This is a genomic window from Aeromonas sp. S41-2, assembly GCF_027705845.1.
GTDB lineage: Bacteria > Pseudomonadota > Gammaproteobacteria > Enterobacterales > Aeromonadaceae > Aeromonas > Aeromonas hydrophila.
This window is the reverse complement of the sequence record NZ_JAPDCG010000001.1, coordinates 895965-952938: the sequence shown is the minus strand read 5'-3', so window position 1 is coordinate 952938 and position 56974 is coordinate 895965. Positions and strand designations below refer to the sequence as shown.

Below are 56974 nucleotides of genomic sequence, written 5' to 3'. Positions count from 1 at the left end.
GATTATGCCGATACCGTGGGCAAGCAGGTGCTGATCTCCAGCGTCGAGCTGTTCGAGAAGATGATGCCCGACTACATGGCGGTGCTCGACTCCAACATGATTGCCCGGGATCAGGCCGGCGTGGTGGAGGAGGCGCACAAGATAAAAGGGGCGGCCGGCTCCATCGGTCTGCGCCGGCTGCAGCAGCTGGCCCAGCTTATCCAGAGCCCGGATCATCCCGCCTGGTGGGAGAACGTGGAAGACTGGATAGAGTCGCTGCGCCGTGAATGTCCGGGTGACATCGCCCGCTTGAAGCGCTGGCTGCTCTCGTAGATGCGAGCCGCAGGCAAGGAGCCGCAACATGTATAGCCGTTTGATTACCCCCGAGCGCATCCATCGCTGGGGTGACGAAGAGCTGCTGGAGGCGACCGAGCAGGATCGCGCCCGCATCGTGCAGGCGGCGCCGGTGCGTCGGTTGCAGCAGAAGACCCAGGTCTTTCCGCTCGACGTGAAGGCCTCGGTGCGCAGCCGTCTCACCCATTCGCTGGAGGTGCAGGAGACCGGCCGCCAGATCAGCCGCCGCATTCTGGCGGCCCTGCCGGCAGGGTCGGTGTGCGAGGGTGCCTTCATCAATCTGGTGGAGATGTCCTGCCTGTTGCACGACGTCGGCAACCCGCCGTTCGGTCACTTTGGCGAGCAGGTGATGAGCCAGTGGCTGGCGCAGGCGCTGGATGGGTTGTTTGCCGAGGCCCTTGGCAGCACACCCAGCCCGCAGTGGGCAACGCTGCGCCAGGATCTGCTGGTGTTTGACGGCAATGCCCAGAGTCTGCGGCTGGTGCACAGCCTGCACGAGCTGAACCTGACCCTGGGGCAGCTGGCGGCACTGTGCAAGTACCCTCAGCAACCCCTGCACGGCGGTCAACATCACGGCTGGGCCAGCAAGCGCGGCATCTTCTTCAGCGAACAACCCCTCTACCGTGCCCTCGGCCAGAGCCTGGGATTGGCGCCCGGCTGCCGTCATCCGCTGGTCTACATCATGGAGGCGGCCGACGATATCTCCTACTGCATCGCCGATCTCGAGGATGCGGTGGACCGGCGCATCCTCAGTCTGAGCGAGCTGCAACAGGCGCTGCGGCTGGCCGATGACGGCGCCTACATGGCCGGCTTGCTGGCGGAGGCGACCGCCTCGGGCAGGGGCTTCTTCCCCCACTTTCGCCAGCAGCTGACCCGGGATCTGGTGGAACTGGCCGCTCACACCTATGTGAGCGAGCATCCGCAGATCCTGAGCGGCGCCTATCCCCAGGCCCTGCTGCACGGTCAGGCACCGGCGGCGCGGGTGCTCGATACCCTCAAACAAGTGGCTCGCGAGCTGGTGTTCATGCGGCCCGAGGTGGAGGCGCTGGAGCTGGAGGGCTATGCCGCCCTGCGTGGCGTGCTTTCCACCTATGCCTGCCTGCTGGCGCTGCCGGCCGCACAGTTCGAGCGGCTGCTGGCTGGGCAGGGGGGCAGCGAGCTGTTCTTCGCCCGCCGGCTGTTTCATCGGCTGTCGGCCCGTCATCTCAAGGCATACCGGTTGGCGGTGGCCAGCCGGGATCCGCGCTTCAGCGACGGGGCGGAACAGGAGTGGTACTTCCGGATGCGACTGCTGCTCGACTACGTGAGCGGCATGACGGATACCTATGCGCTGGAGGAGTTCCGGTTGTTGTCCGGGATCTGAGCCGGAGCAGCACGGGTCAGCCTGTGCCGGATGAGTATTGATAGATGACTCACCTCCCCATATGGGGGTGAGGTTCTTGTATAAAATTCGGTCTTTTTTTAGACTGTGGCAACTTGTTCAACTTTCACTCGGTAAGGAGACGGATATGCAACATTCAATGCTAAACGTTGCGTTCGACCGCTGCATCAGCAGCGCGAAGACTCGTGCTCTTTTTCTGCCGCGTGGAGGAAACAGGTAACACCTGCTTTTTCATCACCCGCGGTTGTCCCGCAGGGTGATCTCTTCTCTCCGGGGGAACCGCACGTTCAACTGGAGAATATTATGTCTATCGAACTGACCCTGCTGCGCACCGTCGAAACCCTGGTCCAGAAGCGGATTACCCGGCTGGAGCGTCGTGTCAGCTACCTGCATCTGTCGCCTGCTCTGCTCAAGGACATCGGTCTAGAAGGGCAAAATGTGCAGATCGCCCACATCCGTGAGCGGGAATATCAAACCGGCTTCCGACTCGGGAACCGAATAACCTGACAAGAGGGGGTCTTGGCCCCCTTCTTGCTAGAAAACGGCAGGCGTGAGCCTGCCGTTTTTCGTATCCGGACGAGTTCTGTTACGAATTTCTATTCGCACATTTTGCCAAAATCCCTATGATCGCTCTCCAAGCCGTTCAGGAGTTACCCATGCTGCGCCTCTGTTATCGCGCCATTTTGTTGTGCTGGTTTACCTGCTGGAGCCTGGTGGCTGCGGCAGAAACCTCCCTGGACAAGGATCAGCTGGGGCTGGCGGAGCGGCTCTGGCTCGCCTCGCGCAGCGACCTGGTGGTCGGCATGCCGTCGGTGGCCTGGCCGCCCTACATCTATGCCAATAGCCGGGGTGGCTTCAGCGGCCCGCTCGACGATTTTGCCGCCCTGATTGCCGGCCGGCTGGGGCTGACCGTGCGCTACAAGACTTACCCCTACTATGCCGGCGCCCAGCAGGCTTTGCTCGATGGCGAGGTGGACATGCTGATCGGGGTGACGCCGAGCCAGTTGCGTCAGCAGAAGATGCGCTTTACCTCGGATCTGATGACCCTGCCGCGTGGCGTGTTGCTGGCGCGAGAGGAAGGGGAGCCGACTCTGGCGACGGCGCGCCAGCTGCGCTGGGTGTGCGAACATGGCTTCAGCTCTTGTGAAGAGCTGGCGGAGCTCGGCATGACCCAGCTCACCGAGGCGGACAGCAGTGACGAAGCGGTTTTCATGGTGAAGAAGGGGATGGCGGATGCCTATCTCTCCGATCTGCCCTCTTTGGTTCGCCTGCAGCGCCTGCAGCAGCAGGCCGGGCTCAAAGTGATTACCCCGGAGTGGGTGACGGACACCTCGCTGGCCATGGCGGTGGGGCCCGACAACCTGGGGCTGCTCGGTCTGCTGGAGCTGGCCCTCAACGACATTCCGCTGGATGAGCGGCGCCGCATTCTGGAGACCGGCGGAATAGTTGACTACGAGCTGGCCAACGGTCCCCGCCAGATCGTGTTCAACCAGAGCGAGCTCGACTGGCTGGCCCTGCATCCGACCCTGCGCTTCGGGGTGGCGCCGGACTGGCCGGCGGTGAGCGAGATCGACGGCAATGGCCAGCTCAAGGGGTTCATCGCCGACATGCTCAAGCTGGTGAGCCTGCGCTCGGGCCTGCAGTTTACCCTGGTGCCCACCAGCAGCTGGGCCGAGACTCAGGCGTTGTTTCAGGCGCGCAAGCTGGACTTCATCCCGGCCATCACGCCGACCGCGGAGCGGCGACAATACTCCCTGTTTACTCCCGACTACGCCTTCATCCACCGAGTGATCGCCGCCAGACAGGGGAGCGAGGAGCTGGACAACCTCAACGAGCTCAAGGGGCGACGGGTGGGGATCGTCGGCGGCTCGGTGGAGGAGCTGGTACTCAACGAGGTGGGGGCCCATCCGGTGACGGTGAGCAGCGATACCAAGCTACTGCCGCTGCTGGACGGGCATCAGGTCGACTACGTGCTGATGAGCATGACCACTCTGGAGCAGGCGCTGCAAAAAGGGTTCAACAATCGCTATCAGGTGGTGTTCTCCGGCAACGAGCTGAGGGTGCCGGTCGCCATGGCGGTGCACCAGCAAGACCCCATGCTGCAGCAGATCCTCACCAAGGTGCTGCTCTCCATCCGCCCGGAGGAGATGACCAAGCTGGAGCACAAGTGGTTGGCGCTGACCATCCAGACCGGCATCAACCCTGCCACTGTGGCGCTCTGGTCCGCGGTCGGCGTGGGCGCTTTCCTGCTCTGCGTGCTGCTGTTCATGGGCTGGAACCGGACCCTGCGCCGCCAGATAGTGCAGCGCAAGCTGGCCGAGCACAAGTTAAGCGAGCAGCTGACCTTCGTGCAGACCCTGCTCAACTCGCTGCCCAACATGGTGGTGCTGCGGGATCGCGAGCAGCGCATTACCCTCTGCAACCAGGCCTATCGGGATGCCTTCATCGGTAATCTGACCCAGGATGATGGCGACGATCTGGACCGCATGCCGGCCAGAGAGCGGGAGCGGGTGCTGCGCGAAGAGTCGGGGGTATGGCAAAGCGGCGAGCAGCTGGAAGGGGCGGGCAACAGCCGCCGTCAGGATGGCGCCATGTTCCACGTCATCTACACCAAGCGCCCCTATCGCTCGCCAAAGGGCGACATGCTGGGGGTCCTGACGGTGCTGACCGACGTGACCCGCATCAAGGAGGCCGAGGCGCGGGCCCGCAAGGCGGAGACCCGGCTCACCCAGATCACCGACAGCATGCCGGGCATTGTCTATCAGTACCTCTGGCTCGGCCCCGGCAAGGGGCGCTTCCTCTATGCCTCGCAGGGGGCGAGCGAGATCCTGGGCGCCAGCCGGCAGGAGATATTGTCGGCCGAGTCGGGCGGCGAGGTGTTCGGCTTTACCGAGGAGGCTCTGCAGGATTTCGTCAGCAAGGTGGCCAATCATGCCGAAACCCTGGCCCCGCTCGATCTGGAAGTGCGGGTGGAGCGGCCGGAGGGGGCCCGCTATCTGCAGGTGCGCGGCAGTTTCGTGCCGCAGGAGGAGGGGCACCTGATCCTCAACGGGGTGATCCAGGACATCACGGCCCTCAAGCACCAGGAGCACGACCTGAGGGAGGCGCGCGCCTATGCCGAGCAGGCGATGCAGGTGCGCAGCCGCTTCCTGGCCACCATGAGCCACGAGCTGAGGACCCCCATCTCCGGCATGCACGGCATGCTGGAGCTGCTGCAGATGAGCGAGCTGAACGACGACCAGCGCTATCTGCTGCGCAACGTGGTGACCTCCACCAACAACCTGCTCTATCTGGTCAACGACGTGCTCGATTTCTCCAAGATAGAGGCGGGCCAGCTGCAGTTGCACTATCAGGATTGCCGCCTCGCCTCCGTCATCTGCGACGTGATCCGCGGTCACGCCACCCTGGCCCATGGCAAGGGGCTCAAGGTGACGCTGGAGTGGGCGCCGGAGGTGCCGGATCAGGCCCGCATCGATGCGGTGCGGGTGGGGCAGGTGCTCTCCAACCTGCTCAACAATGCGGTCAAGTTTACCGAGCGGGGCGAGATCCGTATCCAGGTCAGCTTTGAGAAGGAGCGGCTCGCCATCGCGGTCAGCGACACCGGCATCGGCATTGCCGAAGACAAGCAGGATCGCCTGTTTACCCCGTTCGAGCAGGTGGAGTCCGACATAACCCGACGCTTCGGTGGTACCGGGCTCGGCCTTGCCATCTGCCACCAGCTGGCCCAAAAAATGGGGGGCACGCTGGTGCTCGAGAGCAAGCCGGGGCACGGTACCCGGCTCACCTTCGACTTCCCGCTGGCGGCGTGTCAGTGGGATGCCCCGCCGCTGGCAGGCCACGATTGGTGGCTGTTTGGCGAGGATGCGGCCCTGCAGAGCGCGATGCAGCGGCTGGGGGCCAGGCTGCATCGTCTGGATCCACAGCAGTGGCAGCAGCCGGTGAGTGGTTTGTTATTAGCAGAGGAGAGCTGGCTTGAGCAGGCCTTGGGCAGCGAGTGGTTGACACATTTGCAGCGCTCGGCCCTCAAGGGCATAGTGCTCTCCCCGCAGGAGGCCCTGCGCGGCCGCATGGGGTCGGGTGCCTGGTGGCGGCTGGGGCAGTCTCCGCTCTATCCCGATCTGCTGCTGGAGACCTGTCACCAGCTGCTGGGAGAGGCGGCGATCAGCCCGGTCGAAGCCAATGCCCCCAAATTGCAGGGACGGGTGCTGGTGGCCGACGATCACCCCATCAACCGCGCGCTGCTGGCTCGCCAGCTGGCGATCCTCGGGGTGGATGCCGAGGTGGTGGACGACGGCGACAAGGCCCTGCGCACCTGGCAGGGGCAGGCATTCGCCCTGCTGCTGACCGACTGCCACATGCCGGTGATGGATGGCTACAGTTTGACCCGGGCCCTGCGGGCACAGGGGGAGTCGGCTCCCGTCATCGGGGTGACCGCCGATACATCCGAAGAGGCCAGCCTGCAGATGCAGGAAGCCGGCATGAACGACATGCTGTTCAAACCCTATACCCTGGAGACGCTGCATCAGATGCTGATGCGCTGGTTGCCGGTGAGTCCTCAGACCCAAGAGCCGGACCCGCCCGCTCCGTCGGCCAGCGAGCAGGGGGAGTGCTGGATCTCGCTGTTTGGCGATGAGACGGTGGCGCGCAGCATGGCGCGGGAGTATCTCGATTCCAATCGCCAGGACGGCGATGACATGATGCAGGCACTGGCCAGGCAGGACACCTATGCCCTGGTGGAGACGGCGCACCGCATCAAGGGGGCTGCCCGCATGGTGGGGCAGCAGGCTCTGGCGGAGGAGGCGGCCCGGCTCGAAGTGGCGGCCCGCCTCAAGCAGCTGGACGAACTTACCGAGTTGAGTCAGACGGTACTGGCGCTGATGAACTCTATTACATGCGAAATTGGATTATGGCTCGATGAACAAGACACAGCATGAGTTGGTGATCATGGTGGTGGAAGACCACGCGTTCCAGCGCAAGGCGTTGATGCACCAGATCCGCGGGCTCGGTTACGGCTCCCTGCTGGAAGCGCAGGATGGGGTGGAGGCGCTTGCCATGTGTCAGCGTCATCAGGTCGACATCCTGTTTTGCGATCTGCGCATGCCGGGCATGGACGGCATGGCGCTGCTGCGTCGCCTCTCGCTGGGCGGTTTTCGCGGTGGCATCATTCTCTCCAGCGCGCTGGAGGATGACGTGGTCGAGGCCGTGCTGCGCATGAGTGCCGCCTATGGTCTGCAAGTGCTGGGGCGCATCGAGAAGCCTTCCAGCCAGCAGCAGATCAGCCAGCTCATCGGCGCCTGGCGCCCGCAGCAGGAGCGCGCCCAGGAGGAGGACGGCCACCGCCTGACCCTGGATGAGTTGAGCCTGGCGCTGGAGCAGGATCAGCTGCTGCCCTGGTATCAGCCCAAGGTGAGCTTCGGCTCCGGCCAGTGGGTCGGCATGGAGGCGCTGGCGCGCTGGCAGCACCCGGAGTACGGCCTCATCTCGCCGGCCCGCTTCATTCCGCTGGCGGAACACAACGGCCTCATCGATCAGCTGACCGAGGTGATCATCAGCAAGTCGCTGCGCGATGGCCATCTGTGGGAGCAGACCGGGCTCTCCCTCAACCTGTCGATGAACCTCTCCACCACCTCCCTCATCGAGGGGGATCTGTGCAATACCCTGATCAACCAGTGCCAGCGCTGGAGCATCAACCCCGAGCTCATCACCCTGGAGGTGACCGAGAGCTCGTTCGTGAAGGATCTGGGCAAGTCGCTGGAGGTGCTGACCCGCCTGCGCATGCACGGCTTCGGCCTCTCCATCGACGACTTCGGTACCGGCTACTCCTCCATGCAGCAGCTGGCCCTGCTGCCCTTCACCGAGCTCAAGCTGGATCGCTCTTTCGTCGATCGCTGCTTTGAGGACCCCTCCCGCTTGGCCATAATAGAGTCAAGCATCGAGCTGGCCCGCAAACTGGGGCTCAAGTCCGTCGCCGAAGGGGTGGAGGATGAACTCACCTGGCGGCTGCTGGCGCGGCTGGGGTGCGACGTGTGCCAGGGCTTCTTCTCGGCCCGGCCCATGCCGCGCGAGGAGTTGCTGGGATGGCATGACTCCTGGCGTGAACGGCTACCGGCGCTGCTCGGGGAGTGAATGTCGGGCAGGATGCCCGCAACGAAACAAGGATGTTCATGAAAATTTCAAGCAAGTTGCTGCTCAGCTTCTGTTTTATCAATCTGCTGGTGATCCTCTCTTCCAGCCTCGTCTACCACCAGCTCGGCCGCATCGGACAGGCCGGCAGCGCCCTGCTGGAGCAGGCTCTACCCGCCCTGCAACGGGATGAGGCCAGCCAGAAGGCGCTGGTGGCGACCATCTCCTCCCTGCGGGCCTATCTCATCCTGGGCAAGGATCCGGCGCAGGCCGCCCGCCTCAAACAGGAGTGGGAGGGGGCCTGGCAGGTGATCGAGCATCAGCAGTTCACCGCCGAGCTGACCCGCTCGCTCAAGGCCTTCAAGACCAGCCAGCAGAAGGTGTGGGACATCGCCCATACCGACGAGAACCTGCCTGCCCATACCCTGATGCTGCAGGAGGCGGGGCCGCTGGCGGAGTCGGCCCTCGATCAGCTGCAGTCCTTTGCCAACGAAGAGGTGGCCACCCCGCAGGATCAGCTGCCCGGCGATCGCCGCCTGCTGCTCAAGCAGGTGGGGGATGCCTACAACGGTCTCTCCAATGCGCTCTCCGCCCTGCGCGACTTCCTCATCTCCGGCGATCCGGACTATCGCACCAAATACCAGGATTATTACCAATTCCACCAGCAGCGGGTGGCCGAGCTGAAGCAGCAGGAGGCCAACTTTACCGAGGCGCAGAAGGGGATCTGGTCGCTGTTCGAGGAGATGTCGGCCCCCTTCGCCGAACTGGTAGGGCAGGTGATCAGCAAGCGACAGGCGCCCGACTGGGATCAGGCCAACCATCTGATGGCGACCGAGATTGAACCGGCTCTCGGTCAGCTGGCGACCCAGCTGGCCGGCCAGGTGACCCAGACCCGCGCCGAGGTGGAAAGCATGGGCCAGAAGATGACCAGCGCCGGTCAGGCCATCAATCGCACCCTGCTGCTGGCTACCCTGACGGTGATCGTGCTGGGTACCCTGGTGGCACTGCTGTTCAGTCGCCGTTTGACCCAGGATATCGCCAGCCTGGTGCTGCGGGCCGATCTGGTGGCCAACGGTCGGCTGCCGGCCCGCCCCCTGCCGGTACAGAGCCAGGATGAGCTGGGTGGGCTGACGGGCTCCATCAACCAGATGTCCGGCCAGCTACGCCAGCTGGTGGGGGAGATTCAGGGGGCGGTGGGGCAGGTGGACGGGGCCTGCGGCGAGGTAGGCTGCACCACCCGCGCCATCGTTACCGATCTGGCGAGCCAGAATCAGCGGGTCGATACGGTGGCGGCGGCCATCGAGCAGATGTCGGTCAGTACCCGGGATGTGGCGGGCAATATCGCCGAAGCGGCGCGGGCCGCTCAGCAGGCCGAGCAGCAGACTCGCCAGGGCGGCCACGAGCTGGCCCGCATGACCGCCACCATGCAGCAGATTGCCGCCATGATTGCCGAGGCGAACGAGGCGATGGATCAGCTCAGCAGCCAGAGCGAGCAGGTGGGACGCGTCACCGAGGTAATCGCCACCATCGCCGAGCAGACCAATCTGCTGGCGCTCAATGCCGCCATCGAGGCGGCGCGGGCTGGCGAGCAGGGGCGCGGGTTTGCCGTGGTGGCCGACGAGGTGCGGCTGCTGGCGAGCCGGACCAGCCAGTCCACCGAGGAGATCAGCCAGACCATCGCCAGCATCCAGCAGCAGACCCGCCAGACCGTCAATACGGTTGGCAGCGGCACCCGCTTGGTGGAGGAGGGGCGCGGCGCCGTCGACTCGGTGACCGGCACCCTGAATGCCATGTTGCAGCTGGTGCAGGATCTGTCGGGCCAGCTGGGGGCCATCGCCACCGCGACCGAGCAGCAGTCACGGGTGGCCCAGGAGGTGGCGGGAACGGTGGAGGAGATCGCCGCCCTCAGCCGGCAGTCGAGCCAGCGCAGCCAGCAGGGGGAGGAGATAGTGGCCCGGCTGGCGCAGGATACCGGTCGCTTGACGGCGGTGATCAGCCGCTTCGAACTGGATGCCTGAGGCGGACAAGGCGTATTAGAACGGGGCAGGCCGCTGGGCCTGCCCCGTTTTTTTAGCCTCGCTGGCGCAAGAGAGGGTTGCTCGGGCCAACCAGCGGGAGTTCGACGTTGATTGTCGGGTCAGTCCAACCGACGGAAGGACTGGTTGTCGAAGCTGCTGCTGGTCTCCTGGTTGAGCAGGCTCACCAGCAGGAATCAGGCGCTTCTCGCCATGGTAGTCTGCACGTCAGTCCAGTCGGCGGAAGGATTGGTTGTCGAAGCTGCTACCGGTCTCCTGGTTGAGTAGGCTCACCAGCAGGAATAAGGTGCTTCTCGCCATGGTAGTCTGCACGTCAGTCCAGCCGGCGGAAGGACTGGTTGTCGAAGCTGCTGCTTGTCTCCTGGTTGAGCAGGCTCACCAGCAGGATTGCCCGCTTGTCGCCGTCCGGCTCCAGATAGATGGCTTCGAAGCCGGCCAGCGGACCGGATTCTATCAGTACCTTGTCGCCCTGGGTCGGCAGGCTGGCGTAGCTGGCGCGCGCCTCATCGCTGTCGTCCCGGCTCATCAGCTGATAGACCAGCTGGCTGCTGATGGAGGTCCACTCCCGACCGAAGTGAATAATTCGGCTGATACCGCGGGTCGACTTCAGGGTGACCGGGGTAACCTCTTCCAGATCCACATAGATGAACAGGTAGTTGGGGAACATGGGCTCCCGCACCGGGACACGCTTGCCCCGCCGCAGTTTTTCAATTTCCACCATGGGGTAGTAGGACTCGATCCCCTGGGCTTCGAGATGGGCGCGGGCGCGGGCCTCTTCTTTTGGCTTGCAGTAGGCCAGATACCATTTTTTCATGTGCTGAATATGTTCGTGTTGCCGTGCTCGCCGATATGATAACGGCAGCAAAAAAAAAGGCCACGCATTGCGTGGCCTTTTTTGCCGAGTGAGTGATTACCAACCTTTCACCAGGCCGCCCTTGAACAGTTCCAGCCCTTTCTTGTAGACGTCGTCGGTCTGGAAAGCCTGTACGAACTGTTTGACCTTCTCGTCGTCCTTGTTGTTGTCGCGGGCGACGATCAGGTTGACGTAGGGGGATTCTTTATCCTCAACAAACAGACCGTTTTCGGTCGGGGTCAGCCCAATCTGACCGGCGAAGGTGTTGTTGATGATGGCCAAGTCCACGTCTTCCAGCGAGCGCGGCAGCTGGGCAGCTTCCAGCTCGACGATCTTGAAGTTGCGCGGGTTGCTGGCGATGTCCAGCACGGTCGCTTCCAGACCGGCACCATCTTTGAGCTTCAGCAGACCTTGCTTCTCCAGCAGGATCAGGGAGCGGCCCAGGTTGGTCGGATCGTTCGGCACCGCGATCTGGGCGCCATCTTTCAGCTCACTCAGCGCCTTGATCTTCTTGGAGTAACCGGCGATCGGGTAGACGAAGGTATTGCCGACCGGCACCAGCTTGAAGCCGCGATCACGGATCTGGGCATCCAGATAGGGCTTGTGCTGGAAGGCGTTGACGTCGATGCTGCCATCGTTCAGCGCCACGTTCGGGGTGACGTAGTCGGAGAAGTTGACCACCTCGACGGTCAGGCCGTATTTCTCCTTGGCCACTTTGGCGGCCACTTCAACCAGTTCGGTCTCGGGGCCGGCGATGGCGCCTACTTTCAGGGTCTTGTTCTCTTCCTTTTGACCGCAACCGGCCAGTACCAGAGTGGCCAGCAGGGCTGCCGCAACGGATTTGATGCCAAATTTCATAAAACCTCCTGTCAGAAATCGACGATTAACGATGATCACATTTGTTGACCAGGCGCTCACCCGCGCTCTGGATGAGTTGAACCAGTACGACCAGAATAACCACGGTCACCAGCATGACGGTCGGGTCGAAACGCTGATAGCCGTAACGAATACCCACATCACCCAGACCACCGCCCCCGATGGCACCGGCCATGGCGGAGTAGTTCACCAGCGTGACGAGGGTGATGGTGACGCTGTTGAGGATGCCGGGCAGGGCCTCGGGCAGCAGCACCTTGGTGATGATTTGCAGGGGCTTGGCGCCCATGGCCTTGGCCGCTTCCAGCAAGCCGTCCGGCACCTCCATCAGGGCCCCTTCCACCAGACGGGCGATGAAGGGAATGCAACCGACGGTCAGCGGCACGATGGCGGCAATGGTGCCGATGCTGGTGCCGACGATCAGCCGGGTCAGCGGGATGATGGCGACCAGCAGGATGATGAAGGGCACCGAGCGACCCACGTTGACCACCATGCCCAGGGTGCGGTTGAGCAGCGGGTTGGCCAGGATCTGGCCGGCCTTGGTCACGTGCAGCGCCACACCGAGCGGCAGACCGAGCAGGCAGCCGAACAGGGCGGAGGCAAACACCATGATGAGGGTGTCGCCCAGGGCCGTGAACAGCAGATTAATCATGGCTTCGGACATAACCCATTACCTCCAGCTGAATATGGTTGTCGATGAGGAACTGCTGGGTCGCCTCGCACTGGGCTTCATCCCCGAACAGTTCTGCCAGCAGGAAACCGAATTTGACGCCCCCGGCGTACTCGATGTCAGCGCTCAGGATGCTGATGTCGATGTTGAATCGGCGGCTCGCCTCGGAGATGAGCGGCGTGTCGACCGTGCTGCCGGTAAAGCCGAGCTTCACCAGCGGATAGCTGCCGGGGACCCGCTCCGCGCTCATCCGATCCTGATACTCCTGGGGCACTTCCAGGTGGATGGTGGAGTGGATGAAGTCACGGGCCAGCTGGGTCTTGGCATTGCTGAAGAACCAGGCCACTTCGCCCTGTTCGATCAGCCGGCCGTCGCTGATGATGGCCACTTCGTCACAGATCCCCTTCACCACGTCCATCTCGTGGGTGATGAGCAGGATGGTGAGCCCCAGCTTGACGTTGATCTCCTTGAGCAGGGTCAGGATCGAGCGGGTGGTCTGCGGGTCGAGGGCCGAGGTGGCCTCGTCGCACAGCAGTACCTTGGGGGCCGGCGCCAGCGCCCGGGCGATGGCGACCCGCTGTTTCTGACCGCCGGAGAGCTCGGACGGATAGGCGTGGGCGCGGGCTTCCAGCCCGACCAGTGCCAGCAGCTCTTCGACCCGTTGCTGGATCCTCTCTTTGCTCCAGCCCGCCAGCTCCAGCGGGAAGGCGATGTTGGCGGAGACGGTACGGGAGGCGAGCAGGTTGAAGTGCTGGAAAATCATCCCGATCTGGCGGCGGGCCTGGGTCAGGTCCCGCTCGCTCAGGGCGACCAGATCCTGGCCGTCGACAATCACCTGGCCCTCTGTCGGGCGCTCCAGCAGGTTGACGCAGCGGATGAGGGTGCTCTTGCCGGCACCGGAGGCGCCAATCACCCCGAAAATTTTGCCTTGCGGCACATGCAGGCTCACGTCACGCAGGGCGTGCACGGCATCACTGCCTTTACCGTAGACTTTGTTGAGACCGATCAACTTAATCATGGATTCTTCCGTGCTAACAGCCTTAAAGCACAGGGCGCTACAGGCGGGTGAATTGGGCAGAGGTTTCACTGGGTTGCTCTGCCATCATGGAGGATGATGCTAAGATGTCTGGATGGCCGTGTCAACGCGTGTTTATACATCTAGACGTCTAAAAAAGTGCTAAGGATTCCCGCCTGCCGACTAACGCCGACGGTGATCTCGCTCACATCAATATTGTATTTGGTGGTATGGCATGATTGCCGAATATCACATGGTAAATAACCGCTTACAACCTCCTTTATTAGCCACCAACCGGATTCACCTGCTCATCCTTTTATTCCCTCCGGGTTGGCACAAATCATTCCACTTTGTATCGATCGCTGCTTTCTTGGCCACTGGCTTGATGCAGCACAACAAGGGCCGCGCTTTGGCTTGGATTGCAATTGCCTGTTTTTTATACTTAAAGGGCACGATATACAGGAGGGCAACCTGATGCGATTTCAACAAATCAAAGACTTGCTGCTCTATCTGGAGCAGGTGCATCACCAGCTTGGGCTCGGTTACGGGCGCCTCATGGCACAGGTGGATGGCGAGCGCAGCCGGCTGCTGCTGGCCTATCTGCAGCAGCGCGAGGAGGCGGCAAAGAGCCAGCTGGATGACTACCTGAGTGAACTTGGCGAAGGGGTGAAGGAGACCTGGCTGGAGCGAGGCTTCAGCGAGGATCTGCTGCCCGGGATCCGGCGCCTGAGCCTGCCCGCCACGGCCCAGACCCAGGACATAGTGCAGCTGGTGTGCCGTCAGGAGGAGAAGCTCATCGGCGAGCTCAGCCACCTGGCCAGGGAGTGTCCGACCGAGGAGACGGTGCGGCTGCTCGGCGGCCTGGCCGAGCAGGAGCAGACCCGCCTGACCCGCTTGGTGCACGGCGCCCATCGGCTCGACGACTTATAGGAAATAGCCGGCCGGGCGACATGTCCCCGGGTGACAAGTAGGGTGAAAAACGGGCGCTGAAAACAGCAGAGGCCCGGCAATGCCGGGCCTCTGCTGTTTGTTCACGACGGCATCATGCCGACTGGCGGGCGGCGGTCAGCTCGGCGGCGTGCAGGGCGGCGCCTATGATGCCGGCCTGATTGAGGTTGGCAGCTGCCACCAGCGGGGCCCGTGTCTCAATCTTGTCGATGAACTTGTCGAGCTTGGCGGCGCTGCCGCCGCCCAGGATGAAGAGGTCGGGGGAGAACAGAAACTCGAGGCGGGCCAGGTACTTGTTGAAGCGCTTGCCCCAGCGGCCCCAGGAGAGATCCTCGCGCTTGCGCACCGCATCCGAGCAGTAGTGCTCGGCCACCATCCCTTCCAGCATCAGATGACCCAGCTCGGTGTTGGGCAGCAGCTGACCGTTGACGAACACGGCGGTGCCGATGCCGGTGCCGACCGTGATGAGGATGATCACTCCCTTGCTGCGATCCTTGCCGGTCCCGAAGCGCATCTCGGCCAGGCCAGCCGCATCGGCGTCGTTCAGCACGTGGCAGGGTTGGCCGGTCACGTCGGCGAACAGGTGGGCGACGTCGGTTTCAATCCAGCTCTTGTCGATGTTGGCCGCGCTCTTGGCGATGCCGTTGTGGATGGTGGCGGGAAAGCCGCAGCCCACCGGGCCCTTCCAGTCGAAGTGTTCCACCAGCGCCTTGAGGGTATGAGCCACGGCGGCCGGGGTGGCCGGCTGCGGCGTCACCAGCCGGTGACGTTCGCCAATCAGCTCGCCCGTTGCGGTGTCGACCAGGCATCCCTTGATCCCCGAGCCACCGATATCCACTCCCAACATCTGCATCAGCTTGTTCCTTTTATAGTGCCGACGATCGACCGTCGGCAGAGCATGAAAAAATGGCTTCGATCCGGCAAGGGGCAGATCGTCTATGCGTGATCCGGCAGACCTTTTTCGATGCAGCGGATCAGCAAGCGCGTCTTTTTGTTGTCATCCTGCTGGCGTTTGGCCAGGGTGGCCAGCGCCCATTCGATATGTTCGGCCACCATGGGCTCGGCTGCTGTCAGCGCCTGCTGCAGGGCCGTCATGACCTGCGGGCTGGCCGGGCCGTTGCCAAGGGCCACCGCCAGGTTGCGGCGCCAGCGCTGATAGCCGATGCGGCGGATGGGGCTGCCTTCGGTGTGCTTGAGAAACTCGCTCTCGCTCCAGCCCCACAAGGTCAACAGCGGCGGCCGATGCAGGTTGGGGCGCGGGCTGAAGTCGGGCTCCGGGCTGGCGTTGGCGTAGCGGTTCCAGGGGCAGATGAGCTGGCAGTCGTCACAGCCATAGATGCGATTGCCCATCAGCGGCCGGAACTCTTCGGGGATGGGGCCGTCGTTCTCGATGGTGAGATAGGAGATGCAGCGACGGCCGTCCACCACGTAGGGGGCTATGATGGCGCCGGTGGGGCAGATGTTGATGCAGGCCACGCACTTGCCACACTGCTCTTTCTCCACCGGGGCATCCAGCGGCAGCGGCAGGCTGAGCAGCAGTTCCCCCAGAAAGAAGAAGGAGCCCGCCGACTCGTTGAGCAGCAGCGAGTGTTTACCCACCCAGCCGAGGCCGGCTTTGGCCGCCAGCGGCCGCTCCAGAATGGGGGCCGAGTCGACGAAGGGGCGCCAGCCCAGCGCCTCGCAGCGTTGCTCGATGCGCTCTCCCAGCTGCTTGAGCCGGTTGCGCAGCAGCTTGTGGTAGTCGCGCCCGAGGGCATAGCGGCTGATGTAGCCGAGGGTGGGGTCGCGCAGGGTGGCGGCAAAGCCCGCCTCGAACGGCAGATAGTTCATCCGCACCGACAGCACCCGCAAGGTGCCCGGCAGCAGTTCGTGGGGGCGGGCCCGCATCATGCCGTGGCGCGCCATGTAGTCCATGCTGCCGTGATGGCCCGCATCGAGCCAGGCTTGCAGTCTGGGCTCCTCGACGGTGAGATCCGTGTCGGTGATACCGGCCTGGTCGAATCCTAGCTCGCTCGCCCAGAGCTTGATATCTTGGGCCAGTTGATGGAGTTCGGTGGTGGTCATGGGGCCGTCTGCCTGCCCGGGTGCTGACCGGGGTGGAGGTGTACTGTCATGCTGTATCGCATCTCTGGGGTCTTGTTGCCAAGGTTGACCGACGGGCATGGCGGTTGCCGTCATACTGCATCATGTGCCCGGTGCCAGCTGGCCCGGATGAATGGATGAGAGTCAGGAGCCGTCATGGTACAGATCATCGGGGATGCTATCAGCGGGAAAGAGGTGCGCAGTTTACCACAATCACTGTGGCGGGCTGAACAGATCCGTGCCCTGGAGCGGGAGTGGGCCGAGCGCGAGGGGCTGGCACTCTATACCCTGATGGAGCGGGCCGGGGCAGCACTGCGCACCTACGCCACCCACCACTGGCCGCACAGCCGATGCTGGTGGATCTTCACCGGCCCCGGCAACAACGGCGGCGACGGCTATGTGTTGGCCCGCCTTGCGAAGCAGTTGGGGCTGGAGCCCCAGGTGATAGCGCTGAGGGATCCTACCGAGCTGACGGGAGACGCCAGGCGGGCCGCCGACGAGTGGCTGGCGACGGGGGGCACAGTGGTGGCGGCCGAGGCGGGCGAACTCGACCGGCTGCCGGCCCCGGACCTGGTGGTCGACGCACTGCTCGGCACCGGTGTCCATACCCGACTGTCACCGCTTATGACAAAGATCGTCGCAACAATCAATGGCTTGCAGGTGCCTGTGCTATCGGTGGATCTCCCCTCCGGCCTCAATGCCGACACCGGCTGCGCCATGGGAGCCGTGGTGCGTGCCAGCCGCACCCTCACTTTCATCGGTATCAAGCAGGGCGTGCTCACCGCCGACGGGGTGGATTGCGTCGGTCGGCTCGACTGCGACCCCCTCGGCGTCAACGTCCCGCCCGGGTGGCAGGCGGCCGCCGAACGCATCGATTATCCCTCCCTGTACGCCCGACTGACCCCGCGCCAGCGCTCGTCCCACAAGGGCTCCCACGGCAAGGTGCTGCTGGTGGGGGGCAATGCGGGGATGCAGGGGGCCATCGTGCTGGCCGCTCGTGCCTGCCTGCGGGCCGGTGCCGGTCTGGTGCGGGTGTGCCAGCATCCTGACCAGCTGCCCGCCAGCCTCTACCAGGCCGAATTGATGGGCAGTCAGGGCGGGGACGAGGAGCGCTGGGCCTCGGTGCGGGTGGTGGGACCCGGCCTGGGTCAGGATGAGTGGGGTCGGCGCCATTTTGAGTCATTTGTTAACGAGCAGGTGCCGCTGGTATTGGATGCCGATGGATTGAATTGGCTGGCGCAATGTCCCCGTCATCAGGATAATTGGGTGCTCACGCCCCATCCGGGCGAGGCAGCCCGCCTGCTGGGCTGCACCATTGCCGAGATTGCCGCGGATCGTTTTGCCGCGGTGCAGCGTCTGCAGCAGCGTTTCGGCGGTGTGGTGCTGCTCAAGGGGGCGGGGACGCTGATCCACGACGGCAAGGGGATGGCGCTCTGCGACGAGGGCAATCCCGGCATGGCCAGTGGCGGCATGGGCGACCTGTTATCTGGTATAATCGCCGCCCTTTTGGCCCAGGGCTGGTCTGCCGCCGAGGCAACCCGACTGGGCGCCGTGATCCACGGGGAAGCGGCCGATCTGGCCGCTGCAGACGGAGAGCGGGGCATGCTGGCATCCGACCTGCTGCCCTTTATCCGTCGACTGGTAAATCCCGACACCATAACAAGCTAAAGAAGAACATGGCAAAACAGTTGATGATGACACTGCCGGACGAGGCAGCAACGGTGGCACTGGGTGGCCGACTGGCCCACGCCTGCCAGCAGGCAACCACGGTGTTCTTGCACGGCTCTCTCGGGGCCGGCAAAACCACCCTGACCCGGGGCTGGGTACAGGGGCTGGGGCATGAGGGCAAGGTCAAGAGCCCGACCTATACCCTGGTCGAGCCCTATGAGCTGGCCGACTGGCAGCTCTACCACTTCGATCTCTATCGATTGGCCGACCCGGAGGAGCTGGAGTTCATGGGGATCCGTGACTACTTCGGCGCCAACACCCTCTGTCTGGTGGAGTGGCCGGAAAAAGGGGAAGGCTGGCTGCCCGCCCCCGATCTCGACATTACCCTGAGTTATGCAAACGAGCAGCGCGAGGTCCTGATAGAGGCCCGCACTGCTATTGGCGAAGCCATTCTGGAACGGTTGTCATCTACGTGCGCTTGATCCTTGTTATTGCCCTCTCCCTGCTGGCCTTACCCTCCTGGGCGAATCAGCTCAAGAGCGTGCGGGTGTGGCCGTCGCCGGACAATACCCGGGTGGTGCTCGACATGAGCAGTGCCCCCAATTACAACTATTTCACCCTGACCGGCCCCGACCGGCTGGTGATCGACCTGAAAGGGGCGAGCAACGTCACCAATCTGGCCCGCATCGAGAACAAGAGCGAGCTGGTGCGCAAGATCCGCGAGAGCTCGCCGCTGGAGAAGGGCGGTCTGCGGCTGGTGCTGGATCTCGGCTCCACCATCAAGCCGGTGGTGTTCCCGCTGGCACCGGCGGGGCCTTACGGCCACCGCCTGGTGATCGACCTGCCGTACGAAGAGAAGGCCTCCGCTGCGGTGCAAGCCACGCCGGTGGGGGGCAAGGGCAAGGGGGTGGTGATTGCCATCGACCCTGGCCACGGCGGCGAAGACCCGGGCTCCATCGGCCCGCGTCGCACCTACGAGAAGCGGGTAACCCTGGCGGTTTCCCAGAAGCTGGCCGCCCTCATCGACCGCGAGCCCGGCATGCGTGCCGTGCTGACCCGGCGCGGCGACTACTTCGTCGATCTGAACAAGCGCTCCGAGATTGCCCGCAAGGCCAAGGCCGATCTGCTGGTGTCGGTGCACGCCGACAGCTTCCACAATTCGACCCCGCGCGGCGCCTCCGTTTGGGTACTGTCGACCAACCGCGCCAATCGCGAGATGGGCAGCTGGCTGGAGAAACAGGAGAAGCAGGGCGAGTTGCTGGGGGGCGTTGGCAAGGTGTTGGCCGAATCGGACCCGAACCCCTATCTGGCGCAGACCTTCCTCGACCTCTCCATGGACAAGTCCCGTGCCGAGGGCTATGACGTCAGCCGCCAGATCCTGCGCTCGCTGGGTCGGGTAGCCAGGTTGCACAAGAAGGCACCGGAGCACGCCAGTCTGGCGGTGCTGAAGGCGCCGGATATCCCCTCCGTGTTGGTGGAGACGGGCTTTATCTCCAACCACGCCGAAGAGCAGCTGCTGGCCACCGCCAGCTATCAGGATCAGCTGGCCCGCGCCATCTTCGAGGGGATCCGCAACTATTACCGGGCCCATCCGACCAAGGGGGCCATGCTCACCGGCAAGGGGCAGGGCAGCAACAAGCAGGCGGTGGTCAGCCGCCCCGCCCCCGCCAGCAAGCCGGTCGCCGTGAGCAAGCCGGCGGCGCAACCGGTACAGCAGGTGGTGACCAACCGGATGCCGGCCACCGAGCCGAATCGCAGCAGCGATGGCGGGGCACCGGTCAGCAGCGTCGGCGGATCCTCGTCCGGCGCCGGGGTGATCAAGCCCTACGTGGTGGCGGCCAAGGAGCCCAGTGCACCGGTCGCCAGCGTGCAGAGCAACGACAAGGCCAACATGCTCCGTCATGTGGTCACCCGCGGGCAGAGCCTCTCCCGGCTCGCCGAGAAATACGGGGTCAGCCAGGCGCGGCTGGTGGAGATCAACAAGCTCAAGTCGCGGGACATCCAGATAGGGCAGGTGCTCTATATTCCGCAAAAATAGCGCTTGATGAGCCACCGGGCTCGTCCCTGCCGGTAGCAGGGGCGGGCCCGGTGAACCGTCATCGAGCCCCGCCGATTACCCGCGCCTTCAACCATCAGGAGTCAGTGATGCCGATCCGTACCTTGTCCCCTGTTCTGGCCAGCCAGACGAGCGTGGGCTGCGATACGGCGGCGTGGCTCTCATCCGGGGCGGTTGCCACAGCCACCCCGTTCAACCAGCAGGAGTAAGCGATGCCGATCCGTATATTGCCGCCGATTCTGGCCAACCAGATTGCTGCCGGTGAGGTGGTGGAGCGGCCCTCCTCCGTGGTCAAGGAGCTGGTGGAAAACAGCCTGGATGCGGGGGCCGACCGGGTCGAAATCGACATCGACAAGGGCGGAGCCAAGCTCATTCGCATTCGCGACAACGGCGGTGGTGTCGCCAAGGATGAGCTGGTGCTGGCACTGTCGCGCCACGCCACCTCCAAGGTCGCGACCCTCGACGATCTGGAAGGGATCAACAGCCTGGGCTTTCGCGGTGAGGCGCTCGCCTCCATCAGTTCGGTCTCCCGGCTCACCTTCACCTCCCGCACGGCGGAGCAGAGCGAGGCCTGGCAGGCGCAGGCCGAAGGGCGGGAGATGAGCGTCACCGTCAAGCCGGCGGCCCACCCGGTGGGTACCACGGTAGAGGTGGTAGACCTATTCTTCAACACCCCGGCGCGGCGCAAGTTCATGCGCAGCGAAAAGACCGAGTTCGCCCACATCGACGAGCTGGTGCGCCGCATCGCGCTCTCCCGCTTCGACGTCACCCTGATCCTGCGCCACAACGGCAAGGTGGTGCGCCAGTACAAGGCCGCCAATACGGTAGCAGAGCAGGAGCGCCGACTCGCCGCGGTGTGCGGCTCTCCCTTCATGCATCACGCGCTGGCGGTAGAGAGCGAGCACAGCGACGTGCGGCTGTGGGGCTGGCTGGCGACCCCGAAGGGCGCCAGGCCGCAGAACGATCTGCAATACACCTATGTCAATGGCCGCATGATGCGCGACAAGCTCATCAACCACGCCATCCGCCAGGCTTATGACGAGCTGCTGCCGGCCGACCGGTTCGCGGCCTACGTGCTCTACATCGAGCTGGATCCCCGTCAGGTGGATGTCAACGTCCATCCGGCCAAGCACGAGGTGCGCTTTCATCAGGCCCGCCTCATTCACGACTTCATCTTCCAGGCGCTGTTTACTGCCCTGCGCCAGCAAGGAGCAGCCAGCGATGAGCCCCTGGCCGAGACCCTGGTCGAGCTGCCGGTCAGTGCCCCCATCGAGTATCCGGGTCAGGCCCCCAGAGCCGAGTGGTATGGCGCCGAGCACAACTACCGGGCGCCGGCCCGGGAAGTGCGGGAAGGGAGTGGTGCAGGGAGAGCGGGCAACTACCAGCCGCCCGAGCCCCCCAGCCGGGAGGCGATGCGCGGCATGGGATCGCTGCTCACCACCCTGCCGGCGGTGCAGGGCACGCCGCTGGCAGTGGCTGAAACCGCGCCTGTTGCCGCTGCCGTGCCCGCCAAAGCGGGGACGTGGCGGGCTTTGACCCTGGTGGAACAGGCTTATCTGCTGCTGGAGCGAGACAACCGGCTGGCCCTGCTGTCGCTGGTGCGGGCCGAGCGCCTGCTGCTGCGCCACTGGCTGCTGGAAACCTGGGGTCAGGGGCTGGCTGCCCAGCCGCTGCTGTTGCCGGTCTCCTTCAAGCTGCCGAAAAATCTGGTCGCGCTGGTCGAGCAGCAGGATCGTTTGCTCAAACGGATGGGGCTGGAGTTGAAAAGCGGCGGGCGCGACACCATGATCCTGACTCGGGTGCCAGCGTTGCTGCGCCAGACCGATCTGGTGCGCTTATTACCCGAATTGTTGCAACTGATCGAGAGCGGATCTGACAGTGATGCCGGCCAGCAGGCTGAAGTACTATGCCAATGGCTGGTGGAACAAGGGATAAGTCGCGAAAAAGTATACGATTTTGCCACGGCCAGCCGTCTGCTGACGGAACTTGTAGCCGATTTCAGTGACCAACTGGCAGACGTTCGCATGGTGCGCCCGCTGGCGCTGACGAGCGTGCTGGCCGAGTTCGCCGATGGCCATTGAGGGGAATGCCCCTCTTGAACCCATAAACCAGTTTTTTGCAGGTGCGCCGCACGGGTGGCGACCATGCAAGGGGAGTTTTTCACGTGGCTGACTTGCCGACTGCAATTTTTCTGATGGGGCCGACGGCCTCCGGCAAGACGGATCTCGCCATCGAACTGTGCCAGGCGCTGCCCTGCGACATCATCAGCGTGGATTCCGCGCTCATCTATCGCGGCATGGATATCGGCACCGCCAAACCGAGTGCCGCCGAGCTGGCGTTGGCGCCGCACCGGCTGATCGACATCCTGGACCCCGCCGTGAGCTATTCGGCGGCCGATTTTTGCAAGGATGCGCTGCGGGAGATGAAAGAGATTGCCGAGCGCGGCCGCATTCCGCTGCTGGTGGGCGGCACCATGCTCTATTTCAAGGCGCTGCTGGAGGGGCTCTCTCCGCTGCCCTCCGCCGACCCCGTCATTCGGGCCGGCATCGAGGAGGAGGCCGCTCGCCTTGGCTGGCAGGCTCTGCACGATGAACTGGTGCGCATCGACCCGGTGGCTGGTGCCCGCATCCATCCCAATGACCCGCAGCGGCTCAGCCGGGCGCTCGAGGTCTACCGCATCAGCGGCAAGACGCTCACCGAGCTGACCCAGGTGCAGGGGGAGGGGCTGCCCTATCGGGTGCTGCAGTTTGCCATCGCACCGAGCGATCGCGCCGTGCTGCACCAGCGTATCGAGCTGCGCTTTGACAAGATGCTGCAGGGCGGCTTTGAACAGGAAGTCAGGGCGCTCTACCAACGGGGCGATCTCACCCCGGATCTTCCCTCCATCCGCTGCGTGGGATACCGCCAAATGTGGGACTACCTGGCGGGGGAAGTGGAGTATGATGAGATGCGCTATCGCGGAATTGTTGCCACCCGCCAGTTGGCCAAGCGTCAAATGACCTGGTTGCGCGGTTGGTCTGATGTGACCTGGTTGGAATCTGGTGAGTCTGGCAATCTGGCAAGGGTCGTCGCCCGTGCCGGAGTGGCTTGACACTCCTGTATAATCAGGTTGTTATATTGATATCCGGTGTTTAAAAACAACAAACTATAAGGAAAAGAAGATGGCTAAGGGGCAATCTCTCCAAGACCCGTTTTTGAATGCGCTGCGCCGTGAGCGGATTCCTGTTTCTATCTATTTGGTGAACGGCATCAAACTGCAGGGTCAGATCGAATCGTTTGACCAGTTTGTCATTTTGCTGAAGAACACCGTGAGCCAGATGGTCTACAAGCACGCCATCTCTACCGTGGTGCCGGCCCGTGCCGTCAACCACCACCAGCATGCGCCGGGCGCGGCTGGCGAAGAGCAGGGTGAAGCCGAGGCGTGATATCCCGGGACGAGGCGACTCGTCAACCCAGATTCATCATGATTCCTGTCAAGGAGCAAGCGCTTGTTTGACCGTTATGAAGCCGGCGAACAGGCCGTTCTGGTACATGTCAACTTCAGTGATGAGGGTGAGCGGGAGGATCTGGAAGAGCTCAAGATGCTGGTGAGCTCGGCCGGGGTCAATGCGCTGGGGGTGATCACCACCAGCCGCAGTGCGCCCAGCGCCAAATTTTTTGTCGGTAGCGGCAAGGCTGAAGAGATAGCGTCCCAGGTCCAGATGCTGGATGCCGACGTCGTCATCTTCAACCATGCCCTGACCCCTGCCCAGGAGCGCAACCTGGAGCGTCTGTTCCAGTGCCGGGTAGTGGACAGGACCGGCCTGATCCTCGATATCTTTGCCCAGCGCGCCCGTACCCACGAAGGCAAGTTGCAGGTCGAACTGGCCCAGTTACGCCATCTTTCAACTCGCCTGGTGCGAGGCTGGACCCACCTTGAACGTCAGAAGGGCGGGATCGGCCTGCGCGGCCCGGGTGAAACTCAGCTGGAAACCGACCGTCGCCTGTTGCGTGAGCGCATCAAGGCGATTTTGCGTCGGCTCGACAAGGTGGCCAAACAGCGGGAGCAGGGGCGTCGTGCCCGCAACCGCAACGAGGTGCCGACCGTTTCCCTGGTGGGTTACACCAACGCCGGAAAGTCCACTTTGTTCAACCAACTTACAGCTGCCAGCGTGTATGCTGCCGACCAATTGTTCGCAACCCTGGATCCGACCCTGCGCAAATTGGTGATCCAGGATGTGGGTGATGTGATTCTGGCGGATACAGTTGGATTTATTCGACACTTGCCCCATGATCTGGTCGCGGCCTTCAAGGCGACGCTGCAGGAGACCCGCGAAGCGGACTTGCTGCTGCACGTGGTGGACTGTGCCGATGAGCAGATGCAGGAAAATATCGAGTCGGTGCAGCAGGTGCTGGCCGAGATCGAAGCCGATGACCGACCCCAGCTGATGATCTGCAACAAGATCGACAAGCTGGGTGAACATCCGGTCGGGCTGGAGCGTGACGAAGAGGGGCGCCCGGTGCGGGTCTGGCTGTCAGCCCAGACCGGGGAAGGATGTGCAGACCTGTTTACGGCCCTGACTGAATTGCTGGCCGGATCCATGGTGCACCATACCCTGCAGTTGCCGCCTTCGGCCGCCAGATTGCGCAGTGCGCTCTATCGCCTCAAGGGCATCGAGCAGGAAGGTTTCAGCGAGGAGGGGGATTTTGTGTTGGAAGTCCGCCTGCAACTGGCTGACTGGAACCGCCTCATGAAACAAGAAGGTGAGAGTTTACAACGCTTTATCAGGCATTGATTCGTCGATGAGATGAATGTTTGCTGGCTTCATCAACGGTTGATGGCCCGATAGAGATGATATCCATCCGCATGTATTAATGGAGACGCTGATGGCTTGGAATGAGCCTGGTAACAACGGCAAAGACCGTGACCCCTGGGGGAACAACGGCAAGAATCAGGGACCCCCTGATTTGGACGAGATGCTGCGCAAGGTGAGCCGCCGGTTTGGTGGTCTGCTCGGTGGCGGCAAGTCTGGTGGTGGCGATGTAGGCAAGTTTGGCCTCTCCATCGCTCTGGTGGTGGCGGTAGTGGTGTGGGTCGTCAGCGGCTTCTATACCATTCGTGAAGCCGAGCGGGGCGTGGTGCTGCGCTTTGGCGAGTACTCCCACAACGTGGATCCTGGCCTGCGCTGGAAGCCGACCTTCATCGACCGGGTGATCCCCGTGGACGTGGAATCGGTCCGCTCCCTGCCGGCTTCCGGCTTCATGCTGACCCAGGACGAGAACGTGGTGCGGGTCGAGATGGACGTGCAGTATCGCGTGGTCGACCCGGAGCAGTATCTGTTCAGCGTCACCAACGCCGACGAGAGCCTGAGTCAGGCCACCGACAGCGCCCTGCGTTACGTGGTGGGTCACACCCGGATGGACGACGTGCTGACTACCGGTCGTGAGAAGGTGCGCCAGGAGACCTGGCAGGTGATCGACAGCATCATCGAGCCATATCACATGGGTCTGCAGATCGTCGACGTCAACTTCCTGCCGGCACGTCCGCCGGAAGAGGTGAAAGACGCCTTCGATGACGCCATCTCCGCCCAGGAAGATGAACAGCGCTTCATTCGTGAAGCCGAAGCCTATGCCCGTGAAGTGGAGCCGAAGGCCCGTGGCCAGGTCAAGCGTCTGGAGCAGGAGGCTGAAGCCTACAAGTCCCAGATCGTGCTGAAGGCCAAGGGTGAAGTTGCTCGCTTCAACGAGTTGCTGCCCCAGTATCAGGCTGCGCCCGAGTTGACCCGTGACCGTATCTACCTGGAGACCATGGAAGAGCTGTATCAGCAGGCCAACAAGGTGGTGGTCGACATGCCGGCTGGCAACAACAGCATGATCTATCTGCCGCTCGACAAGCTTTCCGGCAAGGCGACCGCAGTGCAACCGGCCCGTCCGGCAGGTGCGCCGGTGGTGGAACAGACCCCGCCGTCCAACGAAGGGGCCAACTCCACTCCGACTCCGCTGCGTAGCGGCGACCGTTTCAGCTCAGGGAGAAACTAATAGATGAAAAAGATAGCTATTGGTGTCATCGCTGTGGCCGCCATGGTCTGCTTCTCGTCGGTCTTCATCGTCGATGAAGGTCAGAAGGGCATCGTCGTGCAGTTCGGCAAGGTGAAGCGGGTCGACTCCGGTGAACCGCGCCTGTACGAGCCGGGCCTGCACTTCAAAGTGCCGCTCATCGACCAGGTACGCAAGATGGATGCCCGCATCCAGACCCTGGAAGGCCAGGCGGATCGCTTCGTTACGTCCGAGAAGAAGGACCTCATCATCGACTCCTACGTGAAGTGGAAGATCGAGGACTTCTCCAAGTACTACCTGGCGACCGGTGGTGGCAACAAGATCCAGGCCGAAGACCTGCTCAAGCGCAAGATCAACAACGGTCTGCGTTCCGAGATCGGTAACCGCACCATCAAGGACATCGTCTCCGGTGAGCGCAGTACCGTGATGGAAGATGCCCTGATGAAGATGGCGCGCTCCTCCGAGCTCGGCATCAAGGTGGTGGATGTGCGCATCAAGCAGATCAACCTGCCGGTGGAAGTCTCCAGCTCCATCTATCAGCGGATGCGTGCCGAGCGGACTGCGGTAGCCCGTGAGCATCGCTCCCAGGGCCGCGAGCAGGCCGAGATCCTGCGCGCCGACATCGACCGCAAGGTGACCGTGATGATCGCCGACGCCGAGAGTAACGCCCGTCAGCTGCGTGGTGAAGGGGATGCCGAGGCCGCCAAGATCTATGCCGACAGCTACAAGAAAGACCCCGAGTTTTTCAGCTTCGTGCGCAGCATGGAGGCCTATCGCAAGAGCTTCGCCGGTGGCAATGACCTGATGGTCCTCAAGCCGGACAGCGAGTTCTTCCGCTACCTCAAGTCGCCGCACGGCAGCAAGCAGTAAGCGAGTCGCAATGATACCCAAGGGCCTGATGATTCAGGCCCTTTTGTTTGGCGGTCAGGGGGTTGCCGGTGCTCCGGCAGCTTGTGGACATAGTTGTTGAGAGGAGAGGTGATGCTGACATCCATCTTGATGGGGCTGGGCTTGCTGTTGCTGTTCGAGGGGCTGGGACCGTTGCTGATGCCTCGCGCCTGGCAACAGATGTTGCGGCTGCTGAGCGAGCAGCCCACCGAGCAGCTGCGCCGCATCGGCGGCTGTCTGGTGGTGGCCGGGGCCGTTATTCTGTGGGCGCTGGCGCGTTAGAGGATGGTGCTGAGTGAGCCAGACTGTGCTTGCCGGACAATAAAAAAGAGGCCCTTTGGCCTCTTTTTTATTGTGCTCCAACTGGCATCAGGCGCTGCGCTGGACCGCCATGTGGGCCAGTGTTGCCAATGCCTGTTTGTGCTGGGAGTCCGGCAGGATGGCGAGGGCCGCGATGGCCTTGTCGGCCTCTTCCCGGGCCCGCATGCGGGAGTATTCCAGCGCGCCGGTACGGTCGAGGATGGCCAGGATCCGGTCGAGGTGCTCCATGCCGTTGCGGTGCTCGATGGCATCGCGCACCAGCTGGCGCTCTTCCGGGCTACCCACTTTCATGGCCCGCAGCAGCGGCAGGGTGGGTTTGCCTTCGGCCAGATCGTCGCCGACGTTCTTGCCCATCTCGTCGCTCTGGGAGCAGTAGTCCATCACATCGTCGATGATCTGGAAGGCGGTGCCCAGATACTTGCCGTAGTCGGTCATGGCCTGCTCGACGGGCGCGGGCTGATGGGTCAGCACGGCGGCGAGGCGGGTGGCCGCCTCGAACAGCTTGGCGGTCTTGCAGTAGATGACCGTCATGTAGCTCTCTTCGGTGGTATCCGGATCGTTGCAGTTCATCAGCTGCAACACTTCCCCTTCGGCGATGGTATTGGTGGCATCGGAGAGGAGCTCCATCACCCGCAGGTTGGAGAGCTCGCTCATCATCTGGAAGGAGCGGCTGTAGAGATAGTCACCGACCAGCACGCTGGCGGCATTGCCGAACAGGGCATTGGCGGTTTCCCGGCCGCGGCGCAGGTCGGATTCGTCGACCACGTCGTCGTGCAGCAGGGTGGAGGTATGAATGAATTCGATGATGGCAGCCAGTTTCAGGTGATCTTCACCTTCGTATCCCAGTGCGCGGGCGGCCATGACGGTCAGCATGGGACGCATCCGTTTCCCGCCTGCACTGACAATATAGAAACCCAGCTGGTTGATCAGGCTGACATCGGACTGGAGTCTCGCCAGGATCAGTTCATTGACCGCCGTCATGTCGGCGGCACAGAGCGCACGGATAGTCTGTTGGTCCATAAGTCTCGTAACGTGACGGCAGTGATGACTGCGATTTTAGCAATGGCGGGGATTCTACACGATTTCACAATGGGTTACAGTTAAGCGTTTGTTCACGGCGGCAGATATGCGCACAAAATAAACTTTTTGCTAAATTGGCCTTGCCTGAGCAAATCGATTTGCGTAGAATGCCGGCCCATTGTTATAGGTTTTTGCGCGTGTCTGGCCTTGAGCAAAAGACACGCCTTTACGGAGTTAATCAAATGTACGCGGTATTCCAAAGCGGCGGAAAACAACACCGTGTGGCCGAAGGTCAAATCGTTCGTCTGGAAAAGCTGAACGTTGAGACTGGCGCTACCATCGACTTCAACGAAGTGCTGATGGTTGCTGCAGGCGACACTTTTAAAGTAGGTGCTCCTTTCGTTGAAGGTGGCAAGGTTGTAGCTGAAGTTGTGGCTCACGGCCGTGGCGAGAAAGTGACTATCGTCAAGTTCCGTCGTCGTAAGCACCACCGTAAGCAAGCGGGCCACCGTCAGTGGTTCACTGAAGTCAAAATCACTGGCATCAGCGCTTAATTAGAGGAGTACGATAGATGGCACACAAAAAAGCTGGCGGTTCATCCCGCAACGGCCGCGATTCAGAAGCTAAACGCCTGGGCGTGAAGCGTTTCGGCGGCGAAACAGTTCTGGCTGGCAGCATCATCGTTCGTCAGCGTGGCACCAAGTTCCACGCCGGTACCAACGTTGGTCTGGGCAAGGATCACACCCTGTTCGCTACTGCGACTGGTAAAATCCTGTTCGAAGTTAAAGGTCCGCTGAACCGTAAGTACGTTAGCATCGTTGCTGAGTAATTACGGACCGCAAGGATCCGAAGCCCCGCCAACAGGCGGGGCTTTTGTTTTTCTGCAGCAGTTTACGAAAAAACGGCACGCAGCTGACCCTGGCTCTGAAAGGGCATGCTTGGCAAGATGCGTATCGCCCGCAGGGGTCTGTACCACTATAATTGCGTATCGGTTTTTCGAATTAAGGTGACGGTTACCTATGAAGTTTGTTGATGAAGTCCAGATTCGAGTCGATGCCGGTGACGGTGGTAACGGTTGTGTGAGCTTTCGCCGTGAGAAGTACATTCCGAACGGCGGCCCGGACGGCGGTGACGGCGGTGACGGTGGCGACGTATATCTGGTTGCCGATGAAAACCTGAACACCCTGATCGACTACCGTTTCGAGCGTTTTCACGCCGCCGAACGTGGCGAGAATGGCCAGAGCGCCAACTGTACCGGCCGTCGCGGCAAGGACAGGATCCTGCGCGTACCGGTCGGCACCCGCGCCAGCGATGAAGACACCGGCGAACTGCTGGGTGACCTGACTCACCACGAGCAGAAGCTGCTGGTCGCCAAGGGCGGCTTCCACGGTCTTGGCAACACCCGTTTCAAGAGCTCCGTCAACCGGGCGCCGCGCCAGAAGAGCAACGGTACCCCGGGTGAAGTGCGCACCCTTAAGCTGGAGCTGTTGCTGCTGGCCGACGTCGGCATGCTGGGCCTGCCCAACGCCGGCAAGTCCACCTTCATCCGCGCCGTCTCCGCGGCCCGTCCGAAAGTGGCCGATTACCCCTTTACCACCCTGGTACCGAACCTCGGCGTGGTGCGTGGGGAGAACTCCCGCTCCTTCGTCATCGCCGACATTCCCGGTCTGATCGAAGGTGCCGCCGAAGGCGCTGGCCTCGGTATCCGCTTCCTCAAGCACCTCGAGCGCTGCCGCGTGCTGATCCATCTGGTGGACATCTGCCCGGTCGATGGTTCTGATCCGGCCGAAAATGCGGTGACCATAGTCCGGGAGCTGGAAAAGTACAGCCCGGAACTGGCGAGCAAGCCGCGCTGGCTGGTGTTCAACAAGATGGACCTGATCCTGGAAGAAGAGGCGCAGGAAGTGATGGATCGCGTCAAGACCGCCCTCAATCATGAAGGCCCTGTCTACGCCATCACTGCTATCAGCAAGGAAGGGACCAAGAAGGTCTGCTACGACATCCTGGACCTGCTGGACACCATGCCCCGTCAGCTGGCGGAAGATGCCAAAGACGCCATCGAGAAGGTGGAGTTCAAGTGGGACGACTACCACAAGAACCAGCTGGCCAAGGCTGAAGCCGATGCGCTGGCTGCCTCCAAGGCGTTTGATGAATCGCTGGACGACGACGAGTGGGACGACGAAGACGATGATGGCGTAGAAGTCATCTATGTGCGTGACTGACCTGCATCCCGTGCGCGGTCGTGATACCGCCACCCGGTGCTGAGAAACCGGAGCCTTCCCAGGCTCCGGTTTTTTTATGGGGATCGACCGGATCACCATATAGATATATTTCTTATGTCACTTATTGCCTGCCAACCGCAACTGATTATACTGCGCACCTGAATGTAACCTTGCTGAAACAATGTGCTAACCAATTGCAATGAATTGATATGCGTATCTGCTTGCGTGCATTCTTATGGAAGGTTTGCCTGTATAAATATTTATGCTTGAAATGATCCATTAAAAGCTTGTTTGTGCATTTTATTGGGGTATTCTTGCGCCCGTTTTGCCGGGCGAGAGCATGGATATGCAGGTTTGCCTGGCTAAGGAAAAGTAACATTAAGGCTGTAGACCATGCTGGAAAAGACTCTGCAAGCACCTGCGCTCAATACCCGCCGCAACGTGCTGATGTTCCTGGTCCCGTCACTCATCGGGATCCTGCTGTTCATGACCCCCGTCATCTATGACGGAAACGTCACCATCCCTGTGGCCGTGCTGGCGAAGCTGGTACAGACGGTGTTTGCCGATTATCTGGTGGCCATGGTCAGCGCCATCATCACCACCACCATGCTGATGACGCTGGTAGCCTGGCTGTTCAAGCCGGCGATCCTGGTCAGACGCCCCTTCCTCAACAGCCTGTTCAACGTCTCCCCTTTCTGGGCCTGCGTTCGGGTACTGGGCGGCATCTTCGTGTTGCTGACCTTCTTTGAGGCGGGCCCGGCGGCCCTGAGCTCCGATGCGACCGGCGGCCTGGTGCTGCATGATCTGCTGCCGGTGCTGTTCTCCGTCTTCATCTTCGCCGGCCTGCTGCTGCCGTTGCTGCTCGATTTCGGTCTGCTGGAGTTTGTCGGCACCATGATGACCCGCATCATGCGCCCGGTGTTCCGTCTGCCCGGTCGCTCTGCGGTGGACTGTTTCGCCTCCTGGCTGGGGGATGGCAGCGTAGGCATTCTGCTGACCAGCAAACAGTACGAAGGCAAGTTCTACACCCAGCGGGAAGCGGCCGTCATCGGCACCACCTTCTCTGCCGTCTCCATCACCTTCTGCTTGGTGGTGATCTCCCAGGTTCGGTTGGAGCACATGTTCGTGCCCTTCTACCTGACCGTCTGTCTGGCCGGGGTGGTGGCCGCCATCGTGGTGCCGCGCCTGCCGCCGCTTTGCTGGAAGAAGGATGTCTACAGTGACGGTACTCCCCTGTGTCGCAAGCAGGAGTCGGTGCCGCACCAGCACAGCGTGCTGAGCTACGGCTATGAGCGGGCCCTGACCAAGGCCGAGGGCATGACCGACATGGGGGCAGTGGCACGGGAAGGGGTGAAGAACGCACTGGACATGATCTTCGGCGTGCTGCCGGTGGTGATGGCCATCGGCACCTGCGCCCTGATGCTGGCCGAGCATACCTCCATTTTCAACTGGCTGGGGGCCCCCTTCGTGCCCTTGTTGGAGCTGCTGCAACTGCCGGAGGCGGAAGCGGCCTCCAAGACCATCATGGTTGGCTTCGCCGACATGTTCATCCCGGCGGTGCTGGCGTCCACCATCGAGAGCGACATCACTCGCTTCGTTATCGCCGCCATGTCGGTGACCCAGCTCATCTACATGTCGGAAGTGGGCGCCCTGCTGCTGGGCAGCAAGATCCCGGTCAAGTTGTGGGAGCTGTTCGTGATCTTCCTGCTGCGTACCCTGATCACCCTGCCGGTCATCGCCGGGGTGGCCCACCTGCTGTTCTGATCCGGCTCGCGCCTTGTCATACGGTCAACTTCGGTTGGCCGTTTTTTATGGCCGGCATTAGACCAAAGTGAGTCTTTTACAGGCCTTGTTTTTACATTAATGTAACAGGCTGCAAAAACACGCCAGCCGAGCAGTAGGCACGTCCAACCTATCTTGCCAGGAGTCACCCCATGACCTCACTGCTCAGCTACCGGGCCGGTCCCTGCGATCAGCCGCTGCTTCATCAGACCATAGGCGCCTACCTGCAACAGATCGCGGAACGTTTCCCCGACCGGCCCGCAGTGGTGGTGCGCCACCAGCAGATCCGCTGGAACTACCGTGAATACCTGACCCAGATAGACAGGTTGGCGCTGGGCCTGCTGGCGCTCGGGATCCGGCCGGGGGAGCGGGTGGGCATCTGGTCGCCGAACAACATCGAGTGGTGCCTGGTGCAATTTGCCACGGCCCGCATCGGGGCCATCATGGTCTGCATCAACCCCGCCTACCGCAGTTACGAGCTGGCCTTTGCCATCAACAACGTGGGCTGTCGGGCCCTCATCTGTGCCAGTGCGTTCAAGGGCTGCGACTACCTCGCCATGCTGGGGGAGTTGGCGCCAGAACTAGAGCACTGCCCACCTGGCCACCTTGCATCATCCCGGCTGCCGAGCCTGGAGATGGTGATCCGGCTCGGGGAGGAGCAAAGCGCCGGCATGCTCAACTTCCCCGAGGTGCTGGCACTGGGCGACCAGCAGGACCCGGCCTGGCTGGCCCGGGTGGCGGCCACCCTCAAACCCGATGACGCCATCAACATCCAGTTCACCTCGGGTACCACGGGTAACCCCAAGGGGGCCACCCTCAGCCACAGCAACATCCTCAACAACGGCCGCCAGGTGGCGCAAGGCATGGCGTTCAGCGAGCAGGACCGGCTCTGCATCCCGGTGCCGCTCTACCACTGTTTCGGCATGGTGCTTGGCAACCTGGCCAGCATCAGCGTGGGGGCCTGTGCCCTGTTTCCGGCCGAAGCCTTCGATCCGGCTGCCACCTTGCGGATGGTGAGCGAGGAGCGCTGCACCGCCCTGCACGGGGTGCCGACTATGTTCATCGCCGAGCTGGAGCTGACGGAGTTTGAGCAGTTCGATCTCTCCTCCCTGCGCACCGGCATCATGGCCGGTGCCATCTGCCCAGAGCCCTTGATGCGCAAGGTGCAGACCCTGATGCACATGACCGAGGTGACCATCGCCTACGGCCAGACCGAGTGCAGCCCCATCAATCACATGACCGCCATCGATGCGCCGCTGGACAAGCGGGTCACCACGGTCGGCCGCGCCATCGGCCACACCGAGATCAAGCTGGTCGACCCGAGCGGAGAGATAGTCGCCATCGGCGAGCGGGGCGAAATCTGCTGTCGCAGCAACGGGGTGATGCAGGGGTACTGGCAAGACTCGGTCAAGACGGCGGAGACCATCGACCAGGAGGGGTGGCTGCACTCGGGGGACATCGGCATCATGGATGAAGAGGGCTATGTGCGGATTGTCGGGCGCAGCAAGGAGCTGATCATCCGCGGTGGCGAGAACATCTATCCGCGCGAGATCGAAGAGCGTCTTTACGATCATCCGGCGGTGCAGGATGCAGCGGTGTTCGGGGTCGACAGCGAGCGCTATGGCGAAGAGGTGTGCGCCTGGGTCAAGCTCAGACCCCGCCAGGAGGCCAGCGAGGAGGAGCTGAAACAGTTTCTGGCGGCCCGCATCGCCTATTTCAAAGTGCCCAGATACATCCGGTTCGTGGAGGAGTACCCCATGACGGTGACCGGCAAGCTGCAAAAATTCAGGATGCGGGAGCTGATGAGCGACGAGCTGGCCCGCCAGCACGCCGAGGCGACGGGCTGAGTGGCGGTGACAATGGAAAAAGGACCTGCGGGCCCTTTTTCGTCAGCGTCCAAGTGGATGTGGTTGTACCGGTGTGCGGGGGCACTGCACCAGCAGCATGTGGGTGGTGAAGGTGCTGGTCTGGGGGAGGCTTGGGCGAAATCCCGTCACCGGATCGGCGGCCCCCATGCTCATCTGGTGAGTGGTGATGGTGCGCTTGCTTCGATCGACTTCCTGATAGCCGTGGGGGCAGCTCAAGAGCGCCTGTTGCTGGCACTCCTCTGGCGCGCCGCACTCGATCTGGAAGCGTTGCTGGGCGGGATTGGCGGAGGGGAGTTCGCTGACGGTGGCGGGTGCCGGCAGCAGAGCGCAGCCGGACAGCAAGATGCTGCCCAGCAGACATATTCTGGGTGACATAAGAGGCTCGTCCTTGGTGAGACAAGAGAAGGGCCGGCCTGGGTCTCCCGTGCCGGCCGTGAGGCGCAGATCAGCGTGGCGTGATGCCCATGTCGACCGGACACTGGATGGTCAGGGAGTGGACCGTGTTGGCGACGCGATAGGGCTTGGCCGCCTTGTAGACCTTCTTGTCTTCGTCGTAGCTGCCCCCTAGATACTGGGTGCTGTAGAGCGTCTGCTGGCGGCGATCGGTCTCCTTGTAGCCCTGCGGGCAGGTCTGGTTGGCCTGCTGGAAGCAGGCCGTCATGCTGCTGCACTCGATGTAGAAGCCGCGCTGGCTGGCATCGGCCAGGTGCACCGGGGTGACGGTGGGGGCGGGGGGAGACAGCAGGGAGCAGCCGGACAGCGTCAGCGCGCCCAGCACAATGAGATGTTTTGACATAGATAACCTGAACAGTGTGGTGTGACAAAGAGTGAGGGGGAGTCTATTGCTCCCCCTTCGCTATAGGGGCACCGTTATAACCAGCCGGGGGCGCTCAGGCCAGCCCGCAAATGTAAGAAAATATGACCCGCCCTAGGCCAGTGCGGCCAGCAGGGCGGTTTCATCCACCGGATCCAGCTGCTCGGGGGCGAGGAAGCGCTCGGCATAGTCGTGCCAGATGCCGCTGCTGACAAACAGGGCAAACAGGGCGGGATCGATGTGCTGCTCGCGCACCATGCTCTGCATGATGGCCAGCGACTGGGAGACCGTCTTGCCCGATTTGTAGGGGCGATCGCTGGCGGTCAGCGCCTCGAAGATGTCGGCGATGGCCATGATGCGGGCGGGGATGCTCATCTGGCTGCCCAGCAGCTGGCGCGGATAGCCCTTGCCGTCCATCCGCTCGTGGTGGCCGCCGGCAATCTCGGGCACGCTGCGCAGATGGCGGGGGAAGGGGAGGCGTTCGAGCATGCGGATGGTCTGGATGATGTGCTCGTTGATCTTGTAGCGCTCCTCCTCGGTGAGGGTGCCGCGGCCGATGGCGAGGTTGTAGCGCTCGCCACGGTTGTAGAGGTGAGTGGGCACTCGCACCTTGAAGCCCCAAGGGTTGCGCTCGTCCAGCTGATCGTGAACGGGGCGGGGGATGAGGTGGGCGGCCTTGTCCGCCAGCAGGGGTTCGACGCAGGGCAGCGGCGCGGCCGGTTCGTTCTGGCGCAGCTTGAGCTCCTCCCGGCTGATGCCGAGTCGATCGTCCAGGGTGCGCAGCCAGGTGCGGCTGGCGATGGCATCCAGCCTGGCCAGCTTCTCCGGCGCCATCCACTCACCGCCCAGGTTGCACTCGGCGACGAAGGTGAACTCCTGATCCAGGGTGCTCCAGAGCGGGGCCACCTCGCTCCTGGCCGCTTCCCGTTCGGACGCCGGCAGGCGGGCCGCCAGCGCCTCGATGTAGCCGTCGCGCTTGAGCACCTCGAAGCGGGTGCGGATCTCGTGGATCCGGTCGTAGAGGGTCTCCAGCTTGGTGGCCTTGTCCACCACGAACTCGGGGGTGGTCACCTTGCCACAGTCGTGCAGCCAGCTGGCGATATGGATGGCTTCCCACTCCTCCTCGTTGAGCCGAAACTCGGCGAACGGTCCCTGCTGCTGGGCGCAGGCGGCCTCGGTCAGCATCCGGGTCAGCTCCGGCACCCGCTGGCAGTGGCCGCCGGTGTAGGGGCTCTTGGCGTCGATGGCGCCAGCCATCAGCTCGATAAAGGATTCCAGCAGCTGTTTCTGCTCTTCCAGCAGGCGCTGGTTCTCGATGGCGGAGGCCGAGGTGCCCGCCAGCGCTTCGATCAGGCTGATGCGCGAGGCCAGCTCGCGGGCCGGGCAGTCAGGCAGGATCAGCAGCAGGCAGCCGCTCAGCTCCTGGCGGTGGTTGCGCAGCGGCTCGGCCACCAGCTGGCAGGGGCCGGGGAAGGGCCCCCAGTCGGCCAGATACTGCTGCCAGCCACTCTGGTCGATGGCGAGGCTGAGCCGCTCGCCCCGGGTCAGCTCGCCAAACAGGACCTGCTGCCAGCGGATCTGTCCGGCCGGCAGCGGCGCTTGGCGCCACAGCGCCTGTACCGCCACCATGCCCCGCTCCTGGGCCAGATAGAGACAACCCCCTTCGGCCTGCACCGCGGCGATGGTCTCGTGCAGGATGCGGCTGAGCAGGGAGTCGAAGCGGTGTTCGGCCGCCAGTGCCCGCCCCATGTTCATGAAGTTGCCGAGGGTCAGCCGCATGCCCGACATGGTGCGGGCCAGATCGTCGATCTCGCGGATGGCCGACTCGGGGACCCGGCTCTCGCCAAAATCGAAGTGCTGGATCCGCTCCGCCTCCTTGGTGAGCGCCAGCAGGGGGGTGGCGGTGCGCCGCGAGACCAGCCAGATCACCGGCAGCAGCAGCAGCAGGCCCGCCAGAGCCCAACCCAGGTTGACCAGGGCTTCGTCCCGGGCCTGCTGATAGAGCAGGTCGGCCGAGACCAGCAGGGCGATGTGGAAGGGGGAGTCGGTCCCGAGGGGGGCGAGGTTGACCAGCCAGTCACTGCCATCGGCGGCGGTCAGGTTGAGCTCCGCCGGCTCGCTCAGCAGGGTGGGCTGGCTGATGATCCGCTGCTGCAGATCCGGCAGGGCCGGGTGGGGCAGGGTCGCCAGCATGGGCAGCTGGCTCAGCTGCTCGAAGCTGGGCAGGTGTCTGGGGTCGGCGGCCAGCAGGGTGGCGTACTCATCGAACAGGATCACCTGGCTCTGGGCGGGCAGCTGCAGCTTGCCGATCAGGGCCGACAGCCCCTCGACGCTGGTGTCGAGCCCGATCACGGCGCGCCGGTCGTCGCTCTCCACCGCCAGCGTCATGCCCGGCTCCTTGGTGGTGAAGAAGAGATAGGGGCTGGTGGTGGCGATCCCCGCGCGCCAGCGGGCCTGCTTGTACCAGTCGCGGCTGCGGGGATCGTAGCGGTAGTTCGGCATGGCACGGCGTTCGAGCAGGGTCAGCCGTTGATCGAAATAGAGAAATTCCCCCTTGCCCTGGCTGAGGCTCTGCACCAGCAGGGTACTGGCGGTCGGTACGCTCCCCAGCTGGGCTCTGGCCCGCTCGGTCAGCTTGCGCACCAGAAAGAAGTCGCCATCTTCGTAGCCGGCGTAGACGGCCCCATAGCTGGGGCTGTTGGCCAGCACCTCCGCCAGTTGTGGCAGGTAGGCCAGGCGTTCGGTCAGTGTGGTCATGGCGGCCAGCTGGCCGCTGCGCAACAGGCTGAGCGACATGCGGGCCGGCCGCTCGTTCAGTTGCAGGGCGAGGGCCAGCTGCTGGCGGTACTGCAGGAAGTTCTGTCGCTCGTGCTCCAGTCCCTGGCGCGCCCCTTGCTGGAACTGCAAGGCGATGAGGGCGCTGCCGAGCAGGGTGAACAGCAGGATGAAGAGGGTGGCGATATGCACGTAGAAGGGTTTACGACCTGGCCTGGCAGTTGTCATGGACACATCCTTGTCACACGGGCGATTGCAGAGACGATCAGCTTGCAGTGTGCCAACAGGATGACAGAAAACACAATAACCCATTCATGGATATCGGGATGTGGCCGACGGAAACGGCGCCTGCCGGGGCTCTCGGCGCTCGCTCTGGCCAATTTTGCCGGCTGATCAGGTGATTCATTCAGGTATCCCGTGCTACATTGCCCCACTTGTTACTGGTCTGTGAATCAATGGAGTGACCCATGTCTGCCATCCCCTATTCCGTACTCGATCTGGTGCCCGTGGCCGAAGGCTCCCAGCCGGCCGAGTCGTTTCGCCGCTCGCTGGACCTGGCCCGTCATGCCGAACGCCTGGGCTATTGCCGCTACTGGCTGGCCGAGCACCACAACATGCCGGGCATCGCCAGCGCCGCCACCTCGGTGCTGATCGGTCATCTGGCCGGCGGCACCAATACCTTGCGCATCGGGGCGGGCGGCATCATGCTGCCGAACCACTCGCCGCTGGTCATCGCCGAGCAGTTCGGCACCCTGGCTTCGCTCTATCCGGATCGCATCGATCTCGGGCTTGGCCGTGCGCCGGGCACCGATCAGCGCATCATGCGGGCGCTCAGACGCCAGCGCAGCGGCGAGGTGGATGACTTCCCGGCTGATGTGCGCGAGTTGATGGATTACTTTGGCGACGAGGTGGGGGCGGTGCAGGCGGTACCGGGGCAGGGGCTGCACCTGCCCATCTGGCTGCTGGGCTCCAGCCTCTACAGCGCCCAGCTGGCGGCGGCCATGGGGCTGCCGTTCGGCTTTGCTTCCCACTTCGCCCCCGCCATGCTGCTGCAGGCGCTGGAGATCTACCGCGCCCAGTATCGCCCCTCCGCCCGCTGGCCCAAGCCCCATGCGGTGGTCTGCATCAACATGATCGCCGCCGACAGCGAGCGGGAGGCGCGCTTCCAGTTCACCACCCTGCAGCAGCAGTTCCTGCGCCTGCATCGCGGCAACGCAGGCAAACTGCCGGCCCCCGTCATCGAGCTGGGGGAAGAGTGGTCGGAGCGCGAGCTGGTGGCCATGGAGCAGACCCTGGCCCGTTCGCTGGTGGGCAACCCGGACCAGATACGTCACGGCCTAAAGGCGCTGCTGGCGGAAACCCGGGCCGACGAGCTGATGTTCAACGGCCCCATCGTCGATCATCAGGCTCGTCTGCGCTCTTTCGAGATTGCCGCCGAGTTGATGCAGACGCTATAAGCTCGCCTGCCCGATACCAAGGCGCTATCTTGCACAAAGCGCCTCTGTCGCCCTGCTGTCAGGTGATCGAAAGGGGGGAGGGAAGGCTGAGTTTTTGAGCACGCTCTTTTATCTAATGCACTGAATCCAAAGGAAAGTCAGGTTGGTGTCAGGGCGCTGTCGTGGCCCATGGCACCCGCCGGCCCCTATGCTGGCCCCGTCAATCAACCACAAGGAGTTCGAGATGATCGTCAGGAAGTTGAGATTGCAGCGGGGCTGGTCACAGGAGCAGTTGGCCGTCTTTACCGGCCTGAGCGTTCGCACCATTCAGCGGATCGAGCAGGGCCAGCAGCCCGGACTGGAATCCCTCAAGGCCCTGGCCGCCGTCTTTGAGCTCGAAGTGGCGCAACTTGACGGTACAAGCCAACAGGAGCACGAGATGAGAGGGAGTGACACGATGGAACGGGATGAGATACGGGTATCGGTAGAGGAGCGGGCCGCCATGCGTTATGTGGAGGGGCTCAAGGGCTTCTATTACCACATCGCCAGCTACCTGCTGGTGATTTGCGGGCTGTTTGTCATCAACTACCTGAGCAACCCTGGCTATATTTGGGCCTGGTGGCCGGCGCTGGGCTGGGGGCTGGGATTGATCTCCCATGCCATCAACCTGTTCCAGCCCTTCAAGCTGTTCGGTCCCGAGTGGGAGCGGCAGCAGATCGAGAAACGGCTGGGGCGCAAGCTCTAGGGTGAGCGATGCACCATAAAAAACGGGCCCGGCAATGCCGGGCCCGTTTTGTTTTATTGCCTGCCACCTGCTTGGTGTGGTGGGAGAGGGGAGTGACCAGGGCGCCATCTTTATAGTGAGGCACTGATTGCTCAGACGCAGTCCCCTTATCGTCACTTGGCGTAAGTGGGGCAGGGGGTGGCGATCAGGGCATCATCTTCATAGCGCCACAGGGTGAGGCTGTTGCCCCAGACACAGCCGGTGTCGAGCGCCTTGATGTCCTGCTTGCCGGTGTTGCCCATCAGGGCCGCCCAGTGGCCGAACACCAGGATGGGGTCATCCACATGGTGCTCACGCTGCTCGAACCAGGGGCGCAGGCCCGGGGTCGACTCCTTGGGGCCCTTCTTGCATTTGAAGTCGAGCCGGCCATCGAAGTAGCAGAAGCGCATCCGGGTGAAGGTGTTGATGATGTAGCGGTAGCGCTCGATCCCGACCAGATTGTCCTGCCAGCCATCCGGCTGATCGCCATACATGTTGTGCAGCAGCCACTGGTACTGATCGCCGCGCAGCAGGCTCTCCACCTCGCGGGCGCAGTTGCGGGCGGTGCGGGCGTCCCACGCCGGGGAGATGCCGGCATGCACCATCATGATGGGCAGGTCGGGGTGCTCCGCCAGCAGCGGACGGTGGCGCAGCCACTCCAGCAGCTCGTCCCGATCCGGTGCCTCCATCAGCTCCTGCAGCTTGTCCTTCTTCTTGAGCGGGGCGACGCCATCGGCGACCGCCAGCAGGTGCAGATCGTGGTTGCCGAGCACGGTGACGGCCCGGTTGCCCAGCCCCTTGACGAAGCGCAGGGTATTGAGAGAGTCCGGGCCGCGGGCGACCAGATCGCCGCACAGCCAGAGCACGTCATTAGCGGGATCGAACTCGGCCAGATCCAGCAGACGGCGCAAGTCGTCGTAACAGCCCTGGATATCGCCAACAAAACAGTTCGCCATGAAACCTCAGTTGATAATGTGGGGGACGGCCAGCGTAAAGGGCGCGATGGGCGCCTCGAATTGCTGCCCCGACTCGTCTTGCAGGGTATAACTCCCTTCCATCACCCCGAGCGGGGTGGCCAGCGGCACGCCACTTTGATAGCGGAAGGTCTCTCCCTCTGCGATCACCGGCTGCTCGCCGACCACGCCGGGGCCTTCGACTTCCAGTATCTTGCCATTGGCATCGGTGATGAGCCAGCGCCGGTGCAGCAGCTGCGCCGGGCCCGGCCCCAGGTTCTCGATCTCGATGAGATAGTGGAACTGGTAAGGGTCTTTGGAATCCGCCACATAACGGGGGTATGGGCGGATCACGATGTGCGGAGTGGCCACGGGATCAGGCCTGTTGCTGATCCGCCAGCCAGTTGGCGATCATGACGAACTGCTCGAGGGAGAGATTCTCCGGGCGCAGGTTGCCATCGATACCAAGCTCGGTCAGCTGGGCGTCCGTGATGAAGTTGGAGAAGCTGTTGCGAATGGTCTTGCGACGCTGGCCGAAGCCCTCGGTGCAGACCCGGTTCAGGCAACGAATGTCTTTTGCGACGATAGTCGGGTTCTTGTGCGGGATCAGACGCACCACGGCGGAGTCCACCTTCGGTGCCGGCTTGAAGGCGCCAGGACCCACTTCCAGCACAGGCACTACCTGACAGTAGTACTGGGTCATCACGCTCAGCCGGCCATAGGCCTTGCTGCCGGGGCCGGCGGCCAGGCGCAGGACCACTTCCTTTTGCAGCATGAAGTGCATGTCCTCCACCCGGTCGGCGAACTCGCACAGGTGGAAGATGAGCGGGGTGGAGATGTTGTAGGGCAGGTTGCCGAAGATGCGCAGCGGCCCCTTGCCTTCCCCCATCAGGGTGCCGAAGTCGAAGCGCATGGCATCGGCCTCGATGACGGTCAGCTTCTCCTTGAGGGTCGGGTGCTCGCGCAGGCGCGCCGCCAGATCCCGGTCCAGCTCGACCACGGTCATCTTGTCCATCTGGGAGGCGACCGGTTCGGTCAGCGCGGCCAGACCCGGGCCGATCTCCACCAGGTTCTGACCCGGCTGCGGATTGATGGCGGCCACGATCTGATCGATCACGTAGCGATCGTGCAAGAAGTTCTGACCGAAACGCTTACGGGCGGTGTGGCCCATGTGCACCTTGTTGCTCTGCACCTTACTGCTCATATCTTTTTTTCTCTACCATCTTGATGGCGTGGTTGATCGCGGTGATCAGGCTGCCCGAGTCGGCGAGGCCCTTGCCTGCCAGATCCAGTGCGGTGCCGTGATCCACCGAAGTGCGGATGAAAGGAAGTCCAAGGGTGATATTGACCGAACTGCCGAAGCCCTTGTATTTGAGCACGGGCAGCCCCTGGTCGTGGTACATGGCGAGTACCGCATCCGCATCCTTGAGGTATTTGTCCTGGAACAGGGTATCGGCCGGCAACGGGCCGACCAGATCGATCCCCTCCTGGCGAAGGCCTGCCAGGGCGGGTTCGATCACGTCAATCTCTTCACGGCCGAGATGGCCGCCTTCCCCGGCGTGGGGGTTGAGGCCGCAGACGTAAATGCGGGGCTTGGCGATGCCGAATTTGCTCTTGAGATCCGCATCCAGGATGCGGATCACCTTGCCGAGCCGATCCTCGGTGATGGCCATCGCCACATAGGCCAGCGGAATGTGGGTGGTCGCCAGCGCGACCCGCAGTCCCTCGGTTGCCAGCAGCATCACCACGTCGGCGGTGCCCGACTGCTGGGCGAAGAACTCGGTGTGGCCGCTGAACGAGACGCCAGCCTGGTTGATGATCCCCTTGTGCACCGGCCCGGTCACCACGGCGGCAAATTCGCCGCTCATGTTGCCGTCGCAGGCGCGTTGCAGGGTGGCCAGCACGTAGGCACCGTTGCCCTCGTCGAGCATGCCCGGCACCACGGCGGCGCCGAGGGGAACCGGACATACGGTGAGGGTACCGGCCCGCTGCGGGTGGGCAGGCTGGTCGGCATCATAGGGCTGCAGCTCGACGGGCAACCCCAGCAGGGCAGCCCGCTCGCGCAGCAGCGCCGGATCGGCGATCACCACTAGCTGGTGCGGCCAATCCTGCTGGGCAATCTGCAGCACCAGATCCGGACCGATCCCGGCCGGTTCACCCGGGGTGATGGCGAGACGACGACAACTCATCAGCTGCCGGCGCCTTCGATCTGGATGTAGGCCTCGTCACGCAGCTCATCCAGCCAGGCCTGGGACTCTTCGGTGAAGCGACGGTTGTAGATCAGCTGATAGGCGCGCTGCTCCTGGGCCTTGTTGGTGGCATCCTGGCTGCGGCGCTCTTCCAGCTGGACGATGTGCCAGCCGTGGGTGGTGCGGAAGGGTTCGCTGATCTGGCCCGGTTGCAGGCGGTTGACCATGTCGCGGAACTCCGGCACATAGACGTTGGGATCAGACCAGCCCAGTTCGCCACCCTGCACCGCAGAACCCGGATCTTCGGAGTACTTCTCCGCCAGGCTGGCGAAGCTGGCCTTGCCGCTCTTGATGTCGTGCAGGATGCCGTCCAGCATGCCCTTGGCTTTTTCTTCGCTCAGGATGATGGAGGGCTTGATCAGGATGTGGCGGGCGCGCACTTCGGTCTGCACGACCTGCTGCTGGCCCTTGCTGTCGAACACCTTGATGATGTGCAGGCCGGCACCGGAACGCAGCGGGCCGACGATGTCGCCCTTCTTGGTGCCTTGCACGGCCTCGGCCATCAGGGTCGGCATCTCTTGCGGGCTCATCCAGCCCCAGTCACCCCCTTCCAGCGCCTTGGGTCCGCTGCTCTCGGCAATGGCCATCTTGCGGAAGTCGGCGCCCTGCTTGAGGGCGGCCAGGATGCGTTCAATCTTGCTCTTGGCGGCGTTGAGCTGCTCGGCGCTCGGGTTGTCCGGCAGGGCAACCTGGATGTGGCCGACATGGTATTGCTGCTGTTGTTGGCCCTGCTTGGCGAGGATGTCGACCACCTGCTTCACCTCCTGCTCGGAGATGTTGATGCGGCGGCGCACCTGGTTGCGGCGCACCTCGTTCATCAGGATCTCGCGGCGCACCTCTTCCCGATACTGGGCATAGGTCAGCCCTTCACGGGCCAGCTGGGCTCGCAGCTGATCCAGGGTCATCTTGTTGTCGGCGGCGATGCTCTGGATGGCCTGCTCCAGCTGGGTATCGCTGATCTTGAGGCCCTGACGATCCGCCAGTTGCAGTTGCAGGCTCTCCTGGATCAGCCGATCCAGTGCCTGTTTGCGCAGGGTGGCGTCATCGGGCAGGGACTGGCCGCTCTCCTGGGCAGAGGCTTTCACCTTCTGCACCAGGGCTTCCTGCTGGCTGGCCAGCACCACGTCCTTGTTGACCACGGCAAGCACCTTGTCCATCAGTTCGGGGGCGGCGAAGGCACCCTGGCTCATGGCTCCGAACAGGCCTGCAGTCAGCAGGGAAATCAACGTCTTCTTCATATCCATCTCTCAAGGCGTTTGCCAGACCGCTTATTGGTCTCGCAGGTTAAACGGACGAATGTAAGGCAGTGCTTCGGTGTCCAGGGAGGTGCCCTTGGTGCCGGTACCCACGCTACCCAATCCTTTCATTTCAAACTGAATACCGAAACTGCGCTCGGCTGTGGACGTATTGTTCACGTTGTTGGGCGTATTGACCCACTCCAGATTGAAGTTGATGCTCCAGCAGCAGGAGTCGTACTTCAGGCCTACCTTGCGGTCAGACTTCACGCTCTGATTCAGCTCCTGATAGTAACCCCCGTACAGGTGCCACTGATCGTTGAGCGGGGTGGTCAACAGCAGGCCGATCTGGTTGAGGTCGGTAACCTCGTTATTGGTGTTCGGCACAAGGTTGGCATCGCGCACGAAACGATGATTCAGCTGGCTGATCAGCTTCTCGCGGCGATACTCGACGGCGCTGTTGGCAGAGCTGAAGCGGCTCTGGTCCACATCATATTGCGCGCCGGCATGGGCAAACCACTGCTCGTTGATCTTGGCATCCCCCTCGAAGGAGAGCGGGGAGCGGGTATTGGTGGTCAGAGCATCGCTGGGGTAGAGCTTGACCCTGGGCGCAACAAAATCGAAAGCTTGGGCAACGGCCAGCCGAATTCGTTCATCACCAGCGTCATCATATACCCGGCTGGTGACACCGACTGACAGGCGGTTGGAGTCGCTGATGCGATCCAGACCGGCGTAGCGGCGGTCGCTGAACAGGCTGTAGTAGTCCTGGCGCATGCTGGTGGAGTCATAGACGCCTATGTTGTCCTGATCCTTGTAGGGCACATAGAGGTACTGGAACTCCGGCTCCAGGGTCTGGTTGGCATCGCCGCCGAACCAGTTCTGGTTGCGCTCGAAGGTCATGCCGCCCTTGAGGCGGAAAGAGGGCAGGGTGCGGGTGATGATCCCTTCGTCCAGGGTAACCCCATTGGCGCCAGCTGGAGTAAAGCGGCTGACAAAGGTCTGGCTCATGTTGTCCGGCACTTCCTGATCGTAACGGGTGTACATCAGCTTGTACTGGCTGTCGAGGTAGTAGCCGGCCTCGTCAATGAGCGGCATGGTCAGGGTCGGGGCCGTGTAGACCCGGGTACCGGTGTAGGCACTACCCTGATTCTGGGCGATGGCCTGGGCGTTGTTGTAGCCGAACTTGGTGATTTCGGTGTTCCAGGCCAGATCGTACCAGCTGCCTTGCTGGTAATAGTTGTGGTCGATGCGCGGCATCAGCTCGTGGGGCTGCTGGGCGCTGGCCAGCAGGATCTGGTAGGTGCGCACCTCGGTGTTGATGTTCCAGTTGGGCTGGAAGTAACCGGCCATCAGGGATTGCTGCAACTGGTTGTCGACCTGGGTGCCCACCTTGGGGGAGAAGTCGTTGAAGTAGTTGTAATCCCGATCCCGCACCTTGGTGTAGTCCACCGAGACCCTCATCGCATTGTCCATGAACATGGAGGTATGACGGGCGTTCAACAGGTAGCGATGACCATCGGAGAGGTAATCGTTGAGACTCGGCGTCTCGTCGTACTGCTTGTCGTTGGCCAGGTTCTCGAAATAGAGGCTGCCGACGTGGGCCGGATCCGGCATGTAGCGGAACTCGACCTGCTCCATCAGGCCCCGTCTGTCCATGAAACGGGAGGTGATGGTGGCATCGTAGTTGGGCGCTATGTTCCAGTAGAACGGCTGGGTGATATCCATGCCGTTCTTGGAGCTCTGGGTATAACCCGGGTAGAGCAGGCCCGTCTTGCGTTCATCCTTGATGGGGAAGTTGATGTACGGGAAGTAGAACACCGGGTAGTCGTAGAGCCAGAGACTGGCGTTCCAGGCCTCCCCGAACACCTCGGTCTGATCGATGTCGATGCTGCCCGCCTTCAGGGTCCACACTTCCTGACCCGGTGGGCAGGTGGTGTACTGGGCCCCTTCCAGAGTGATGTTCTGGTTGTTGTTGGTCATGGTGACCCGGTCGGCTGAGCCGCGCACCGGCGAGCCATGCACCTGATACTTGCCCTCTTCCAGCTCGGAGTTCTTGGTATCCAGGTTGGATTTCAGGGTCTTGTCGCTGGTGACCGTGATCTGGCCATCGTTGTAGTAGATGTTGCCGATGGCGATGACGTCCCGGCTCTTCTGATCGAGCTCGGCGTAGTCGGAATCGAACTTGCGCACGCCCTGGCGCACCTTGACGTCGCCCTGGTAGACGGCGGTGCCGCCCTGCTTGGCTTCGAGCCGATCGGCATCCACTTCCACGGGTTGGGCGTTGGCGTCCTTGCCGGGCGCCAGCTTCTCAATCTTGGGGACATAGTCATAGCAGAGCCCGTCCAGGATCCCGGTGGCGGGCGGCGGCGTCAGCGGCGCCGCCTGCACGATGGCCGGGGTCAGGGCTGGAACAAGGCTGATGGTCAGGGCTATGGGATAGGAGTATCCCAGTGTCCGTTTTGTCATGTGAAAGACTCGCGCAATCCGTGGTAGCTACGGCTGATTCAAGACATGCATTTTACGACAGGATTCATCGAGTTGACATTGCATGTCATTGCTTTATGTTAGCCGGCAATGATAAAGCATTATTGCGGCCAGGGCTAACAGCCAAGTGCTGCTTTCCAATTTGGTCCCCGACTTATGCACGATCGCGATTCCCTCTTGTTGCACTGGGCGCGCCGGATTTCCGGTGATGCCAGCCTGCAGTTGACCCTCATTTCCGGTGACGCCAGTTTTCGCCGCTACCACCGTGGCGGTGGTCTGATCTGGGTGGATGCCAATCCTAAAACCGAAAAAAATCATGAGTTTGTCCGCAATGCCTCGGCCTTGAACGCCGGTGGCCTGCTGGCTCCCGAGGTGCGGGCGGTGGACTACGAGCAGGGTCTGCTGGCGGTGACGGATCTGGGTGATACCCAGCTTATCGGCTGCCTGAATGCAGACAACGTGCTGGCCTGGTACGGCAAGGCCATCGCGCTGCTGCCGGCCCTGGGGGCGGTTACGCTGGATCTCGAGCCCTTCGATACGGCCTTTATGGCGCGGGAGAACAGCATTTTCCCCGAGTGGCTGCTGGGTCACCATCTGCAACTGACCCTAAGCGACGAAGAGCAGCAGTTGCTGGCTGAGACCTTCGCCTGCCTCACCGAGAACAACCTGGCCCAGCCGCAGGGGGTGATGCACCGGGATTTTCACAGCCGCAACCTGATGGTGTGCGGCGGCGAGACCCCGGCCGACAGCCGGCTGGCGGTGATCGACTTCCAGGACATGGTCATAGGCCCGCTCAGCTATGACCTGGTCTCGCTGCTGAAAGACTGCTACGTGCGCTGGCCGGACACGGTGATCGAGCAGGGCATGCGGCTCGGGTTTGACACCCTGCAGCAGGCCAATCTGCTGGACGAGCTCGATTACGCCGCGTTTCGTCGCGCCGCCGACCTGACCGGCATGCAGCGCCACCTCAAGGCGGCGGGTATCTTCACCCGTCTCTACCACCGCGATGGCAAGTCCGGCTACCTCAAGGACATTCCCCGCACCCTCGGCTATGTGGTGGACGTCTGCCGCAGCCATGGCGCGAGCTACCCGGTGCTGGCCCGCTTCGGCCAGTGGCTGGCGCAGGTGGTGCTGCCCGGGCTGGCCCGCTGCGGAGTGGCGTCATGAAGGCGATGATCCTGGCCGCCGGTCGCGGCGAGCGGATGCGCCCGCTGACCGACAGCCTGCCCAAGCCGCTGCTGGCGGTGGGGGGCAAGCCGCTCATTGTGCACCATATCGACAAGCTTAAGGCTGCCGGTGTGACCGACCTGGTCATCAATCACGCCTGGCTCGGCCACAAGCTGGTGGCCGCTCTCGGCGATGGCCGTCAGTTCGGAGTAGACATTCAATGGTCGGCCGAGGAGAACGCGCTGGAGACCGCCGGCGGCATCGTGCAGGCGCTGCCGCTGCTGGGAGACGAGCCGTTTCTGGTGATCAACGGCGATACCTGGCTCGATCTGGACTATCGCACCCTGGTGAGCCAGCCCCTGGGCACGGATCTGGCCCACCTCTGGCTGGTGCCCAACCCGCCGCAGCATCCGGCGGGGGATTTTGCGCTGCAAGCGGGCAAGGTGGTCGATAGCCCGGCGCTGACCTTCAGCGGAGTCGGGCTCTATGACCCCACCGCCTTTGCCGGACTCACGCCAGGGGCGCGCAAGTTGGCGCCCCTGCTGCGCGACTGGATGGCGCAGGGCCGGGTGGGCGGCAGCCTGCTGGCCGGCGAGTGGCGCGACATCGGCACGGTGGCGCGGCTGCAGGCGCTGGACGATCAGTTGCAAGGACGCACTCATTAATTTCACGAGGTCTTGAACCATGCGTATTTGGGGTAAGGTGCTTGGCGCCTTCTTCGGTTTTCTGCTCGGCAACATCTTCGGTGCCCTGCTGGGCCTCTGGATCGGCCACCGTTTCGACCGTGGCATGGGCTTGAATTTTCGCCGCGCGCCCACCCAGCAGCAACAGGCGGTCTTCTTCCACGCCACCTTCGCCGTCATGGGTCACATCGCCAAGGCGAGCGGCCAGGTGACCGAGCAGGAGATCCGGGTTGCCTCCAACCTGATGGACCGGATGCGGCTGGCAGGTGAGCAGCGGGCTCGCGCCCAGGAGTCGTTCCGTCAGGGCAAGGAGGCGGACTTCCCACTGCGGGAGACCCTGGCCGAGTTTCGCCGTGCCAGCCAGGGTCAGCGCGATATCCTGCGCTTCTTCCTCGAGGTGCAGCTGCAGGCCGCCTTCGCCGATGGCAAGGTCGAGGCCAACGAGCGCGCCATCCTGCACACCATCGCCGACGAGCTGGGCTTCAGCCGCATCGAGCTGGCCCGCATTCTGGCGATGGCCGAGGCGCAGATGAACTTCTTCAACCGGGCGCACGGTGGCCAGTATCAGGATGGCGGGCACGGCGGGCAGCAGTATCGGCAGGAGGCCCCCTCCCGTGATCGACTCAAGGATGCCTACCAGCTGCTGGGGGTGAGCGAGAGCGACAGCGATCAGGAGATCAAGCGCGCCTACCGCAAGGAGATGAGCAAGCATCACCCGGACAAGCTGGCCGCCAAGGGCTTGCCGCCCGAGATGATGGAGATGGCCAAGGAGAAGACCCAGGAGATCCAGCAGGCCTGGGAGTGGATCCGCGAGGCGCGCGGCATTCGCTGAGCGCCCCTTCGTCAGCCATAAAAAAATGCCCGTCGTTGACGGGCATTTTTGTTTGCGCTGTGTTTGTGTGTCGCGGTTTAGTGGCTGTCGACCCAGACGAACTTGAGCACGAACAGCAGGGCCACCACCAGCACGCAGGGGTTGATCTCGCGCCAGCGGCCGGTACCCGCCTTCATCACGCAGTAGGAGATGAAGCCCACGGCGATCCCCTCGGTGATGGAGAAGCTGAACGGCATCATGACCGCGGTCATGAAGGCCGGCACCGCTTCGGTCAGGTCTTCCCACTTCACCCGGGTCAGCTCGGAGCACATCAGCACGCCCACGTAGATGAGGGCGCCGGCTGCAGCGTAGGCAGGCACCATGGCGGCCACCGGAGAGAAGAAGATCGCCAGCAGGAACAGCAGGCCGACCACGATGGCGGTGAGGCCGGTACGGCCGCCGACGGCGACGCCGGAGCTGCTCTCGATGAAAGCGGTGACCGAGGAGGTACCCATGAAGGCGCCGCCTACCGAGCTGGCGCTATCCACCAGCAGGGCCTGCTTCATGCGTGGGAAGTGACCCTTGTCATCGGCCAGCTTGGCGCGGTTGGTGACGCCGATCAGGGTGCCGGAGGAGTCGAACAGGTTGACCAGCATGAAGGAGAAGATGATCCCGGCCAGGCTGATGTCGAGCGAGCCCATCAGATCCAGCTGACCGAACACCGGCTCGATGCTGGGGGGCATGGAGACGAAGCCCTTGAAGGTGACGTCGCCAAACAGCCAGCCCAGGGTGGTGGTCACCACGATGGCGATCAGCACGGCGGAGTGGACACCGCGGGCGGAGAAGATGCAGATCAGGAAGAAGCCGAGCAGCCCCAGCAGGCAGGGCAGGGAGGTCAGGTTGCCCACCGTCACCATGGTAGCGGGGCTGGCGACCACGATGCCGGCGTTGTGCAGGCCGAGCAGGGCGATCAGCAGACCGATGCCGGCGGTGATGCCGACCCGCAGGGTGAGCGGAATGTTGGCGATGAGCCAGTAGCGTACCCGCAGCAGGGTGAGGATCAACAGGCCCATGGCACCCCAGAAGATGGTGCCCATGCCCACTTGCCAGGAGTAGCCCATGCCGGCCACCACCACGAAGGCGAAAAAGGCGTTGAGGCCCATGGCCGGGGCCAGCGCGATGGGCAGGTTGGCGAGCAGGCCCATCAGGATGCTGCCGATGCCGGCGATCAGGCAGGTGGTGACGAACACGGCCTGGGTGTCCATGCCGGCTGCAGAGAGGATCTGCGGGTTGACGAAGACGATGTAGACCATGGTCAGGAAGGTGGTGATGCCGGCGATCACTTCGGTGCGGGCGTTGGTGCCATGGCCCTTCAGGGCAAACAGGCGCTCAAGCAATCCTTGCCCGGCGGCCTGTGCGGGGGCCTGGTGTGGTTGATTCATGTTGGATTCCAATAGGTGACGTGAAATAAGCAGCAGGCGAGGAGCCGGTCCCATCCATGCGGGCGTGACGCCCTGTTTCTGGTGGTTAAACAACCAGACTCGTCCTGATACCGTGACAGCGCGCACATTTTTACACAGGCGGCGCCGTTTACAAACCCCGGATCTGCGAGGGGGATCAATGAATAGAGCAAAAATTCAAACGTTTGCCCTGCCGGAAATAAAAAAGGTTCTCGCTAGAGAACCTTTTGCACGGGCCACGGCCCATCAGAGGGTCTTGAAGTAACGCTCCACCAGTTGGGCCAGCACGGAGTCGAGGGTCTCCTGCACTTCCCCCAGCTCCCGCCCCAGGCGGCGCAGAAACAGGCTGGCCTGCTCTTCGGTCAGCTTGCGGCCGTCGATGAAAAACTCCTGCTCCGGCAACTGCTTGTCATAGCGGGGCAGCAGGGTCCAGTTCACCAGCTCGGGCTCCACGGCGGCGAAGATCTTGGCGGCGGCGGTGCAGAAGGTCTCGATGTGCGCCTTGCCATCCGGCCCGAGGCAGCCGGGCTCGACCCGGATCTGGATGGTCAGTTTCTTCTCTGTGGGCTGGGTCGTCATCTTGCTACATCCATGCATGAGGTATCCGTCTTGGATTGTAAGCGATCGGGCACAAGAAAGGGGAGCCTGGGCTCCCCTTGTGGCATGTGCCGGTTGACTTGGCGATTCGCTTGTCGTGGTGGGAACGGTGCGGCTAATGTAGCAGCCGCACTTGTTTGCCCTGTTACTTGGCGATGCGCTTGTACTTGGCGCGGTGCGGCTGGATGGCCTCGGCGCCGTAGGTCTTCTTCTTCCACTCTTCGTATTCGGTGAAGTTGCCCTCGAAGAAGGCGATCTTGCCCTCGTCCTGGTAGTCCAGGATGTGGGTGGCGATGCGGTCGAGGAACCAGCGGTCGTGGGAGATGACCATGGCGCAACCCGGGAACTCCAGCAGGGCGTTCTCGAGGGCGCGCAGGGTTTCGATGTCCAGATCGTTGGTCGGTTCATCCAAGAGCAGCACGTTGCCGCCGGTCTGCAGCAGCTTGGCCAGGTGCAGACGGCCGCGTTCACCACCGGACAGCTCGCCAACCCGCTTCTGCTGATCGGCGCCCTTGAAGTTGAAGCGGCCGATGTAGGCGCGGCTCGGGAACTCGTAGTTGCCGATGCGCAGGATGTCCTGGCCGTCGGCGACTTCCTCGAACACCGTCTTCTTGTCGTTCATGCTGTCGCGGAACTGGTCCACCGAGGCCAGCACCACGGTCTCACCCAGGGTGATGGAACCGGAGTCCGGCTGCTCCTGACCCGACATCATGCGGAACAGGGTCGATTTACCGGCACCGTTCGGACCGATGATGCCGACGATGGCCCCCTTCGGAATGGAGAAGGAGAGATCGTCGATCAGCTGGCGGTCACCGTAGGACTTGCAGAGGTTGGCCACCTCCACCACCTTGTCGCCGAGGCGCGGTCCGGGCGGAATGAACAGCTCGTTGGTCTCGTTGCGCTTCTGGTAGTCGTTGGTGTTGAGCTCTTCGAAGCGAGCCATACGGGCCTTGGATTTGGCCTGACGGCCTTTCGGGTTTTGGCGAACCCACTCCAGCTCTTTCTCGATGGACTTGCGACGAGCCGCTTCCGTGCTGGCTTCCTGCGCCAGACGGGCGTCTTTCTGCTCCAGCCAGGAGGAGTAGTTGCCCTCCCACGGGATACCTTCGCCGCGGTCCAGCTCCAGGATCCAGCCGGCCACGTTGTCGAGGAAGTAACGGTCGTGGGTGATGGCCACGACGGTACCCTCGTAGTCGTGCAGGAAGCGCTCCAGCCAGGCCACGGATTCCGCATCCAGGTGGTTGGTCGGTTCGTCCAGCAGCAGCATGTCCGGCTTTTCCAGCAGCAGGCGGCACAGCGCCACCCGGCGGCGCTCACCACCGGAGAGGTGCTTGATCTGGGCATCCCAGGCCGGCAGGCGCAGGGCGTCGGCCGCGCGCTCCAGCTGGTTTTCCATGTTGTGGCCGCCCTGGGCCTGGATGATGGCTTCCAGCTCGCCCTGTTCACGGGCCAGCTTGTCAAAGTCGGCATCCGGGTCGGCGTAGGCCGCATAGACCTCGTCCAGCCGGGCCATGGCGCGTTTCACCTCGCCGACGGCCTCTTCGACCGCTTCGCGCACGGTCTGCTCCGGATCCAGCTTCGGCTCCTGCGGCAGGTAGCCGATCTTGATGCCGGGCTGCGGACGGGCTTCCCCTTCGATCTCGGTATCGATGCCTGCCATGATGCGTAGCAGGGTCGATTTACCGGCGCCGTTCAGACCCAACACGCCGATCTTGGCGCCCGGGAAGAAGGAGAGGGAGATGTTCTTGAGAATATGACGCTTGGGCGGCACTACCTTGCCGACCCTGTTCATGGTGTAAATAAATTGAGCCATTGGCTAATTCTCTTCCTTTTCAGCAGGTTAATGTCTTGGCACTAACAGACTGATGTCGTGGTGGGGCCAGGTCGACGCGGGTCAACCGGGTTCCAAAAAACCCGTCGATTGTAAACCAATGGGCGAGGGGGGGCAAAGGTGGCACCCGGTCGGCTATTCCCTTTGCCGGGGCCATCACAGCCTGCTGCAACGGGCCGCCAAACTTGGCATGATGAAGGCCCAGTTTGACCCGGAGTTTGCATGACCAGCCTGCCTTCAGCCCCGCCTCTGGCGGCCACCCTCGCCACCATGGGGCTGGCACCCGCCATCGGTGAGCCGCTTGCCGGTCGCTTGCCTCGTTTGATCTTGCAGCCGGGCCAGCCGCTGCTGGCTCAGGGGGCGATGCAGGAGTCGGCCTTCTACATCGAGCGGGGTATCGCCCGCGCCTGTCACTACGCCCGGGACGGGCAGGAGCGCTGCAAGGAGTTCTACTTCGAAGGGGAGCTCTGCCTGCTCTACGACAGCTGGCTCACGGGGTCTCCCGCCCGCTACCAGCTGGAGGCCGTCACGGCGCTGCAGTTGGTGCGGGTGCCGCTCGCCCTGCTGGACGAGCCCGCCTGGCAGCCGGTCTGCATGGCCCTGCTGCGCCAGCAGCTGTGCTACAAGGAGCGCAAGGAGGCCTTCTTGCTGCTCCACTCCCCCGAAGAGCGCTACCGGGAGCTTTGTCGCACCTTCCCCCACTGGCCGGCGCGGCTCACCCAGGTACAGCTCGCCAACTACATCGGCATCAGCCCGGTCACCCTGTCGCGGATCCGCCGGCGCATTAACACGGGTTAATGCCGCGCCGCGCCCATTCCCGCCATGCTGGGCCCCTCGAACAAGCCTGGAGTGGGGATGATGTCGCTGTTTTTGTGGTCACAACTGGTGGTGAGTCTGGCGCTGCTGCTGGATCTGCTGTCGTTTCAGCTGCGGACGCGCCGGGCCATTCTGGCCTGCCTGGCCCTCTCCTGCGCCCTCAATGGCGCCCATTTCGCGCTGCTGGGGCAAGCATCGGCCGCCCTGCTACTCTGGCTGGCGAGCCTGCGCTTCGTGGTCAGCATGCTGGCCATGCGTCGCCTCTTGATGTGGCTCTTTATGGGGTTGTCCTGCCTAGCGGTGCTCGCCACCTATCAGGGGCCGCTCGCTCTGCTGGGGTTGCTGGCCAGTCTGCTGCAGACCCGGGCTGCGTTTTGTCCGGATGATCGCCTGCTGCGGCGCTGGATGTCGCTGGGTACCCTCTGCTGGCTGGCCAACAACCTGCTGGTGGGGTCGCCCGTGGCGGCGCTGATGGAGGGGCTGTTTCTGGTCAGCAATCTGGTGGGCTACTACCGCCACTATGGGCGCAGGGCGTGTCCGGGGCGTTGATATCGGCTGCGGGCGAGAGCGTGGGCCAAGTCCCGTCTGATAGGGATTACAAAGCAGAGAGACCGCCATCGTGGCGGCCTCTTTGGCTTATCAGGCTTTGTTGAAGCCGTTGATGAGCGCCTTTGCATAATCGATGACGAACTGCTGGCAGTGGATGGCGGTCTGCGGATCGAACTCCTCACCGTGCAGATCGGTGTTGGAGAGCACCCGGATACCGACGAAGGGCACCTTGTAGGCCTCTGCTACTAGCGCGGCGGAGGAGGTTTCCATCTCTTCTGCGGCGGTCTGGTAGATCTGGTGCAGCCAGTTGATGCGGGCGACCTGGCGGTTCCACTCGTCGGCGGTGCCTATGATGCCGGGGACCACCCGACCGTGACGATAACGGTCGGCCATGCCGAGGGCGCGGCCGACCAGCTCGGGATCGCCGGCAAAGGCGGTGTGTTCCACCAGCTTGCCGTTGTCGCGCAGGCGCATGGTGACCTCGAAGTTGTGCCATTTGCTCGGGTCGACGCCCTGCTCGGCGGGCGTCAGGTCACTGCGGTAGGCCCCCATGTTGAAGCTCTTGGTGCCGATGACGATGTCACCCCGGTGCAGCGCCGGATCGTGGCCGCCCGCCGTGCCCTGATTGATGACGAGGCGCGGCTGGAAGCGCTCCATGGCGAGGGTGGTGGCCGCGGCGGCATTGGCCAGTCCCACCTCGGTGCGGGAGACGACCACCGGATAACCCGAGAGGGTGCCCTGCCAGTAGGTCCAGGAACCGACGGTCAGCTCCTGCTTGTCCTTGAGGGCTGCCACCAGGGTCTCGACTTCGACATCCATCGCCCCCTGGATCAGGATGGGGGCGGGGGCCGGATTGGCCGCCACGACGGCAGAGGAGAAGAGGGCAAACAGGGTAAGCAGGCGCGAGCAGCGTTTGATGAAATTCATGGATTACCTGTAGAACGTGCGAGAAAGCGCCGGATCCTACCGAAAGGCAAACGATTGCGCAAATGCGGGTGTGATTTTTGTCAATAGCGGGCCGGCAGAAGCCCGGGCTCAGGGCTGCTTGTGGCCGGCGAAGTAGAGCACCCGCCGCACATATTGCTGGGTCTCCTGATAGGGGGGGATGCCGCCATACTGCTCCACCGATTTTTCGCCGGCGTTGTAGGCCGCCGACATCAGGGTCCAGTTGCCGTCGAAATGGGTGTGCAGCCACTTGAGATAGGCCACGCCGCCCTTGATGTTCTGCTCCGGATCGAAAGGGCGGGTCACCCCGAAGCGCTGCTGGGTCTCTGGAATGAGCTGCATCAGCCCCTGGGCATTCTTGGGTGAGACGGCACGGCTGTCGAGGTTGGATTCGGCGATGGCGATGGCCAGCACCAGCCGCTCGTCGATGCGGTGGCGCTTGGCGGCGTGGCGCAGCATGTTGGCCAGCTTCTGCTTGGCGGGTGACTGGCGGGCCAGATAGGCCTCCAGATTGAAGGGGGTGGTGGGAATGGCGGCGAAGTAGCCGCCGGATCCACCGACGCCGCTGCCGCACTGATCCCCCATCACGGCATTGCCGATCCGGCTGTTGTAGTAACGGGCGGCCTGCTGGTTGCCAAGGCGGATCGCCATGGCCAGGTAGGCGTTGGCCATGCGGGGGTTGCGAACCGAGCCCGGGCCGGTGGCGAGCAGGCGGCCGATGCGAAAGTAACCTTCCGGGTTACCCGTGGTGGCGGCGGCGCAGTAGAAGTGGATGGCCTGGGTCAGATTGCCCTGACTCTGTGCCTGCTGACCTTTCTTCAGTGCGCTGAGCGCCTTGGGTGCCTGTCTGAAATCCCTGCTTTGCGCCGCTGCCTGCCCGGTGCCGGCCAGCAACAGCGATAAAAAAAGCAGCAAAAACAGCCTGTTTTCGCTGGAACTCGACATGGATTCTCTCCTGTTGGGGTACAGAAGATATAGGGGAACATGGCCTGTTCTGCCATTAATCCAGTGGATCCTGTTGTTATGGATCCGGGTATCCAGAGATCAAAACGGTATGGAACCAATGACGGAGGCTGATGCGGCAGGGGTTGGCGACGGCTCATGGCGGTCGCCGCCAGCAAAGGGGTTGCTAGATAAGCTGCCCCTGGCCAGGCTCGGCACCATCGGCACCATCGGCACCATCGGCACCATCGGCACCATCGGCACCATCGGCACCATCGGCACCATCGGC

Annotated in this window: 50 protein-coding genes and 1 pseudogene (1 of these 51 running past the window's edge); 29 read left to right on the top strand and 22 right to left on the bottom strand. The window is 62.9% G+C overall.

From position 1 onward, the window contains the following. The 6 genes from arcB to OKC44_RS04350 all read left to right on the top strand — a co-directional run. On the top strand, positions 1–312 hold the end of the coding sequence (arcB, locus tag OKC44_RS04375; RefSeq protein ID WP_045790556.1) for an aerobic respiration two-component sensor histidine kinase ArcB. The gene continues 2001 nt to the left of window position 1, outside the view; 312 of the gene's 2313 nt are visible here — the last part of the coding sequence; its start codon lies beyond the left edge, outside the window; its stop codon occupies positions 310–312. Positions 313–340: 28 nt separating this feature from the next. After that, entirely contained in the window at positions 341–1696 is a 1356-nt protein-coding gene (gene dgt / locus OKC44_RS04370) for a dGTPase (protein ID WP_270811258.1), read from the top strand. A gap of 321 nt (positions 1697–2017) precedes the next feature. Beyond that, positions 2018–2221 carry a hypothetical protein gene (locus tag OKC44_RS04365; protein ID WP_011704847.1) on the top strand — a complete coding sequence of 68 codons (204 nt, stop codon included), beginning with the start codon at positions 2018–2020 and terminating at the stop codon, positions 2219–2221. A gap of 149 nt (positions 2222–2370) precedes the next feature. After that, positions 2371–6648 carry an ATP-binding protein gene (locus OKC44_RS04360; protein ID WP_270811257.1) on the top strand — a complete coding sequence of 1426 codons (4278 nt, stop codon included), beginning with the start codon at positions 2371–2373 and terminating at the stop codon, positions 6646–6648. Further along, positions 6629–7840, top strand: coding sequence for an EAL domain-containing response regulator (locus OKC44_RS04355; protein ID WP_024944322.1), 1212 nt, complete (start codon positions 6629–6631; stop codon positions 7838–7840). Before OKC44_RS04360 ends, OKC44_RS04355 begins: the two co-directional genes overlap by 20 nt. Positions 7841–7878: 38 nt before the next feature. After that, positions 7879–9855 carry a HAMP domain-containing methyl-accepting chemotaxis protein gene (locus OKC44_RS04350; RefSeq protein WP_270811254.1) on the top strand — a complete coding sequence of 659 codons (1977 nt, stop codon included), beginning with the start codon at positions 7879–7881 and terminating at the stop codon, positions 9853–9855. Positions 9856–9974: 119 nt separating this feature from the next. Here OKC44_RS04350 and OKC44_RS04345 read toward each other — a convergent pair. From OKC44_RS04345 to metN, 5 genes and pseudogenes are all read right to left on the bottom strand, one after another. Next, positions 9975–10046: pseudogene (locus OKC44_RS04345) on the bottom strand (transcription/translation regulatory transformer protein RfaH); the annotation flags it as partial. Positions 10047–10186: 140 nt separating this feature from the next. Then, positions 10187–10687: a transcription/translation regulatory transformer protein RfaH gene (gene rfaH / locus OKC44_RS04335; RefSeq protein ID WP_016349600.1), complete on the bottom strand. Its 501-nt coding sequence runs from the start codon at positions 10685–10687 to the stop codon at positions 10187–10189. A 96-nt stretch (positions 10688–10783) separates the two neighbouring features. Then, the gene (metQ, locus tag OKC44_RS04330) at positions 10784–11584 is read right to left on the bottom strand and encodes a methionine ABC transporter substrate-binding lipoprotein MetQ (protein ID WP_270811252.1); all 801 of its coding nucleotides are present in this window, start codon (positions 11582–11584) and stop codon (positions 10784–10786) included. Between the two features lie 25 nt (positions 11585–11609). After that, on the bottom strand, positions 11610–12263 hold the full coding sequence (locus tag OKC44_RS04325; protein WP_011704854.1) for a methionine ABC transporter permease: 654 nt from the start codon (positions 12261–12263) through the stop codon (positions 11610–11612). Continuing rightward, positions 12244–13287, bottom strand: a complete 1044-nt coding sequence (metN, locus tag OKC44_RS04320; RefSeq protein WP_011704855.1) for a methionine ABC transporter ATP-binding protein MetN — start codon at positions 13285–13287, stop codon at positions 12244–12246. The genes OKC44_RS04325 and metN overlap by 20 nt, the downstream gene beginning before the upstream one ends. A gap of 471 nt (positions 13288–13758) precedes the next feature. On the opposite strand from metN, the gene OKC44_RS04315 reads away from it, so the two are divergent. Then, entirely contained in the window at positions 13759–14214 is a 456-nt protein-coding gene (locus OKC44_RS04315) for a hypothetical protein (protein ID WP_026080396.1), read from the top strand. 112 nt (positions 14215–14326) lie between these two features. Here OKC44_RS04315 and ppgK read toward each other — a convergent pair whose 3' ends face one another. Together ppgK and queG are read right to left on the bottom strand one after the other, a co-directional pair. Continuing rightward, positions 14327–15085 (bottom strand): polyphosphate--glucose phosphotransferase, encoded by a 759-nt coding sequence (gene ppgK / locus OKC44_RS04310; RefSeq protein ID WP_039214856.1) that lies wholly within the window; start codon positions 15083–15085, stop codon positions 14327–14329. An 83-nt stretch (positions 15086–15168) separates the two neighbouring features. Next, the gene (gene queG, locus OKC44_RS04305; protein ID WP_270811250.1) at positions 15169–16296 is read right to left on the bottom strand and encodes a tRNA epoxyqueuosine(34) reductase QueG; all 1128 of its coding nucleotides are present in this window, start codon (positions 16294–16296) and stop codon (positions 15169–15171) included. Positions 16297–16470: 174 nt separating this feature from the next. Here queG and OKC44_RS04300 point away from each other — a divergent pair, with 174 nt between their 5' ends. The 10 genes from OKC44_RS04300 (at position 16471) to OKC44_RS04255 (ending at position 27244) form a co-directional block, all read left to right on the top strand. Further along, a complete protein-coding gene (locus tag OKC44_RS04300) occupies positions 16471–17982 on the top strand; it encodes an NAD(P)H-hydrate dehydratase (protein WP_270811249.1) in 1512 nt (503 codons plus the stop codon). 8 nt (positions 17983–17990) lie between these two features. Then, on the top strand, positions 17991–18464 hold the full coding sequence (gene tsaE, locus OKC44_RS04295; RefSeq protein ID WP_011704860.1) for a tRNA (adenosine(37)-N6)-threonylcarbamoyltransferase complex ATPase subunit type 1 TsaE: 474 nt from the start codon (positions 17991–17993) through the stop codon (positions 18462–18464). Continuing rightward, on the top strand, positions 18455–20020 hold the full coding sequence (locus tag OKC44_RS04290; RefSeq protein ID WP_270811248.1) for an N-acetylmuramoyl-L-alanine amidase: 1566 nt from the start codon (positions 18455–18457) through the stop codon (positions 20018–20020). The genes tsaE and OKC44_RS04290 overlap by 10 nt, the downstream gene beginning before the upstream one ends. A 230-nt stretch (positions 20021–20250) precedes the next feature. After that, positions 20251–22119, top strand: coding sequence for a DNA mismatch repair endonuclease MutL (gene mutL, locus OKC44_RS04285; protein ID WP_270811247.1), 1869 nt, complete (start codon positions 20251–20253; stop codon positions 22117–22119). 92 nt (positions 22120–22211) lie between these two features. Continuing rightward, a complete protein-coding gene (miaA, locus tag OKC44_RS04280) occupies positions 22212–23129 on the top strand; it encodes a tRNA (adenosine(37)-N6)-dimethylallyltransferase MiaA (protein WP_011704863.1) in 918 nt (305 codons plus the stop codon). Positions 23130–23199: 70 nt separating this feature from the next. Beyond that, positions 23200–23463: an RNA chaperone Hfq gene (gene hfq, locus OKC44_RS04275; RefSeq protein ID WP_011704864.1), complete on the top strand. Its 264-nt coding sequence runs from the start codon at positions 23200–23202 to the stop codon at positions 23461–23463. A gap of 63 nt (positions 23464–23526) precedes the next feature. Continuing rightward, the gene (gene hflX / locus OKC44_RS04270) at positions 23527–24813 is read left to right on the top strand and encodes a ribosome rescue GTPase HflX (RefSeq protein ID WP_011704865.1); all 1287 of its coding nucleotides are present in this window, start codon (positions 23527–23529) and stop codon (positions 24811–24813) included. A 91-nt stretch (positions 24814–24904) separates the two neighbouring features. Beyond that, a complete protein-coding gene (gene hflK / locus OKC44_RS04265) occupies positions 24905–26056 on the top strand; it encodes an FtsH protease activity modulator HflK (protein WP_016349609.1) in 1152 nt (383 codons plus the stop codon). 3 nt (positions 26057–26059) lie between these two features. Then, entirely contained in the window at positions 26060–26944 is an 885-nt protein-coding gene (gene hflC, locus OKC44_RS04260) for a protease modulator HflC (RefSeq protein WP_011704867.1), read from the top strand. 111 nt (positions 26945–27055) lie between these two features. Continuing rightward, a complete protein-coding gene (locus tag OKC44_RS04255; RefSeq protein ID WP_011704868.1) occupies positions 27056–27244 on the top strand; it encodes a DUF2065 domain-containing protein in 189 nt (62 codons plus the stop codon). Positions 27245–27331: 87 nt separating this feature from the next. On the opposite strand, the gene ispB is transcribed toward OKC44_RS04255, so the two are convergent. Then, positions 27332–28303, bottom strand: a complete 972-nt coding sequence (ispB, locus tag OKC44_RS04250) for an octaprenyl diphosphate synthase (RefSeq protein WP_270811246.1) — start codon at positions 28301–28303, stop codon at positions 27332–27334. A gap of 242 nt (positions 28304–28545) precedes the next feature. Between ispB and rplU the strand changes: the two genes are divergently transcribed. From rplU to OKC44_RS04225, 5 genes are all read left to right on the top strand, one after another. Further along, positions 28546–28857: a 50S ribosomal protein L21 gene (gene rplU / locus OKC44_RS04245; protein ID WP_005304210.1), complete on the top strand. Its 312-nt coding sequence runs from the start codon at positions 28546–28548 to the stop codon at positions 28855–28857. Between the two features lie 17 nt (positions 28858–28874). Beyond that, a complete protein-coding gene (gene rpmA, locus OKC44_RS04240; protein ID WP_005339028.1) occupies positions 28875–29132 on the top strand; it encodes a 50S ribosomal protein L27 in 258 nt (85 codons plus the stop codon). Positions 29133–29322: 190 nt separating this feature from the next. Continuing rightward, a complete protein-coding gene (gene cgtA / locus OKC44_RS04235) occupies positions 29323–30525 on the top strand; it encodes an Obg family GTPase CgtA (protein ID WP_011704870.1) in 1203 nt (400 codons plus the stop codon). 393 nt (positions 30526–30918) lie between these two features. Next, entirely contained in the window at positions 30919–32289 is a 1371-nt protein-coding gene (locus tag OKC44_RS04230) for a YjiH family protein (RefSeq protein WP_270811244.1), read from the top strand. A 170-nt stretch (positions 32290–32459) separates the two neighbouring features. After that, positions 32460–34154: an AMP-binding protein gene (locus OKC44_RS04225; protein ID WP_270811242.1), complete on the top strand. Its 1695-nt coding sequence runs from the start codon at positions 32460–32462 to the stop codon at positions 34152–34154. 42 nt (positions 34155–34196) lie between these two features. Here OKC44_RS04225 and OKC44_RS04220 read toward each other — a convergent pair whose 3' ends face one another. From OKC44_RS04220 to OKC44_RS04210, 3 genes are all read right to left on the bottom strand, one after another. Beyond that, complete coding sequence (locus OKC44_RS04220) at positions 34197–34550, bottom strand: hypothetical protein (RefSeq protein ID WP_270811240.1); 354 nt, start codon at positions 34548–34550, stop codon at positions 34197–34199. Between the two features lie 70 nt (positions 34551–34620). Then, on the bottom strand, positions 34621–34971 hold the full coding sequence (locus OKC44_RS04215) for a hypothetical protein (protein ID WP_024944334.1): 351 nt from the start codon (positions 34969–34971) through the stop codon (positions 34621–34623). A gap of 132 nt (positions 34972–35103) precedes the next feature. Continuing rightward, on the bottom strand, positions 35104–38076 hold the full coding sequence (locus OKC44_RS04210) for an HD domain-containing phosphohydrolase (RefSeq protein WP_270811237.1): 2973 nt from the start codon (positions 38074–38076) through the stop codon (positions 35104–35106). Positions 38077–38231: 155 nt separating this feature from the next. Between OKC44_RS04210 and OKC44_RS04205 the strand changes: the two genes are divergently transcribed. Together OKC44_RS04205 and OKC44_RS04200 are read left to right on the top strand one after the other, a co-directional pair. After that, positions 38232–39221, top strand: a complete 990-nt coding sequence (locus tag OKC44_RS04205; protein WP_270811235.1) for a luciferase-like monooxygenase — start codon at positions 38232–38234, stop codon at positions 39219–39221. A gap of 223 nt (positions 39222–39444) precedes the next feature. After that, positions 39445–39945 carry a 2TM domain-containing protein gene (locus OKC44_RS04200; protein ID WP_270811233.1) on the top strand — a complete coding sequence of 167 codons (501 nt, stop codon included), beginning with the start codon at positions 39445–39447 and terminating at the stop codon, positions 39943–39945. A gap of 152 nt (positions 39946–40097) precedes the next feature. Here OKC44_RS04200 and OKC44_RS04195 read toward each other — a convergent pair whose 3' ends face one another. Genes OKC44_RS04195 through lptD form a run of 6 tightly spaced genes read right to left on the bottom strand, consistent with a single transcriptional unit; the run spans position 40098 to position 46866 of the window. Beyond that, entirely contained in the window at positions 40098–40919 is an 822-nt protein-coding gene (locus tag OKC44_RS04195) for a symmetrical bis(5'-nucleosyl)-tetraphosphatase (protein ID WP_270811231.1), read from the bottom strand. Positions 40920–40925: 6 nt separating this feature from the next. Beyond that, complete coding sequence (apaG, locus tag OKC44_RS04190) at positions 40926–41288, bottom strand: Co2+/Mg2+ efflux protein ApaG (protein WP_211067143.1); 363 nt, start codon at positions 41286–41288, stop codon at positions 40926–40928. A 4-nt stretch (positions 41289–41292) separates the two neighbouring features. Then, positions 41293–42120 carry a 16S rRNA (adenine(1518)-N(6)/adenine(1519)-N(6))-dimethyltransferase RsmA gene (rsmA, locus tag OKC44_RS04185; protein ID WP_016349619.1) on the bottom strand — a complete coding sequence of 276 codons (828 nt, stop codon included), beginning with the start codon at positions 42118–42120 and terminating at the stop codon, positions 41293–41295. Beyond that, positions 42110–43105 (bottom strand): 4-hydroxythreonine-4-phosphate dehydrogenase PdxA, encoded by a 996-nt coding sequence (gene pdxA / locus OKC44_RS04180; RefSeq protein WP_146062050.1) that lies wholly within the window; start codon positions 43103–43105, stop codon positions 42110–42112. Before pdxA ends, rsmA begins: the two co-directional genes overlap by 11 nt. Continuing rightward, positions 43105–44403 (bottom strand): peptidylprolyl isomerase SurA, encoded by a 1299-nt coding sequence (gene surA / locus OKC44_RS04175; protein ID WP_043168429.1) that lies wholly within the window; start codon positions 44401–44403, stop codon positions 43105–43107. The genes pdxA and surA overlap by 1 nt, the downstream gene beginning before the upstream one ends. A gap of 30 nt (positions 44404–44433) precedes the next feature. Further along, a complete protein-coding gene (lptD, locus tag OKC44_RS04170; RefSeq protein ID WP_045790538.1) occupies positions 44434–46866 on the bottom strand; it encodes an LPS assembly protein LptD in 2433 nt (810 codons plus the stop codon). 174 nt (positions 46867–47040) lie between these two features. Here lptD and OKC44_RS04165 point away from each other — a divergent pair, with 174 nt between their 5' ends. From OKC44_RS04165 to djlA, 3 genes are read left to right on the top strand one after another with little or no spacing between them, the layout of a single operon-like run. Then, positions 47041–48051, top strand: a complete 1011-nt coding sequence (locus OKC44_RS04165; protein ID WP_270811228.1) for an aminoglycoside phosphotransferase family protein — start codon at positions 47041–47043, stop codon at positions 48049–48051. Further along, the gene (gene murU / locus OKC44_RS04160; protein ID WP_270811227.1) at positions 48048–48716 is read left to right on the top strand and encodes an N-acetylmuramate alpha-1-phosphate uridylyltransferase MurU; all 669 of its coding nucleotides are present in this window, start codon (positions 48048–48050) and stop codon (positions 48714–48716) included. Before OKC44_RS04165 ends, murU begins: the two co-directional genes overlap by 4 nt. A 19-nt stretch (positions 48717–48735) precedes the next feature. Continuing rightward, on the top strand, positions 48736–49566 hold the full coding sequence (gene djlA, locus OKC44_RS04155) for a co-chaperone DjlA (protein ID WP_011704885.1): 831 nt from the start codon (positions 48736–48738) through the stop codon (positions 49564–49566). A gap of 77 nt (positions 49567–49643) precedes the next feature. Here djlA and OKC44_RS04150 read toward each other — a convergent pair whose 3' ends face one another. From OKC44_RS04150 to ettA, 3 genes are all read right to left on the bottom strand, one after another. Next, on the bottom strand, positions 49644–50987 hold the full coding sequence (locus OKC44_RS04150; RefSeq protein WP_005304142.1) for an NCS2 family permease: 1344 nt from the start codon (positions 50985–50987) through the stop codon (positions 49644–49646). Between the two features lie 264 nt (positions 50988–51251). After that, positions 51252–51584: a hypothetical protein gene (locus OKC44_RS04145; RefSeq protein ID WP_017410319.1), complete on the bottom strand. Its 333-nt coding sequence runs from the start codon at positions 51582–51584 to the stop codon at positions 51252–51254. A 163-nt stretch (positions 51585–51747) separates the two neighbouring features. Beyond that, the gene (gene ettA, locus OKC44_RS04140) at positions 51748–53415 is read right to left on the bottom strand and encodes an energy-dependent translational throttle protein EttA (protein WP_016349627.1); all 1668 of its coding nucleotides are present in this window, start codon (positions 53413–53415) and stop codon (positions 51748–51750) included. A gap of 240 nt (positions 53416–53655) precedes the next feature. Here ettA and OKC44_RS04135 point away from each other — a divergent pair, with 240 nt between their 5' ends. Beyond that, positions 53656–54231 (top strand): Crp/Fnr family transcriptional regulator, encoded by a 576-nt coding sequence (locus OKC44_RS04135; protein WP_270811224.1) that lies wholly within the window; start codon positions 53656–53658, stop codon positions 54229–54231. A 57-nt stretch (positions 54232–54288) separates the two neighbouring features. Next, a complete protein-coding gene (locus OKC44_RS04130; protein WP_211067193.1) occupies positions 54289–54798 on the top strand; it encodes a YgjV family protein in 510 nt (169 codons plus the stop codon). A 90-nt stretch (positions 54799–54888) separates the two neighbouring features. Here OKC44_RS04130 and OKC44_RS04125 read toward each other — a convergent pair whose 3' ends face one another. Together OKC44_RS04125 and OKC44_RS04120 are read right to left on the bottom strand one after the other, a co-directional pair. Continuing rightward, a complete protein-coding gene (locus OKC44_RS04125; protein ID WP_203091477.1) occupies positions 54889–55725 on the bottom strand; it encodes a phosphorylase family protein in 837 nt (278 codons plus the stop codon). A gap of 108 nt (positions 55726–55833) precedes the next feature. After that, entirely contained in the window at positions 55834–56688 is an 855-nt protein-coding gene (locus OKC44_RS04120) for a lytic transglycosylase domain-containing protein (protein WP_203091476.1), read from the bottom strand. Positions 56689–56974: the final 286 nt, after the last annotated feature.

Bases quoted from the DNA above. Each gene is read 5' to 3' on its own strand.
- dgt (WP_270811258.1), top strand. From the start codon at position 341: ATGTATAGCCGTTTGATTACCCCCGAGCGCATCCATCGCTGGGGTGAC.
- OKC44_RS04365 (WP_011704847.1), top strand. From the start codon at position 2,018: ATGTCTATCGAACTGACCCTGCTGCGCACCGTCGAAACCCTGGTCCAG.
- OKC44_RS04360 (WP_270811257.1), top strand. From the start codon at position 2,371: ATGCTGCGCCTCTGTTATCGCGCCATTTTGTTGTGCTGGTTTACCTGC.
- OKC44_RS04355 (WP_024944322.1), top strand. From the start codon at position 6,629: ATGAACAAGACACAGCATGAGTTGGTGATCATGGTGGTGGAAGACCAC.
- OKC44_RS04350 (WP_270811254.1), top strand. From the start codon at position 7,879: ATGAAAATTTCAAGCAAGTTGCTGCTCAGCTTCTGTTTTATCAATCTG.
- rfaH (WP_016349600.1), bottom strand. From the start codon at position 10,687: ATGAAAAAATGGTATCTGGCCTACTGCAAGCCAAAAGAAGAGGCCCGC.
- metQ (WP_270811252.1), bottom strand. From the start codon at position 11,584: ATGAAATTTGGCATCAAATCCGTTGCGGCAGCCCTGCTGGCCACTCTG.
- OKC44_RS04325 (WP_011704854.1), bottom strand. From the start codon at position 12,263: ATGTCCGAAGCCATGATTAATCTGCTGTTCACGGCCCTGGGCGACACC.
- metN (WP_011704855.1), bottom strand. From the start codon at position 13,287: ATGATTAAGTTGATCGGTCTCAACAAAGTCTACGGTAAAGGCAGTGAT.
- OKC44_RS04315 (WP_026080396.1), top strand. From the start codon at position 13,759: ATGCGATTTCAACAAATCAAAGACTTGCTGCTCTATCTGGAGCAGGTG.
- ppgK (WP_039214856.1), bottom strand. From the start codon at position 15,085: ATGCAGATGTTGGGAGTGGATATCGGTGGCTCGGGGATCAAGGGATGC.
- queG (WP_270811250.1), bottom strand. From the start codon at position 16,296: ATGACCACCACCGAACTCCATCAACTGGCCCAAGATATCAAGCTCTGG.
- OKC44_RS04300 (WP_270811249.1), top strand. From the start codon at position 16,471: ATGGTACAGATCATCGGGGATGCTATCAGCGGGAAAGAGGTGCGCAGT.
- tsaE (WP_011704860.1), top strand. From the start codon at position 17,991: ATGGCAAAACAGTTGATGATGACACTGCCGGACGAGGCAGCAACGGTG.
- mutL (WP_270811247.1), top strand. From the start codon at position 20,251: ATGCCGATCCGTATATTGCCGCCGATTCTGGCCAACCAGATTGCTGCC.
- hfq (WP_011704864.1), top strand. From the start codon at position 23,200: ATGGCTAAGGGGCAATCTCTCCAAGACCCGTTTTTGAATGCGCTGCGC.
- hflK (WP_016349609.1), top strand. From the start codon at position 24,905: ATGGCTTGGAATGAGCCTGGTAACAACGGCAAAGACCGTGACCCCTGG.
- hflC (WP_011704867.1), top strand. From the start codon at position 26,060: ATGAAAAAGATAGCTATTGGTGTCATCGCTGTGGCCGCCATGGTCTGC.
- OKC44_RS04255 (WP_011704868.1), top strand. From the start codon at position 27,056: ATGCTGACATCCATCTTGATGGGGCTGGGCTTGCTGTTGCTGTTCGAG.
- ispB (WP_270811246.1), bottom strand. From the start codon at position 28,303: ATGGACCAACAGACTATCCGTGCGCTCTGTGCCGCCGACATGACGGCG.
- rplU (WP_005304210.1), top strand. From the start codon at position 28,546: ATGTACGCGGTATTCCAAAGCGGCGGAAAACAACACCGTGTGGCCGAA.
- rpmA (WP_005339028.1), top strand. From the start codon at position 28,875: ATGGCACACAAAAAAGCTGGCGGTTCATCCCGCAACGGCCGCGATTCA.
- cgtA (WP_011704870.1), top strand. From the start codon at position 29,323: ATGAAGTTTGTTGATGAAGTCCAGATTCGAGTCGATGCCGGTGACGGT.
- OKC44_RS04230 (WP_270811244.1), top strand. From the start codon at position 30,919: ATGCTGGAAAAGACTCTGCAAGCACCTGCGCTCAATACCCGCCGCAAC.
- OKC44_RS04225 (WP_270811242.1), top strand. From the start codon at position 32,460: ATGACCTCACTGCTCAGCTACCGGGCCGGTCCCTGCGATCAGCCGCTG.
- OKC44_RS04220 (WP_270811240.1), bottom strand. From the start codon at position 34,550: ATGTCACCCAGAATATGTCTGCTGGGCAGCATCTTGCTGTCCGGCTGC.
- OKC44_RS04215 (WP_024944334.1), bottom strand. From the start codon at position 34,971: ATGTCAAAACATCTCATTGTGCTGGGCGCGCTGACGCTGTCCGGCTGC.
- OKC44_RS04210 (WP_270811237.1), bottom strand. From the start codon at position 38,076: ATGGGTTATTGTGTTTTCTGTCATCCTGTTGGCACACTGCAAGCTGAT.
- OKC44_RS04205 (WP_270811235.1), top strand. From the start codon at position 38,232: ATGTCTGCCATCCCCTATTCCGTACTCGATCTGGTGCCCGTGGCCGAA.
- OKC44_RS04200 (WP_270811233.1), top strand. From the start codon at position 39,445: ATGATCGTCAGGAAGTTGAGATTGCAGCGGGGCTGGTCACAGGAGCAG.
- OKC44_RS04195 (WP_270811231.1), bottom strand. From the start codon at position 40,919: ATGGCGAACTGTTTTGTTGGCGATATCCAGGGCTGTTACGACGACTTG.
- rsmA (WP_016349619.1), bottom strand. From the start codon at position 42,120: ATGAGCAGTAAGGTGCAGAGCAACAAGGTGCACATGGGCCACACCGCC.
- pdxA (WP_146062050.1), bottom strand. From the start codon at position 43,105: ATGAGTTGTCGTCGTCTCGCCATCACCCCGGGTGAACCGGCCGGGATC.
- surA (WP_043168429.1), bottom strand. From the start codon at position 44,403: ATGAAGAAGACGTTGATTTCCCTGCTGACTGCAGGCCTGTTCGGAGCC.
- lptD (WP_045790538.1), bottom strand. From the start codon at position 46,866: ATGACAAAACGGACACTGGGATACTCCTATCCCATAGCCCTGACCATC.
- OKC44_RS04165 (WP_270811228.1), top strand. From the start codon at position 47,041: ATGCACGATCGCGATTCCCTCTTGTTGCACTGGGCGCGCCGGATTTCC.
- murU (WP_270811227.1), top strand. From the start codon at position 48,048: ATGAAGGCGATGATCCTGGCCGCCGGTCGCGGCGAGCGGATGCGCCCG.
- djlA (WP_011704885.1), top strand. From the start codon at position 48,736: ATGCGTATTTGGGGTAAGGTGCTTGGCGCCTTCTTCGGTTTTCTGCTC.
- OKC44_RS04150 (WP_005304142.1), bottom strand. From the start codon at position 50,987: ATGAATCAACCACACCAGGCCCCCGCACAGGCCGCCGGGCAAGGATTG.
- OKC44_RS04145 (WP_017410319.1), bottom strand. From the start codon at position 51,584: ATGACGACCCAGCCCACAGAGAAGAAACTGACCATCCAGATCCGGGTC.
- ettA (WP_016349627.1), bottom strand. From the start codon at position 53,415: ATGGCTCAATTTATTTACACCATGAACAGGGTCGGCAAGGTAGTGCCG.
- OKC44_RS04135 (WP_270811224.1), top strand. From the start codon at position 53,656: ATGACCAGCCTGCCTTCAGCCCCGCCTCTGGCGGCCACCCTCGCCACC.
- OKC44_RS04130 (WP_211067193.1), top strand. From the start codon at position 54,289: ATGATGTCGCTGTTTTTGTGGTCACAACTGGTGGTGAGTCTGGCGCTG.
- OKC44_RS04125 (WP_203091477.1), bottom strand. From the start codon at position 55,725: ATGAATTTCATCAAACGCTGCTCGCGCCTGCTTACCCTGTTTGCCCTC.
- OKC44_RS04120 (WP_203091476.1), bottom strand. From the start codon at position 56,688: ATGTCGAGTTCCAGCGAAAACAGGCTGTTTTTGCTGCTTTTTTTATCG.